The sequence below is a fragment of the Achromobacter arsenitoxydans SY8 genome (assembly GCF_000236785.1).
Lineage (GTDB): Bacteria > Pseudomonadota > Gammaproteobacteria > Burkholderiales > Burkholderiaceae_B > Achromobacter > Achromobacter arsenitoxydans.
The window spans coordinates 56739-114409 of the sequence record NZ_AGUF01000073.1 but is presented as its reverse complement, the minus strand read 5'-3'; the positions used below and the strand labels follow the sequence as shown (position 1 = coordinate 114409).

The window sequence follows — 57671 nt, the reverse complement described above, 5'->3', positions numbered from 1 at the left end:
ACGCGGCCGGCGCGCGGGGCGCGCAGTTCGCTGTCGGCGATGTCGGCGTCGATGCGCGCAACGGTGGCCTGGGCCGCGGCGATGGCCGACTGCGCGCCGATCTGGGCGGCGCGTGCCGCGTCGATGGCGGACGCGGCGGCCGTCACCTGGGCGCGCGCGGCGTTCACCGCCGCCTGCATGCTGCGTACGCGGGCACGGTCGTCGTCCAGTTCCTGGATGGAGGACGCGCCTTCCTTGGACAGTGTCTCGGACCGGGCGAGCCGGCGGCGCGCCGCGTCCAGCTCGCTTTCCCGCTGCACGACCACGGCGTCGGCCGCCAGCTTGTCGCTTTCGCGCTGCGCGACCTGGGCGGCGGCGCTGGCCGCGCTGTTGATCGCCTGCTGGTGCTGGGCGCGCGCTTCCTCGCGCTGCGCCTGCAGCGTGTCGACCTGCATCCGCGCCAGCGGCTGGCCGGCGGACACGAAGTCGCCCTCGATGACCAGCACCTCCTGCACGCGGCCGGCCAGCTTGGTGGCAACGTCGATCTCGGTGGCCTCGATCCGGCCGTTGCCGCTGACGAAGCCTTCGCCGGGGCCGGTGTCGGCCATCAGGCGCCATCCGTACCAGCCCGCAGCGGCGACGGCCAGGACGGCAAGCAGGGGAATCAGTTTTCGGGTGGGCAGGCGCATGGTGGCGGGTCCTTGGTCTTTTCTGTTCGGTCAGCTGCGGGGTGTGTCGGGGGCGGCCGGCGGCGCCTGCGTGCCCCCGCCCAGCGCGGCGTACAGGCCGACGCGGCTGGAAAGCAGGGCCCGGCGCGTCTCCACCAGTTGCTGCTGCGCGGCCAGCAGGTCGCGCTTGGCGTCCAGCACTTCCAGATAGGGCGAGGCGCCGTGGTCGTAGCGCAACTGGGCCAGGCGCTCGCGTTCGGCCTGGGCGGCCACGGTGGCGCGCAGCACGTCCACCTGCTCGGCCAGCCAGCGGCGCGTCGACAGCGCGTCGGACACGTCGCGGAAGGCGGTCTGAATCGTCTTCTCGTAGTTCGCGATGGCCAGGTCGCGCCGCGCTTCGGTCAGGTCCAGCGAGGACTGGCGGCGGCCCGCGTCGAAGATTGGCAGGTTGATGCTGGGGGCGAAGTTCCAGGCGCGGCTGCCGCCAGCGAACAGGCCATCCAGCTCAGCGCTGGCAGTGCCGAAGGCGCCGGTCAGCGTGATGCTGGGCAGGAACGCGGCGCGGGCCGCGCCGATATTGGCGTTGGCGGCCTTTAGCTGATGCTCGGCGGCGACGATGTCGGGCCGGTTGGTGAGCAGATCGGACGGCAGTCCGGCCGGCAGGGCGTGCATGACGGCCTCGTCGTTCAGCCGGGTCTGGTCAGGAGACAGGTTCAGGGGCGCGCCCACCAGCAGTTCCAGCGCGTGGGCCTGGGCGGCGCGGGTGCGCTCCAGTTCGGTGCCCAGCGCCTTGGCCTGCTGCCACAGCGTTTCCACCTGCGTCAGGTCCAATTTGGAGATCGCGCCTTCTTCGAAGCGGCGGCGGAAGATGCGCAGCGATTCCGCGCGCGAAGCGATGGTCTCGCGCGTCAGTTCCAGGCGTTCGTCCAGTTCGCGCAGCGTCAAGTAGCTGTCGGCGACCTGCGTGATCAGGCTGAGCGTGGCGGCCTGGGCTGCCGCCTCGGTGGCCAGGTAGTTCTGCAGCGCGGCGTCGGACAGGCTGCGCACGCGGCCCCAGAAGTCCAGTTCCCAGCTCGCCATGCCCAGGCCTACCTGGTATTGGCTCGACACCAGCGGCTGGCCCGTGAGGTTCAGGTCGCCGGGAACGCGGGAGCGGGAGCCGTCGGCCTGGGCGCCTACCGAGGGGAACTGGTCCGCGCGCTGGATGCCGTACAGGGCGCGGGCCTCTTCCACCCGCAGCAAGGCGCCGCGCAGGTCGCGGCTGTTTTCCAGGGCGGTGGAGATCAGGCCCTGCAGCGCGGGGTCGGTGAAGTAGGACTGCCAGGTGATATGGGCCGCCGTGGCGTCTTGCGCGGGGCCCTGGGGTTGGCCCGCCGCGGGATGGCCCGCCCCGGGATACACCGCCGGCACCGGGAGCGCGGGGCGCTCGTAATCGGGGGCAAGCGAGGTGCAGCCGGCGGCCAGCAGCGCCGCCAGGGCGGCTGGGGCCAATCGCGCGGCGATTTTGGCGGTAAACGCAGGGGCAGTCATGCGGCAGTTCTCCAGCGCAAGGGGGGCGGGAGCATCCGGGACGGAGCAGGCTTGTGACCTGCTAGCCCGGACCGGCTTCCGGCACCAGGGGCATGCGCTTATTCTGCCCAAGCGGACTCAGACATTCCTTGACCTCGGTCAAGTTAACGACTGACTGGTCGGTTTGTAATGGCTGGACATCGAAACGGGAGCAGCAGAGATGGACAGACAGCGCATTCGTCTTCCACCGGTCGTGCGGGTAGGGCAGATCCTGGACGCCGCACTGCAGGAGTTTTCGCAGGCGGGCTACGCTGGCGCCCGCATGGACGACATCGCCCTTCGAGCCGGCCTGTCCAAGGGGGGGCTGTACGCCCACTTCCCTAGCAAGGAAGCCATTTTCGTCGCGCTGCTTGAGCGCAACCTGAGCCCGTCGCGCCTGGACGTCGAAGCCATTGCTGATGGGGCCGCAACGGCCCGCGACATGGCCGAATGCATTGCCGACCATCTGCACCAGAGCCTTGCCAACCCGGCCATGATCAGCACGCTGCGCCTGCTGCTGGCCGAAAGCGGCCGGGTGCCGCACGTGGCCGCGCGCTGGCGCCAGGAAACCGCGGCAGCCAACCTGGCCGATCTTGCCCGCCTGCTGGCGCTGGCGCGCCAGCGCGGGGTGTGCCGCGACAGCGTGGCCCTGGACCACCCCTGGCTGCTGCTGGCCCCCGTGGTCCATACGGTGGTCATGGCGGCGCTGCATGATCCAGAGGGCGGCATGCTGCTGGCCGACCGGCGCCAGGCCCATGTCGAGATGATCTGCGAGCTGCTCGCGCCTTGACGGTCCGCCGGCCACGGACACGCGCTTCTTGACGTTGGGCCGCGCTTGGTGTCCCATCGTCCCGTTGGGCGTACGAAAACCGGACCATACTCCAGCGGGGGGACTTTGCCGACATTGGCCTTGATGGAACGCGTACCGTCGTGGCGCTACCTGCCTGTGGCGCTGGCTCTGTCGCTCCCGGTACTGGCCTGCGCCGGACTGACCTGGTGGCATGCCCAGAAGGCGCAACGCGAGGAAGCCGAGTCGGCCGCCCGCATCGTGCGGGCGCAGACGCAGCACATCCTGGCGCAGGCCTGGGAGGTCCTGGACCGGGTTGCCGCGCTGACGGCGGTGCCGTGCGAGCAGGCGCTTCCCGACCTGCAGCGCTGGGGCACGCTCAACCCCTATTTCCGTTCGCTGATCCTGCTGCGCGACGACCGTATCTATTGCTCTTCCGCGGTAGGAAAGGCCGACTACTCGGTCTCGGAATTCCGGCGATGGTCGGGCAGCTTGTCGCCGGGCGGCTGGCTGTTCACCGTGGACGGCACGCCCTTGGCGCCGGAACGCCCCGCCATCCTGCTGGGCAGGTCCGGGACTGACGGACATAGCGGCGTGGTGGTGGTCGACGGGCGCTATGTGCAGGATCTGCTGAACGCCGTGGCCACCCTGCGCGACTACCGCATCGAGTTGCAGGTGGGCGAGGGCGGGGCGCCCATACGCAGCGATTCCCAGGGGCCGTGGGACGCGCCCAGCTCGCTCGTGTACAGCGAAACCACGAACCATGACGGGCGCGCTCCCCTGATCGTTCGCGTCAAGGCGCCACCCGAGGACCTCGTGCAGGCCTGGCAGCAACTGATGCTGACGTATCTGCCGGCGGCAGCGCTGCTTGGCCTCGGGCTTGCCGTCGGGGCGTACAGGCTCCAGGCGAACCGCCGATCGTTCAAGGAACTGCTGCGGCGCGCCATGCGCGCGGACGAGTTCCAGGTGCATTACCAGCCGATCTATGGCCAGGCGACGGGCCAGTGCGAGGGCGTCGAGGCCCTGATGCGCTGGCAGCGCCCCGGCGTGGGCTACGTGCGGCCGGACATCTTCATCGCGGCCGCTGAAGAGGACGGGATGATCATCGCGCTTACTCGCCATCTCTTCGCGCTCATCGAACGCGACATGCGCAGTTGGACCACGCCGCCCGGGTTTCATGTCGGCATCAACATCGCCGCGGAGCATCTGTCCAGCCCCGAGCTGGTACCCGATATCGAGCGCTTCGTGCAGAACGTCTCGGCGCGCCAGCCCGTGGTGGTGCTGGAAATCACGGAACGCAGCCTGATCACCGACGACGGACAGGCGCGGCGCAATATCGACGCGCTGCGCGCGCAAGGCGTGCTCGTGGCCATCGACGACTTCGGAACGGGGCACTGCTCGCTGTCATACCTGCAGCAGTTCCCGGTGGACTACCTGAAGATCGACCAGGGGTTCGTCCATGCGATCCAGCCCTCCGGCGAAGACGCGCCGGTGCTGGACGTCATCATCACCCTCGGCCATCGTCTGGGCCTGGCGGTGCTGGCCGAAGGCGTCGAAACCGAACTGCAGTTCAACTACCTGGTCAGGCGTGGCGTCGCCCTCATCCAGGGCTATCTGTTCGCGCGTCCCATGCCGTCGGAGCAGTTCCTGCACTGGTATGCCGGGCATGCGCCGCCTCCTGGCGCGAAGCGGCCGGAATCAAGCAACCTTGGCGCTGGATGAAGGCTTGGCGAAGAACAGGTCCGTGATGGCCTGGCTGTCCATGGGCTCGCCGTTGATCGCGCGGGTCAGGAGCTCCGCGCCCAGCAGTTGCACCGAAAACACCAGATCGGGCTGCACGCGCCGGATCTTTTCGAGATGCTTGCTGGTGTTGACCAGCGCGACGGTCTTGGCGCCGTCGGCGCCCGCGGCCTCTTTGGCCGCCAGCACGATGAACGCGTTCTCGGCATCGTCGTCGCGCAGCGCCAGCACATAGCGCGCGCGCGTCACGCCGGCCTGGTGCAGAACGTCGACACTGGAGGGATCGCCTTCGATCAGGTCGGTGGCCGCGGGGTAATCGTGCGCCATGCCGGTCGGCACGATGACGGTGACCTCTTCGTTGCGGCCGCGCAGTCCCTGGTAGACGCTCTGGGCCAGCGGCGTCGCGCCGGCGATGATGATGTGATTCTTTCTCATGGCGGAAGAAAACCTGCCTTTTACGAGCCGTTTCAGGTTGCCGCCGATCACCGGTCCGGCGATCGCGCTGACGGACGTGGCGAACACGGTAATGCCAAGGATGATAATCGACGCGGTGAACAGCCGCGCCGTGCCGCTGTGCGGCGTGATGTCGCCATAGCCCACCGTGGACATGGAGACGATGGAAAAGTAGAGCGCCGTGCCGGCGTCGAGGATGGGCGGATTGAATTCGTTGCCCAGGTACAGGGTGCCGAACACGGCATAGATCAGCAGCGACAGCACGCTGACCAGCGCGAAGAGCGACCCGGCGGTGACGCTGGCGCGGTCGAAGCGCCGCCAATAGGCCACCAGGGCGATCACGAGGATCAGCGTGTAGATGCCCAGCCCGGCCCGCCCGCCGTCGCCAAGGATGGCGAAGGTGCCCACACCGATCAGCAGCACCAGCGAAAACGCCCACGCGATCCGGGCCTTCAGGATCAGGCCCAGGGCGATCACCTGCAGGCCCACGCCCAGCACCAGGCGCGGGATCTCCAGCAGGCCGACCACGCGCATGATTTCATGCCAGTTGTCCAGAGCCAGCCAGAATGAATATTCACGCGCGCGGACCTCTCGCAGCACGGGATGCATGAACGCGTAGCCGTCCAGCGCCACCAGGATGGCCAGGCACCAGTTGGGAGGAAAAAACGCCAGGATTTTGCGAAGGCGGTGGCGCAGATTGGGTCGGGGCAGGGGCATGGGACGCACGCGCTTCCTATATCAAATAGGTATGGAAGACTATCAACAAAGAATTACTGGAAACTCGCCCGAGGTCCTAAACTTTCCGCATCAGGCGGCTATCCGGAAGGAACACCGCTGATATGGCATATAAGCCCGCCAGCAGTCAGGGTGGACAAGTTGCCAGGCGTTGATCACGTTGCAGCCTGCGTAGGGACTAGAGACCCGGCGCGGGTCCACGGTCGGACCGTGCGTGAGTAGTATGAGGCACGAATGTTGGAATCGCGTGATCCAGGTAGAAGGCATCGGTGCCGGCCGATGACTCCAGGCTCACGTGTTGTTTTAGCGCGGCGTCTTACCCTTCGGGGGCAGCGCCGCGTTTTTTTCGTCTGGCGCGCTTCCTCGGCGCGCCTGGGCGCAAGGCGCCGCGGCTAGGCCGGCGCGCTCGCGTCCTGCGCTTCGCCGCGCCAGGCCTCCTGGCCTTCCGAGCGGCCGTCTGCCGCCGATACCCGATAGTCCAGATCCAGTGTGATGTCGGCCGCGAACATGTAGCCCCATCCGTGTACAGCCCGTATCGGCAGGGTCATCTGATTGGCCGCGGCCTTGCGGCGCAGGCGGCTGATCATTACGTCCACGAACCGGCGCCGGGTGATGCCGCTGTCGGCCTCGTCGGCGCCATCGGCGATGAACGCATCGCGGCTGACCTTGCGGTCGGGCGCGCGAACCAGCCGGGACAGGAAGTCCCGCTCGCCCGTCGTCAGCCCCAGCGTCCGGCCCTTGGGACTGATCAGCGTCCAGCCCTTGTTGGCCAGCCGCCAGCCTTCCTGGGAGGGCTCTTCCGCGGCCTGCGGATCCGACGCAGGGTCCATGCCGTCCAGGCCGACGGCCCGCCTGACCAGCGCCTGGAGCACGGCCGCCAGTTCAAGCCCCGTCACTTCGGGAGGCAGGCAGGCGTCCGCGCCGCACAGCAGGGTACGGATCCGGCTTTCGGAGTCGGCGAAATCTGCGATGGCGACGATGCCCAGGCTGCGGTCCACGGCCCGCAGGCGCACGGCAGCGTTGTGGACATCGGTAAGCGGCGCTTCCAGCACCACCAGCGGGCTGGGCCGGCGGGAAAACCTGTCGTAGACATCGACCAGGTCGTGGCAGCGGCGGACGTTGAATCCCAGGTGGGAAAGCCCTTCCACCAGTCTGGCATGCCTGGCGTTGTCACTGCCAAGAAATATGACATCCAGCGTGTTGTTCATTGATGCTTCCAATGAGGCGGCGCGCCGCTGGCGCCGCCGGAGCGGGCTGCCGAGCCCGCAGGACCAGGCCGTTGCCGGCCCTTGTTGGCGCTGAGGTCACGCCCGTGTTTCATTTAAACACGGGCGTGTTTTTTTGTGAAGATACGTTTCGATAGTTTCTGCTGGTAACAGAAATAGACGGCCAAATGGTCCCAAGAGCATTGAAACGCTGTTTGTTTCGTCGTCTGCATCAACAAAATATTATGTATTACCGATACATTATTTTGTTTTTGCCGGTCAGTATTCCCATAAACTCATCCGTCTTTTTTGTTGCCCGGGCCTCATGCGGGGGATGCCGGGCGGGTCGCTGCCTGGCAGGGCGCCGCGCTGCAAGTCGATGATAGTTATGGCTTTTATGGCGCAGACTTGCGCGGCGTGCGATGCCGGCGGACCCGGCGGATGCGCGGTCGCGCGGGGCGGGCCGCGATTTACGGATTAGCCCGGAAATTGGGGTGTAATCCGTTTGTTTGGCAGCAGAATTGAGATGCTTTAATCAAATAAATACATTCATATTAAATGTCTCGGGTTGATCGATTGGACACGTTTAGCCATCGTCTGCGCAACGCAAGAATGCTTCAGGGATGGACTCAAAAGGACTTGGCGGTCGCAAGCAACCTGTCGCAAAGCGCCATCGGCAACTACGAAAGCGGGCAGCGCCAGCAGCCCTCCAGTGACGCCCTCATCAAGCTGACGCGCGCGCTGCGCGTCAATCCGCTTTGGCTCAGCACGGGCGAAGGCCCGATGCTGGAATCCGTACAGGACGGCGATGGCGCAAGCGGCATGGGTCCTTTCACCATGCAGCCTGCGTGGCCGTTCGAAACGGTCTCCTACGCTACCTACGCCCGCCTAAGCTCACAGGAAAAGCGCCAGATCGAGCTGGTGCTGGCCGCGTACATCAAGGCACGCGGCGAATAGTCCCCATGGGTTCGACCGGCACCTGAGGCCGCGGGCGGGAGTCGGCCGCAGGCTGTGCCGCGCCGCGGCCCCCATCCGTGCGCAGGCGGCTGCGCAGGCGCTCCAGGGGATCCGCGATCAAATAGTTCAGGACCGCCGAGACGCCGATGCAGCCCGTGATCGCCATGGCTGCGAACAGCATCGGCTGATGTTCCTGCAGGCCGTGCATGAGCCAGCTGAACGCCATGATCACCAGCATGTGACAGATGTAGAGCGGGTAGCTCAGTTCGCCGATCGCCTTGTCCAGTTTGTGCCGCGACTGGAACAGGAACGCCAGCGGCAGCAGCGCGGCGAACAGAAGGACCGCAATGCCATCGCGCACTGTGGGATTGATGCCGATCGAGAAGTGCACCACGATGTAAGCGAACAGGATGGCCGTGCCCAACTCGGGCAGGCGCTTCACGCGCTGCGTCCAGGCCTTCATGCGTGGCAGCAGCACCTGGTGCGACAGCGAGCCGATCAGGAACAGCGCCAGCTCCGTGGGAAAGAAGCGATAGGTCCAGGGATCGGACCGGCCGACGCCGGTCGCGATCAGGATGGCGCGCAAGATCAGCGACGCAGCCAGCAGGGCCAGCAGCCGGCGCGGCGATCGCAGCACGAACGGCGCCACCAGGTAGAAGCTCATTTCCACGCCCAGGGTCCAGGCCTGGGGCACCAGCAGACCCTTGTAGAGCGGCACGTCGCTGTTGGCGAAGCTGCCCGTGAACGCCAGCGCGGAATCGCGGATGCCGAAGAACATCAGCCAGTCCTGGCCGAAGATGAAAATATTGGAGAGCACCAGGAAGAGTTCGGCGCTGAAGGGCAGGGACTCGTAGATGCGGAAGAAGGAGCCGCCGCTGACGATGTGCGCGGTCAGCGTCAGGGCCGCCACGGCCAGGTAGATGGGGAACAGCCGCAGGAAGCGGTTCGCGTAGAACTTGCCCACCGCGCCCTGGTAGTGGTCCGTCGCCGTCAGCACATAGGAAATCAGAAAGCCCGAGATCACGTAGAAAAGCTGCACCGCCAGCCGGCCGCCCACCAGTTGATCGCCATAGCCGCCGCCCAGGTGGTCGAGCACCACCGACAGCGCCAGTAACGTTCTCAAGAAGCCCATTGCGTGTCTCCCCGGTAGATATTCTTCTATGGCCCGATGGGCCGGACACTTGCGCTTGACGACGTTGCGTGCTCCGCTCCTCTTTCCCTGTATTTCTGATCCGGCCGGAGTCACCCACTGCCGATGATTCTGCGCGCAGCAGAAGGCGCCCGCCATGCGGCTTTCGATGCAGCACGCCGCGCCATCGGAGGTAGGAACGCGGCTTGCTCGTGCTGCTTTCGGATTCGGCTGTAGGGCGGAGAAAATCGCCCGCCGCGCCGATGCCGGTTACAGTACGAAGGTTGCGAATCATCCTGGAGTCCCGCCCATGCCCAACTTCCTGTCCACGCGTAGCCGATTGCTCTGCCTGGGAGTGCTGACCGCGGCACTGGCCGGTTGCGCCGGATCAATCGGCGGGGCTCGCCCGGAAGGCGCAGCCGCGGCCAACGCCGCAAGCAGCGCGGATTCGCTGGCGCAGACCAGTTGGGAACTCGTCCGTTGGACGCAAGCCGGCGGCGCACTGCGGGACATCCCCCACGGCGATAACGGCGAACCCATTCGGCTGACCTTCCTGGCGCAGGGCAAGCAGTACCAGGTCAACGGCTTCTCGGGCTGCAACCGATACCGGGGCACCTACAAGCTGGAACGCGGCAAGCTGTTCATCGACGCGCCCGCCATGACCCGCATGGCCTGCAATCCGCCCGAACGGGCCAGGCTCGAGGCCGACTACCTGCGCGGCCTGGGCGTCATTGATACGTTCACGCTGGACAGCGGCGGCGCGCCGCGGCACCTGACCTTCAATCTGCGCGGCGGCGACGTCCTGGAGTTCGAACGCCGCCAGGACCCGCCCACGCCCTGATCCTTTCCGCGTCCAGACTGTCTTCGAGGCACGCATGCCCTTTCCCGCTTCCTGGCGCCGGCTGGCGCCCTGCCTGCTGTTCGTCGGCCTTGCGGCCTGCTCGTCGCCGCCAATGCGCGCCGCCGACGGGCAGGATCCGCGCTTCCAGCCCGCGTCCGCCTCCGACATGCTGGTGCAGACCAGCTGGGACCTGGCCCGCTGGACGCAGCCAGGGGGCGGGTTGCGCCCCGTGCCGCACCCATCGTCGACCACTCGGCCCATTACCGTGGCGTTCATCCATGAACAGGGCTCGCCGCGCATGATGGGCTTTGCCGGCTGCAACCAGTTCAACGCGCCCTACACGATCGCCAACGGCCTGCTTATCGTCCGTTCGGAGCCCGTATCCACAAGAATGGCCTGCGCGCCGCAGGCCATGGCGCTGGAGCGCGACTTCCTGGCGAGCCTCACGCGCATCACCGCCAGTTCGGTGGACAACACCAACAACCCGCAGCGCATGACCTGGAAGCTCAGCACCGGCGACACGCTGGATTTTGGCCGCCGGGTCGACCCCGTCGCCGGCGGCCAGCGCGGCCCCTCCAAGCTGGTCTACGTGAATTCTGAGCGGGTGCCCTGCAGCGCCGGCGCGGGCCGCGCCATGTGCTACCAGGTCCGGGACAGCGCCTCGCAACCCTGGCAGTTCTGGTATGGCGAAATCACCGGCTTCAATTTCCAGCCGGGCGTGCGCTACCGCCTGCGCGTGGTCGAAGTCCACGACCCCAACCCGCCTGCCGACGCCTCGTCGGTGCGCTGGGTGCTGGACGCCGTGATCGAGCAGGAAGTCGTCAGCCGTTGAGCTTCCTCAAGCAGGGGCGCGGGCGGGTCGGGGCGCCCAGCGATTACTATTACGGGCTTCGCCGCCCGTTTTTCACCGCTTTGCCATGACTCCCGTCGTCAATATCGCCGCCTACAAGTTCGTTCCGCTGGATTCCCTGCCTGAATTGCGCACCCGCCTGCTGGGCTTGGCGGGCGACGCCGGGCTCAAAGGCACCATCCTGTTGGCCGAGGAAGGCATCAACCTGTTTCTGGCGGGCGCGGCCGACGCGATCGACGCGTTCCTCCTGGAACTGCGCGCCGACGCGCGCTTCGCCGACCTGGAGGTCAAGTTCAGCTACAGCGGCGACGTGCCGTTCCGCAAGCTGCTGGTCAAGATCAAGCGCGAGATCATCCGGATGAACCATCCGGCGATACGTCCCGCCGCGGGCCGCGCGCCGGGCGTCGATGCGCAAACCTTGGCGCGCTGGCTGGAGCAGGGGGCCGACGATGCCGGCCGCCCGGTGGTGATGCTGGACACGCGCAACGCCTTCGAGGTGGACGAGGGCACGTTCAAGAACGCCATCGACTGGCGTATCGACCGCTTTACGCAGTTTCCCGACGCGGTGCAGGCGAACCGCGCGCAGCTTGAAGGCAAGACGGTGGTCAGTTTCTGCACCGGCGGCATCCGCTGCGAAAAGGCCGCCATCTACATGAACGAGGCCGGCATCCAGAATGTCTACCAGCTCGACGGCGGCATCCTCAAATACTTCGAGGAAACTGGCGGCCCGGGCTACGAAGGCAAGTGCTTCGTGTTCGACGAGCGCGTCTCGCTGGACCCGGCGCTGGCGCCCAGCAACGCCTAGCCTGTTCCGCAAACAAAAAAAGAGCCCGCGATGCGGGCTCTTTTGCTTGAGGCGTCAGGCGGATCAGCGCACGCGCATGCCGGGCTTGGCGCCGGGGAAGGGCTCAAGCACGTAGATGCCGGCGTCGACGGCTTCGTCTGCATGGCTGGCGGCCAGCACCATGCCTTCGGATACGCCGAACTTCATCTTGCGCGGGGCCAGGTTGGCCACCATGACCGTCAGTTTGCCGATCAGGTCTTCCGGCTTGTAGGCCGACTTGATGCCCGAGAACACGTTGCGGTGGCGGCCTTCGCCCACGTCCAGCGTCAGGCGCAGCAGCTTGGTGGAACCGTCGACATGCTCGCAGTTGACGATCTGCGCGATGCGCAGGTCGACGCGCGCGAAGTCGTCGATGGAGATGGTGTCGGCCAGCGGTTCGCCGCCAGGCACCACGACGGGCGCGGCGGGCGGCTCGAACAGGTCTTCGAGCATCTGCGGTTCGACGCGCTGCATCAGGTGCTTGAACGGCGCGACGCGCTGCGGCAGCACCGAGGCGTCGGCCCAGGTGAACGGCGCCTGGGCGCCGAACAGCTCCAGGGCCACGCGTTCGGCCAGCGCCGGCAGCACCGGCGCCAGCATCACGGACAGGGCCTTGAAGCCGGCCAGCGAGCGCGAGCAGATGTCCTGCAGCGCGGCCTTCTGCGCGTCGTCGGCGGTGGCGATGCCCTTGGCCAGCACCCACGGCTGCGCGGTGTCGAACGCCTGATTGATGCGGTCGGCATAGGCCATGATTTCGCGGATGGCGCGGTTGTACTCGCGCGCTTCGAACGCGGCGCGGATGGATTCGGCCTGTTCGGCGTATTCCGCGGCCAGCGCGGTGGTGTCGCCCGAGTAGCCCAGCACGCCGTCGAAGTGCTTCGTGATGAAGCTGGCGGCGCGGCTGGCGATGTTGACGTACTTGCCGACCAGGTCGCTGTTGACGCGCGCGATGAAGTCCTCGGGGTTGAAGTCCATGTCTTCGACCCGCGCGTTCAGCTTGGCGGCGATGTAGTAGCGCATCCATTCGGCGTTCATGCCGATTTCCAGGTAGCGCAGCGGCGAGATGCCGGTGCCGCGGCTCTTGGACATCTTTTCGCCGCTGACGGTGATGAAGCCGTGCACGTTGACGGCGTCCGGCGTCTTGCGTCCGGCGAATTTCAGCATCGCGGGCCAGAACAGCGCGTGGAAGTACACGATGTCCTTGCCGATGAAGTGGACCTGCTCCGTGTCGCCGTTGGGGTCGAGCAGGGCGTCGAAATCCATGCCCTTGACTTCGCAGTACGACTTCAGCGACGCCAGGTAGCCCACCGGCGCGTCCAGCCACACGTAGAAGTACTTGCCCGGCGCGTCCGGGATCTCGATGCCGAAATAGGGCGCGTCGCGCGAGATGTCCCAGTCGCCCAGCTTGGCCTCGCCGTCTTCGGCGCCCAGCCACTCGCGCGTCTTGGCAAGCATTTCAGGCTGCAGGTGCTTGCTGCCCTGCTTGTTCGAGCCGGTGGTCCATTGCTGCAGGAATTCCACGCAGCGCGGATCGGACAGCTTGAAGAAGAAGTGGTCGGACGACTTGAGGACGGGCGTGGCGCCGGTCAGCGCGGAATAGGGGTTGATCAGTTCGGTGGGCGCATAGACCGCGCCGCAGACCTCGCAGGAATCGCCGTACTGGTCCTTGGCGTGGCACTTGGGGCATTCGCCCTTGATGTAGCGGTCGGCCAGGAACATGCCCTTGACCGGATCGTAGAACTGCTCGATGGAGCGCGTTTCGATCAGGTCCTGGGCCTTCAGTGCGCGATAGATGTCGTGCGACAGGGCGACGTTCTCGGCCGAATCGGTAGAGTGCCAGTGGTCGAAACGGATGTGGAAGCCGTTCAGGTATTGCGGCCGCTCGGCCGCATAGCGGGCGACCAGCGCCTGGGGCGTAATGCCTTCTTTCTCAGCCTTCAGCATGATCGGCGCGCCGTGCGCGTCGTCGGCACCCACGAAATGCACCGTGTGGCCCGCCATTCGCATCGAACGAACCCAGATATCGGCCTGGATGTACTCCATGATGTGGCCGATGTGGAAAGATCCGTTGGCGTAGGGCAGCGCAGTGGTGACAAAAAGGGTGCGAGACATGGTTGTCGACAGAGGGTTGAGGGGAAAAAGGATATGGCCGGCCATTTTAGGGCAAGCGCGCGGACTTGCTTGCGCCCTGCCGGAAACAACGCAACCCGCCCATCGCGGCGGCGCGAATCAGGCGGGTTGAGGGTGGGGCCGGGGCGGTTGGGGCCGCAATTGCGCGGTACGCAACGGCCAGCTTGCGCCGGTGGCGGCGCAAGCACGGTGGAAAACCGCCGTCAGCGGATTTCGCGGGCCTCGACGTCGATGACGTCGCCGCGCGGTTGCGTGGCGAACGGGGCGCTGGCGGATTGGAAGGGGCCCGGACGGGCACCCTGACGCTGGCTCCAATAGGCGCGAACGCCGAAGGGCTTGCCGCGGACCTTGGCGACCACGTACAGGATCGCCACGGCGATTGCCGTGGAAAGCATGAACACCAGCGCCATCGCCATGCCGATCAGGGCCAGGGCGGCGAATAGGACGGCACGAAAGAAGCGGATAAGTGTGTTGGTCATGAATGTCGGATGCAAAACGCAGCGAAAGGTTCCCGTGTATCCGCTATCCTTGAGGGGATGGCGGCCCTTCGAACCGCGCTGCCTACGGAACCATAGTGACATGAGTATAACGATAGAACACATCCGCGCTGCGCTGCGCGCCGTGCAAGACCCGAATACCGGTTTGGATTTGGGTGTTTCTGTAAAAGATCGTGACATTCAGCTGAGTGGCGGCCGAGTCGCGCTGGCGCTGGAGCTGGGTTATCCCGCCGACGCCGTCCGCGAACAGATCCGCGATCTCGCCGTCCGGGCCCTGGCCCAGGCGGGCGTGACCGACGCGCAGGTATCCGTCACCTGGAAGGTCGCCGCCCATGCGGTGCAGAAGGGCCTGAAGCCCTTGCCCAACGTGCGCAACATTATTGCCGTGGCCTCCGGCAAGGGCGGCGTGGGCAAGAGCACCACGGCCGTGAACCTGGCATTGGCCCTGGCGGCCGAAGGCGCCAAGGTCGGCCTGCTGGACGCGGACATCTACGGCCCCAGCGTGCCGACGATGCTGGGCATCTCGGGCCGTCCCGAGAGCCTGGACAACAAGAGTATGGAGCCGCTCACCGGCCACGGCCTGCAGGCCAATTCCATCGGCTTCCTGATTGATGCCGATTCGCCCGCCATCTGGCGCGGCCCGATGGTCACGCAGGCGCTGGAACAGCTGCTGCGCCAGACCAACTGGCGCGATCTGGACTACCTGATCGTCGACATGCCGCCCGGCACGGGCGACGTGGCGCTGACCCTGGCGCAAAAGGTGCCGGTCGTCGGCGCGGTCATCGTCACGACGCCGCAGGACGTCGCGCTGCTCGACGCCCGCAAGGGCCTGCGCATGTTCCAGAAGGTGGAAGTGCCCATCCTGGGCGTGGTCGAGAACATGGCCATCCACATCTGCTCGCAATGCGGGCACGCCGAGCACATCTTCGGCGAGGGCGGCGGCCAGCGCATGGCCGAGCAATACCAGACGCCGTGGCTCGGCAGCCTGCCGCTGACCCTTGCGATCCGCGAGCAGACCGATGCCGGCACCCCGACGGTCGTGTCGGATGCGGGCAGCGAGGCCGCAGCCCTGTATCGCGCCATCGCAAGAAAGCTGGCGGCCGGGGTTGCCGCACTGCCGCGCGATATGGCCGGGAAATTCCCCTCCATCGTCGTGCAGCAACCGCACTGAAGCATGCGGTGGGCTGCCCGCGCCTTCTTGGCAGGATTGTGCGTGATGGCGGGCGACGCATTGGCCAAGCGCCCGGAAATCATCGTGGACCCCGGGGGCGTGCCTCCTGCGGCGCTGCAGGCGATCACCCAGGCCGTTGACGCGATCGCGCGGCTGGCGGAAGACCAGGACGGCGGTGAAATCAACCGCTTGCGCCGGCGCGCGCGCGACGCGACGCTGGCCGCCCTGGCCACCCAGGGTTATTTTTCGCCCAAGGTCACGCTGGAAGCCGGCACCGACATCGGCGGCGAAACCTGGGACATCGCCATCGTGCCGGGTAAGCGCACGGTCGTGGAGTCCGTCAACTTGGAATTTTCGGGCCGCATCACGCGCCCCGAATATGCGCAGCGCGTGCAGCGGCTGCGCGACGACTGGCGGCTCAAGGAAGGGCAGCCGTTCATCAACAGCGACTGGAACCGGGCCAAGGCGACGCTGCTGGACGACGTGTCCACGCGCGACTTCCTGCTGGCGCGCATGACGTCTTCCCGGGCCGACATCAACGCCGACAAGGCCACCGCCAGCCTGCACGTGTCGATCGACAGCGGGCCGCAAGTCCGCATGGGCGAACTCAACACGACCGGGCTCAAGCGCGTGCCGGAAACGCTCATCGACCGCTACGTCCGCTACAACGTGGGCGCGGCCTTTGACCAGAACCGTCTGGACCAGTGGCAGCAGGACCTGCAGTCCACCGCCTTCTTCCGGGGCGCGTTCGTGTCGCTGGAGCAGCCCGGCGACACGCAGCAGCCCACGGACCCCATTTCCGACCGCGCGCGCGCGCCGGGTTCCGAAGACGCTGCGGCCGCCGCGCCGGCCGGAGATCCGACGGTATCGGGCGGCATGCCGCCGCCGCCGGCCCAGTTCGATTCCGACGGCGAAGTCACGCTGCCGGTGCAGGTGCGCGTGGTCGAAGCGCCGCCCAAGCGTTTTTCCGCCTCGATCGGCGTGGACGACGAGGCCGGCGTGCGCGTGGAGTCCCTGTATCGCCAGAACGTGGTGTTCGGCCAGCCCGTCACCATGGAAACCGGCTTCGGTGTCGACCGCCTGCGCCAACGCGCCTTCCTGGATATCCTCCTGCCGCCCACGGAACGCGGATACCGCGATTCCGTCGGGATCCTGGCCGACCGTTCCGACATCCAGGGCCTGGAAGTCACCCGCTACGCGCTGGGCGCCACGCGCTCCCAGGAACGCAAGGGGGCGGGCGACAGCCGGGTCGAATACGAAACGCGCTGGGGCGCGCTGCTGGCGCAGGATCACGTCAAGATCGACGGCGGCGACAGCTTCACGCTGCCCACGGCGACGCTCACCGCCGAATGGCTGCGCCGCGACGTCGACAACAAATACGACCCGCGCGAAGGCAACCTGATTTCCGTGGGCGGCGGCGTCGGCGTCACGCTGGATACGGGCGAGCCCTACACCCGGCTGAGGCTGCGCGGCCAGAAATGGTGGCCGATCGGCAAGCTGGACGTGCTGATGATCCGCGCCGAGGTCGGGCGGGTGTGGTCCAACGGCGATGTGCAGGTGCCCGACGATTTCGGCTTCCGCACCGGCGGCGCGCGTTCCATCCGCGGCTACCGCTACCAGAGCATCGGCGTGCATCGCGACAACGCGGTCGTGGGCGCGCCCACGCTGCTCGTCGGCAGCATTGAATACGACCATTACTTCGATGAACGCTGGGGCATGGGCGTATTCGTCGACGCGGGCGACGCCGCGGAGTCTTTTGGCGACATGAAGATGTCGGTCGGCTACGGCGTCGGCGCCCGCGTGCGCACGCCGGCCGGCCCGCTGTTCCTGGACGTGGCCTACGGCCAGCGCGAACGCGACCTGCGCCTGCATTTCTCGTTGGGGATCGCGTTTTGAGGATTCTGCGGAAATTCCTGCGCCATGTGCTGGTCTGGTGGCTGCCGGGGCTTGCCATGCTGGCCGTGCTGGCGGCGGGCTTCCTGTTCTGGCTGGCCGCGTCGCAGAATGGCACGCGTTTGCTGCTGACCACCGCCGCCCAGCAATTGAACGGGCAGGCGCTGGACGTGCGCGGCTCGATCCTGCGGGGCGTGTCCGTAGGCCGGCTGGAGCTTGAAACGGGCGGCACGCGCATCGACATCAGCGACCTCAATCTGGTGGTGCGCTGGCGCGCGCTGGGGGACCGGCTGCTGCATGTGCGCAATGTCTCGGCGGGGTCGGTTCGCGTCGCGATGACGTCCGCGCCCGAGGAACCGCCTGCCGATGACAGCGACGCGCCTTTCACCCTGCCGGAATTGCCGGTAACCATCGCCGTGGACCGGCTGGCGCTGGGCGACTTCCAGTTCATCCAGGACGGCCAGCCGCTGCCCGTTACGCTGAACGACCTGAGCGCCACCTTCGCCGCGGGCAAACAGGGCGCGCAGTTGCGCATCGCCAGCCTGCGCGTCGGGCACGAGGTGGGCCAGGCGGACGTGACCGGTCAGGCGGACCTGCAGGGCATGGCCGATCCCTGGCCCTTCGCGGCGCGCCTGGACGTAACGGCGCGAGGCTCGGGGCCCGAGTCGCCGCTGTGCCAGGCAGACCGGCTGAGCGGCGTGTTCGGGCCGGTGGCCGGGCAGGCCAAGCCCAACGCTGATGAGCCGGCTAAAAACCAGGCCAGGCCCAAGGCGGATGGGGCGGCCAGGGGCGGCGCCAAGTCCAGGGCAAACGAGGCGTCCAAGGGCCGGGCCGGCGCCGCCGCGGAGGCCAAGGGCAACAGCGCGCAGACTCCTGCCGCCGCGGCCGCGCCGATGGGGCCGCCCGCGCCTGCTTGCCTGGTCGTGCTGCGCGCCGACGCCGCGGGGTCGCTGGACGGCATCCAGGCCAAGTTGGACGGCACCGGTTCCAATCTGGTGCTGGACGTGGTGGCCGACTTGGCGCCTCGCACGGCGCTGGTGCTGCGCAGCGCTCGGGCGCGCGCGCAGTTGCCCGATAAATCGACGCTCGCCGCGCAGTTCGACCTGCAGGCGGGCGATGTCCCCGGCCGCGACCGGATCATCGGGTCGCTCGATGCGCAGCGCCTGGACTTGGGGCCATGGGCGGGCAGCGCCATTCCGCCGGCGGTGCTGACCGTGCGCGCCGACGTGCGGGCCGAGATCGAAAATCTGAGCCAACTGCGCCAGGCTGCCGTTGACCTTCGCTTCGAAGAGGGCAGCCGCTGGAACCGCCAGCCGCTGAGCGGCGCTGTGAAGGCGCAGGTGGATGTCGCCGCGGCGGCGCCCGGCGGAACCGCCGCGCCGGATCCCGAGCTGGATCCGCTGGCGGGCTTGCGGATCCACGGCTTGGACGTGGACTTGCGGCTTGGGCGCAACCGCGTTCGCGCGACAGGCGAACTGGAGGCGGCGGGCGGCGCCGTCACGCTGGACGCGCAAGCGCCCCAGTTGGACGCCTTCTGGCCCGACCTGCCGGGCGGCGCGGACGTGAGGGCCAGGCTTGATGGTTCGGTCGCCTCTCATCGGGGCGAAATCACGGCCAGCTACACCCCGCCCAATCCGCGTCCCGGTGTGATCGGACAGGCGCGCGCGCAGGCCAATCTTACGTTCGCCGGCGGCTGGGGCAGAGGCCCCGCCGGACAGCCCGATGCCGCGCTCGCCGGCTGGCGCGGCTCGTTTTCCCGGCTGTCCGCCGATACCGCAGGTTTTGCCGTGTCGGCGGACCGGCCGGTGACGCTGAGCTTTCTGCCGTCGGCCGTCGCGCCGCAATGGCAGTGGCAGGTCGGCCAGACCGCGTTCAGCCTGACGCTGCCCGGCAAGGAACGCCTGACCGTGGCGCATCAAGGATCGCGTGGGGGCGGCAAGCGCTGGGAAACGGCCGGCCAGGCCGATAACCTCGTTATTTCCGCCGCCATGGCGCGCCAGGTGGTCGGCGCGTTCGATCCTGAAGCGGCGGCCAAGCTGGGCAAAAACGAGGGCAGGGTGAACGCCATGGTGCCCGAGGGCCAGCGGCGCATCGCGCTGGATCTGCTGTGGGACCTGAAATTCGACGGGCGCTTGGGCGGCAGGGCAAGGATCGCCCGCCGTTCCGGCGACCTGCTGATTCCGGGCGATCCCCCCATCCCGCTGGGCGTGAAGACCCTGGCGCTGGAGCTGACCGCCACGCCCACGTCGGCCAACGCCAGCCGGCTGGACGCCCGGCTCGATCTGGCCACCGACAAGATGGGCTCGGTCAACGGGACCGGGACGGCGGTGCTGGCCGTAGACGCCCAGGGCGGCATGGCACTGGACGCGCGACAGCCGCTGCGGGCCCGCCTGAATGCCGACATCGCCGACCTGGCCTGGGTGGGCCTGTTCGTGGGCGACACGATGGAGGTCGGCGGCACGCTCAACGCCAACATCGACGTGCAGGGCACGCTTGCCGGCCAGTGGAACGCGACCGGCAACATCCGGGGCGACAAACTGCGGCTGGTGCGCATCGACGATGGCGTGCGGCTGCTCGACGGCACGCTGTCCGCCCGGCTGGACGGACAGCGGCTGGTGCTGGACAGCCTGCGCTTCCCGGCGTCGCTGCGCGTCATGCCGGCGGAATGGCGCACCAAGGAGTGGATCACGACCAATCCCGGGGCGAAGGGCGGGTATGCCGAAGCCAAGGGCGACTGGAACATCATGGACGGCGGCGGCACGGTCAAACTGACGCTGCATCGCTTTCCCGCGTTGCAGCGGTCGGACCGCTACGCCATGGTGTCCGGCACCGTCGAGGTCAGGGCCGCCATGCCGCGCCTGGATATCGTCGGGAACCTGACGGCCGACGCGGGCTGGTTCAGCCTGGAGATCCTGCAGGGCGTGCCCTCGCTGGACGACGATGTCCGGGTGATCCGGGCGGGCGAGGACGCGTCGAAGATCTCGACGCCCCTGCAGACCTCCATGGACCTCAAGTTCGACATGGGACCGCGGTTCTACATCACCGGCATGGGGCTGGACGCCGGCTTGCTGGGCGCCATCCAGATCCGGCTGAATGACGGCCGCCTGACGGGTTGGGGCCAGTTGCGCACCCGCGGCGGCGGCATCGAGGCCTACGGGCAGCGGTTGCGGCTGAGCCGGGGCACGCTGACGTTCCAGGGGCGCCTGGACAATCCCATCCTGGACATCGAGGCCCTGCGCACCGGCGAACTGGTAGAGGCGGGCGTGCGCGTGGTGGGCACGGCCCAGCGGCCGCGCATCGACCTGGTGTCCTATCCCGAGGTGAGCGACGTCGAAAAACTGTCCTGGCTGCTGCTGGGCCGCGGCCCCGATGAAAGCGGCGGCGACGCAGCCCTGCTGGTGTCCATCGGCACCGCGTTGTTGGGCGGCGGACAGCCTTTCTATAAGCAGTTCGGGCTGGACGACGTCGCCGTGCGCACGGGCAACATGGGCAGTTCGGGCAGCATCCTGCCCGACCGCACCGTGGCCGGCAACGTGAACAGGGATATCAACAGCGATCTCTCCACCCAGTTCCTGGTGGCCAGCAAGAACTTCGCCAACGGCATCACGCTGAGCGTCGAGCAGGCGCTGTCTGGCAGCGACACGGTGGGGCGCGCCAGTTACCGCCTGGCTCGGGGACTGTCCCTGGATTTGAAGGGCGGTTCGGTCAACGGGATCTCTCTGGTCTACCGGACGCTGTTCGGCAATTGACCGGCGCGCGGCTTGAGGCGGGACAAGGCCGTCCCGCCCGGGCCGGGGCGCAGCGGACGCGCTCGGGATAAAATGGCGGCCACTCCATTCCCTAGCACCACACCCACCATGAGCATCAAAAGCGACCGCTGGATCCGCCGCCAGGCCGAAGCCGGCATGATCGAACCCTTCGAACCGGGGCAGGTCCGTACGGCCAATGGCGGGCGCATCGTCAGCTACGGCACCAGCAGCTACGGCTACGACGTGCGCTGCGCCGACGAATTCAAGATCTTCACCAACATCAATTCCACCATCGTCGATCCCAAGAATTTCGACGAAGGCTCGTTCGTGGACTTCAAGGGCGATGTCTGCATCATCCCGCCCAATTCATTCGCGCTGGCGCGCACCGTGGAATACTTCCGGATTCCGCGCAGCGTCCTGACGGTCTGCCTGGGCAAGAGCACTTACGCGCGTTGCGGCATCATCGTCAACGTCACGCCGCTGGAACCCGAATGGGAAGGCCACGTCACGCTCGAATTCTCGAACACCACGCCGCTGCCCGCCAAGATCTATGCGGGTGAAGGCTGCGCGCAGATGCTGTTCCTGGAAAGCGACGAGGTCTGCGAAACCTCTTATCGCGACCGCGGCGGCAAGTACCAGGGCCAGCGCGGCGTGACGCTGCCGCGCACCTGATTCATCATTCCGGGGACGCGGGCGGCAGGCATTCGCGCAGGTACTCGATGTCCCACTCGCCTTCGCCGGTCTGCACGAAGCCATGCCGGCGATAGAAGCGATTCGAATCGCTGCCGCGCAGCGCGCCCAGCGTCACCGGCAGCCCGCGGCTGTCGGCATACCGCAGGATCCACCGCATGACCTCCCCGCCCAGCCCCTGGCCTTGCGCCTCGGGATGCAGGTACAGGTGGTCCAGCCGCAATCCATCGCCGTCCGGGCGCACGGCATAGAAGCCGACGCGCTGACCATTCCGTTCGATATGCCAGGTGCAGTCCGGCCGGAAATTGCCGCGCAGCCGCGTCCGCGCCCGCTCCGGGTCGAACCGGCCCAGCCGTTCCAGGCTTTCGCGCATGGCCGCGATCCGCAGCGCCAGCAACGCCTCGAAATCCGATTCCGATGCCGGCGTGAACCGCAGTCCGCCCGGGTCGGTGGCGCCGTCCTGCGCCAGCTCGTCGTAGCCGCGGCCCAGGAACTGCAGGATGCAGATGCCGTGGCCGTAGGGGTCGCTCAGGTGCGCGATGCGGCCCCAGGCGTGCGTGGCGGGCGGGTCTTCCAGCCGCGCGCCTGCGGCGACGGCGCGGGCCACGGCGCTGTCTACGTCCTCGACCACCACGTCCAGATGCACGGGCGTCCAGTGCCGCGCGTAGTCGCGAGGCTGGCGCGCCGCGCCGGCGGCCGGCGTGCCGGCGGCCTTCTCCAGCAGGTAGATGGGCGCATCGGCGCCCAGCATTTCCGCACCCGTCGGCCCCAGGCGCCGGTGCAGTCTCAGGCCGAAGGCCTGTCGATAGAACGCGATGGCGTGCTCCAGATCGGGCACGTCGATGTTGACCAGGATTCTCATGGGATCTTGCGCTGGCGGCGCCGGGAGGTTTGGCGCGGGCCCGATGCCCGCGCTGTTACGCGGCTTGTGCTAAAGAACCCCATGCCGCGTCCGTAAAAAGAATACATGTGTTTGCCGATTTGGCGACGTCATATCTGCAAGCGTGAGCAAGGCCCCATCCGTGCGTTACCCCCATATTCCCTGGCTGCCCCTGTTGTTCTATCCCGCGTTGCCGGTCGCTGCGGCGGTGGGCCTTCTGTTCTGGCGGGAATGGCCGCCAGCGCTGACGCTCATCGTGCCCTTCGTGCCGTGGGCGATGGCGCTGATCGGCGCGGCGATCTGCCTGATGTACCAGCGATCGCAGACATTGGCGCTGATGCTGTGCGTGCTCGCGGTGACGGCCGCGTGGCCCACGCTCGCGCGCGAGGCGCCCTGGGCGATGGGGGCCGTGCTGGCCTGGTGGTCGCTTGTCTACACGATCAATGCGCTGTGGTCCGAGCGATCCAGCATGCTTATCGACGTGGGCTTGCGCATTGGCCTGATGGCCGCCGGCGTGGCGGCGATCGCGCTGGCCGGCAAGGACGGCGTGGGCGGCATCTTCAGCACGATCGCCCTGCAAGGCATGCTGGCGCGCCTGGGCGTGCCGGCCGAGGCGCTGGTGGCGCTGCTGGCTACCGGCCTGACCCTGACCTTGCTGCTCCTGCGCTATGGCCGCCCGCAGCAGGCCGGCCAATGGCTGGGATTCGTCTGCATGGCGTGGGCCCTGCCGCGTGGGGCCGCCCATCCCATCGAACTGGCGCTGATGTCCGCCGCGTCGCTGACGGCGCTGTGCATTTCGCTGGCGCACGAAGGCTTCCACATGGCGTTTCGCGACGAGCTCACCGGCCTGCCGGGCCGGCGCGCGCTGAACGAGCGGCTGCAGCGCATGGGCCGCGTCTACACGCTTGCGATGGCCGACGTCGACCATTTCAAGGCGTTCAATGACACCCATGGCCACGACGTGGGCGACCAGGTGCTGCGCATGGTGGCGTCCCAGTTGCGCCGCGTGCCCGGCGGCGGCCACGCCTACCGCTACGGCGGGGAAGAGTTCACGCTGGTGTTCCCGGGCAAGACCGCGGCCGAAGCCATGCCGCACCTGGAAACGGTCAGGCGCGCGATCGAGGCTTACCAGATGCGGCTGCGCGACAAGCCGGCCCGGCCGAAGGCCGACCAGATCGGCCAACGCAGGCGCGGCAACCGCGGCCGCGGTTCGAGGCCGCTGCGCGTGACCGTCAGCATTGGCGTGGCCGAGCGCAGCGATGCGCTGCGCGCGCCCGACGCCGTCATCAAGGCGGCCGACCAAGCGCTCTACAAGGCCAAGGACGGCGGCCGCAACCAGGTGTGCGCGTACGGCGCGCGCCGTAGGTCGGCTGCCGCCTGATTCCGCGCTCCGCGCTAGCCGTCCGCCAGCGGCAGCGCCATCAGCGCTTCGTCGTAGAGCCTGCCGTTCACGCACAGCGCCTCCGGCTCGTGGCCATACACGGCGAAGCCCATGCCGGCATACAGCGCGACCGCCGCGGTGTTGTTGGCGGTCACGCTCAACTGCACCTGGCGGACCCCGCGCATGGTCCGCGCGTGGCCGATCGCCGCCTGCATCAGCAGCCGGGCGAACCCGCGTCCGCGCTGGGCCGGCGTCACGTACATGCTCCAGATGTGCGCCTTGTGGCGCATCTTCAGTTTGCGCTGCCGGCCCACGCCCACCATCCCGGCCAGTGCGCCATCGGCAAAGACGCCGAACATGGCGCCGTCGTCCGCGGGGACTATCCATTCGCGGATGTCCTCCAATGTCAGCGTGTGTTCCTCTTCGTAACTCGATCCGAAGGATTCCGGCGTTTCGACCAGCGCGTCCAGGCGCAATTGCCGCAGGGGCGCGGCATCCGGGGCGGTCAGGCGTCTTACGATGGGGGCTGGCATGGGCTAAGGAGTGTTGGGAATAGGGAACGTTCGGGCGGCATGGCGCAGGGGGCTGCCTATAATGGTCTTAACGCCGCTTGCGGTTTTCACAAAGGAGCCAATGATGTTCGGTTTCCTCAAGATAAACCAGGATGTCACGCGCGACGAAGTCCAGGAAGAATTCGTGGCGCGCGTGGCGGGTGCCGCGCAGGATTTCGTGCAGGCAGCCGGGCCCACCGGCGCCGTGCTGGACTACTCCCCGTCCAGCGTCCATGCGCTCGATGACGCACTCGAGGCCGCCCATCTGGGCACGCTGCCTCTGACCCCCATGCAGACTGTCGGCGCAGCCGCCTACCTCTACGAGATCGGCCGCCGCGCGCATGGCGGCCTGTATGAAGTCTGCGACGACGAGGACCCCGTGGTCCTGGTCTGCGGCGAGCCCGGGGCCGAGGTTTGCTTCGGCGCCATCGCCAAGGTCGAACGGCGTATCCGCTACGGCGCGTCCGAGGCGATCCCCGCCTACTTTGAGCAATTCACGTCCGCCCTGCAGTCCGGCGAGGCCGCGACCATCCGCTAGGCTCGGCTTTGCGATGGCCTCGGCGGGCCCAGGCCCCCGGTCCCCGGCCGTCTTCGGCCTCCCCCTGCCGCTGCGGGGGAAGGGCGGCAGGCCGGCCCTTTTGGCGTCATGACAACGCCCCTGGACGCCTTCTGGGGATTTCCCTTAGGACTGTAAGAAAAACAGCCCTACAATTCCGCCAATCCCGCCGCCCGGCGGGACCTCGCGCCGTCTGTCATCTGACGGATCTTTACTAGCAGTACATTCGCGCCGCGATACGCGACCGATTCGCCTTGCCCCCAGGAGCGCCTGCATGAAATTCCGCTTCCCTATCTTCATCATCGACGAGGACTACCGTTCCGAGAACGCGTCCGGTTTGGGTATCCGTGCCTTGTCCGCAGCAATCGAGGCCGAGGGCGTCGAGGTGATCGGGGTGACCAGTTACGGCGACTTGAGTTCGTTCGCGCAGCAGCAGAGCCGCGCCAGCGCCTTCATCCTGTCGATCGACGACGAAGAGTTCGATGTGGATTCGCCCGAGGACGTGGCCAGCGCGATCAAGAATCTGCGCACCTTCATCGGTGAACTGCGCTTCCGCAACGCTGATATCCCCATCTACCTGTATGGGGAAACGCGCACCTCCGAACACATCCCGAACGACATCCTGCGCGAACTGCACGGCTTCATCCACATGTTCGAGGACACCCCCGAATTCGTGGCGCGCCACATCATCCGCGAAGCCCGCAGCTACGTCGACAGCCTGCCGCCGCCGTTCTTCCGCGAACTGGTCAAGTACGCGCAGGACGGTTCGTACTCGTGGCACTGCCCGGGCCACTCGGGCGGCGTGGCGTTCCTGAAGAGCCCGGTGGGCCAGATGTTCCACCAGTTCTTCGGCGAAAACATGCTGCGCGCCGACGTCTGCAACGCGGTCGACGAATTGGGTCAACTGCTGGATCACACCGGCCCGGTCGCTGAATCCGAACTGAACGCCGCGCGCATCTTCCACGCGGACCACTGCTTCTTCGTGACCAACGGCACGTCGACCTCGAACAAGGTGGTGTGGCACGCCAACGTGGCCGCGGGCGACGTGGTGGTGGTGGACCGCAACTGCCACAAGTCGATCCTGCACGCCATCACGATGACGGGCGCCATCCCGGTGTTCCTGCGCCCCACGCGCAACCACCTGGGCATCATCGGGCCGATTCCGCTGGAAGAGTTCCACCCGGACAACATTCGCAAGAAAATCGAGGCCAACCCGTTCGCGCGCGAAGCGGCGAACAAGAACCCGCGCATCCTGACGCTGACGCAAAGCACGTACGACGGCGTCATCTACAACGTCGAAATGATCAAGAAGCAGCTGGGCAGCTATGTCGACACGCTGCACTTCGATGAAGCCTGGCTGCCGCACGCTTCGTTCCACGAGTTCTACCAGGACATGCACGCCATCGGCCAGGACCGCCCGCGCAGCCAGGACGCCATGGTCTTCGCCACGCACTCCACGCACAAGCTGCTGGCCGGCATCTCGCAGGCCTCGCAGATCATCGTGCAGGAGTCCGAGACCCGCAAGCTGGACCGCAACGTCTTCAACGAGGCGTACCTGATGCACACGTCCACGTCGCCGCAGTACGCGATCATCGCGTCCTGCGACGTGGCGGCCGCCATGATGGAGCCGCCGGGAGGCACCGCGCTGGTCGAGGAAAGCATCCGCGAAGCCCTGGATTTCCGCCGCGCCATGCGCAAGGTGGAGTCCGAATTCGGCAAGAACGACTGGTGGTTCAAGGTCTGGGGCCCGAACCGCCTGGTGCCCGAAGGCATCGGCAACCGCGACGAATGGATCCTGGAAGCCAACGACCATTGGCACGGCTTCGGCGAGATGGCCGAAGGCTTCAACATGCTGGATCCGATCAAGGCCACGGTCATTACGCCGGGGCTGGACATGTCGGGCAGCTTCGGCGAAACCGGCATTCCCGCCGCGCTGGTGTCCAAGTACCTGACCGAGCACGGCGTCGTGGTCGAAAAGACCGGCCTGTACTCGTTCTTCATCCTGTTCACCATCGGCATCACCAAGGGCCGCTGGAACACGCTGCTGACCGCCCTGCAGCAGTTCAAGGACGACTACGACCGCAACCAGCCGCTGTGGCGCATCCTGCCCGAGTTCTGCCGCGACCATCGCCGCTACGAGCGCATGGGCCTGCGCGACCTGTGCCAGCAGATTCACGAGGCCTACCGCGAGCGCGACGTCGCCCGCCTCACGACCGAGATGTATCTGAGCGACATGGTGCCGGCGCTCAAGCCGTCGGACGCGTTTGCCCGCATGGCGCACCGCGAGGTCGAACGCGTCGACATCGACAAGCTCGAAGGGCGAGTCACGGGCGTGCTGCTGACGCCGTATCCCCCGGGCATCCCGCTGCTGATCCCGGGCGAACGCTTCAACCGCACCATCGTGCAGTACCTGCAGTTCGCGCGCGAGTTCAACGAGCGCTTCCCGGGCTTCGAGACCTACATTCACGGCCTGGCCGATGAAATTGGTCCCGATGGCGAAAAGCGCTACTACGTCGATTGCCTGATCGAAGAGTGATCGCGGGCGGGTCTGGAGTCCTGATGTTCGATGTAGCCGTACTTGGCGCCGGCGCCGCGGGAATGATGTGCGCGTCGGTGGCCGGCCAGCGCGGCTTGCGCGTGGTGCTGGTCGACCACGCGCAGCGCCTGGCCGAGAAAATCCGCATTTCCGGCGGAGGCCGCTGCAACTTCACGAACATCGGCGCCGGACCCGCCAATTTCCTGTCCGACAATCCGCATTTCTGCCGTTCGGCCCTGTCCGGCTATACGCCGCAGGACTTTCTGGCGCTGATGAAGCGCCACCGCATCGCCTGGCACGAGAAGCACCGCGGCCAGCTGTTCTGCGACGATTCCAGCGAATCCATCATCGACATGCTGCGCGCCGAGTGCGGCGCCGGCAACGTGCAGTGGCGCATGGGCTGCACCGTGGCCGAGATCGCCCACGGCGAACAAGGCTTCGAGCTGCGCACCAGCCAGGGCCCGATCCGCGCCGCCAAGCTGGTGGTGGCGACCGGCGGCATGGCGATTCCCCAGCTGGGCGCCACCGACTTCGGCCTGAAGATCGCCCGCCAGTTCGGCCTGAAGGTGGTAGAGCCGCGGCCCGCGCTGGTGCCGCTGACCTTCGACCCCGCGCATTGGCAGGCCCTGTCGGAACTGTCCGGCGTAGCCCTGGAAGTCAATCTGCACACGGGGCAGGGCAAGGCGCGCGGAGAGTTTCTTGAAGACCTGCTGTTCACCCACCGGGGCCTGTCGGGGCCGGCGATCCTGCAGATCTCCAGCTTCTGGAAGCCGGGCGAGCCCATCGTGATCGACCTGGCGCCGGGCCGCGACCTGGCGGCAGAACTGCTGGCGTCCAAGTCCGGCAACCGCCAGCAGCTGCATACGGTGCTGGCAGGGCTGTGGCCCAAGCGGCTGGCCGACCGCTGGCTGCATCTGGCGGAGCTGGGCGGCAAGCCCGGGCTGGCCGCGCTGCGCCTGGCCGACGCGCCGGACAAGACCCTGCGCGCGCTGGCGCAGGACATTCACCAGTGGAGCCTGATTCCCAGCGGCACTGCGGGCTACAAGAAAGCCGAAGTGATGCGCGGCGGCGTGGACACGCGCGGCCTGGACCAGAAATCCATGCAGGCCAAGGCGGCGCCCGGCCTGTACTTCATCGGCGAGGCCGTGGACGTCACGGGCTGGCTGGGCGGCTACAACTTCCAGTGGGCCTGGGCTTCCGGCGTGGCCTGCGGCCAGGCGCTGTAGAAGACGCGCGATACGCCCGGTTACGCGATGCGTCGCGGGATCGGGGCCGAATCGCCGATCCGGCATTGTGATATTAAATAAAAATACATATCATTTATGTTTTGATCTTGATCAAGCCCCTTTCCCAGGGGACGGATCCGACGGAGACTCGCATGGCCTACACCCTTCCGACCCTGCCGTACGCCTATGACGCGCTGGAACCTCACATCGACGCGATGACGATGGAGATCCACTACAGCAAGCATCACCAGACGTACGTCACCAGCCTGAACGCCGCGCTGGAAGGCGCCGGCATCGCCACTGATGAACCGGTTGAAGCCCTGGTCGCGCGACTGGACCAATTGCCCGAAGCCGTGCGCGGCGCCGTCCGCAACCACGGCGGCGGCCACGCGAACCACAGCCTGTTCTGGTCCGTCATGTCCCCGCAGGGCGGCGGCGAGCCGGACGGCGCGCTGGCGGCGGCCATCGAATCGGAACTGGGGGGGCAAGCCGCCTTCCGCGAGGCCTTCACCAAGGCGGCGCTGACCCGCTTCGGCAGCGGCTGGGCCTGGCTCAGTGTGACGCCGGCCGGCAAGCTTGTGGTCGAAAGCAGCGCTAACCAGGACAGCCCGCTGATGCATGGCAACACGCCCATCCTGGGCCTGGATGTCTGGGAACACGCTTATTATCTGAAGTACCAGAACCGCCGGCCCGAATACATCGGCGCTTTCTACAACGTGGTGAACTGGCCCGAGGTGGCGCGCCGCTACGCCGCGGCCAAGGGCTGAGCGCATCTCTCGCAAGGAGCGCAGCGGCTTATGAATACGTTCAGCCGACATCGGGTGCGGCCCGCGGCAACCAGCATCAGCGTGTGGACGCTGGCCGTGATGGTGTCTTGTCTGGCGTTGCACCAGCTCTGGGTCTACCTGGACGTGCGGGCGCCGCACGTGGCCGACGCCCTGCTGGGCGGGCTGGTCGCGGCCGGCGCGACGGCCCTGGGCACGCTGCCCATCCTGTTCGCCCGCAGCATTCCGCAGAAGGCCCAGGACAGCATGTTCGGCTTCGGCGCCGGCGTGATGCTGGCCGCCTGCGCGTTTTCCCTGGTGGCGCCCGGCATTTCCGCGGGCAAGAACCTGGGCTACGGGCCCTGGGGCGCGGGTCTGTTGGTCGGCGCGGCCGTGCTGCTCGGGGCGGCGGTCCTGCTGCTCATGGACCGCATCCTGCCGCACGAGCATTTCATCAAGGGCAGGGAAGGCATGGAGGCGCACCGGCTGCGCCGCACTTGGCTGTTCGTCTTCGCCATCATGCTGCACAACCTGCCCGAAGGCCTGGCGATCGGCGTGGGCTACGCCGGCGGCGATCCCGTGCGCGGCACGGCGCTGGCGACGGGCATCGCAATCCAGGACGTTCCCGAGGGGCTGGTGGTGGCGGTAGCCCTGCTGGCAGCGGGCTACAAGCGCACCTTTGCGGTGGCGCTGGGCATGTTGTCCGGGCTGGTGGAACCCGTGGGAGCCGTGCTCGGGGCCGCCATCGTGGGTTTTTCGGCGCCGCTCCTGCCGTGGGGGCTGGGCTTTGCCGCCGGCGCCATGCTGTTTGTCATCAGCCATGAAATCATCCCCGAATCGCACCGCAAGGGTCACGAGGTCTATGCAACCTGCGGTCTGATGCTGGGGTTCGTGCTGATGATGCTGCTGGATACGGCGCTGGGATAGCTGCATAAAGACCGTGGCGGCTCTAGGCTTACCCCGGGCTTTCGTTGTATGCTTTCGGCGCTGTCACGCATGTTGCGGGAGAGAGCGGCCGACGCAGAAATTCCGGCCGCCGCCGAAGGCGCAATTCGCCCAGAATCGCTCAGGTAACCGATACCGCACATGCTTGCCCCGTCCCGCTTTTCTTGCCATCCAGGCCAGGCGGACGCGGCAAAACAGCACTCTGGAGAGACCTGGCGCCGCCCCTGAACTAGGGACATAGCGAGCAGCCCAGGCGCCGAAGGTGCAAACCCGCCACGCGGGGCAACTCTCAGGCAAAAGGACAGAGGGGCGGAAGATTCAGCCGTTGTGCGGGCGCCGTCCGCCCGCAACTACCGGCATTCCGTAACCCTGGCATTGCTGCCGTCCCGGAGTTCCCCGCATGTCCGCTACCCTCAAACGCACCCCGTTGGCCGAAGAACACCTTGCCGCCGGCGCCCGCATGGTCGACTTCGGCGGCTGGGACATGCCCCTGGCCTACGGCTCGCAGCTTGAAGAGCACCACGCGGTGCGCCAGGACGCCGGCATGTTCGACGTTTCGCACATGCTCAACGTCGACGTGACCGGCCCTGACGCCTTTGCCTTCCTGCAGCGCCTGGTCGCCAACGACGTCGCCAAGCTGACCGTGCCCGGCAAGGCCCTCTACAGCTGCATGCTGAATCCGCAGGGCGGCGTCATCGACGACCTGATCATTTATTTCTTCGCGGCCGACGAATGGCGCGTGGTGGTGAACGCCGGCACGGCCGACAAGGACGTGGCCTGGATGCAGCGCGTGAAGCAGGCCGGCGCGTTCGACGTCGCCGTCACGCCGCGCCGCGACCTGGCCATGGTCGCCGTCCAGGGCCCCAACGCGCGCGCCAAGGTCTGGGCCGCGCGCCCGGCTTGGCAGGCCGCCACGGAACCCCTGACTGCCTTTGTCGCCGCCTGCGTGGGCGACGACACCCTGGTCGCCCGCACGGGCTACACCGGCGAAGACGGCTTCGAAATCGTACTGCCCGCCACCGAAGTGGTGCAGCTGTGGCGTGACCTGGTCGCCCAGGGCGTGCGCCCGGCAGGCCTGGGCGCGCGCGACACGCTGCGCCTGGAAGCCGGCATGAACCTCTATGGCCAGGACATGGACGAACTGACCCAGCCGGGTCAGGCGGGCCTGACCTGGACCGTGTCCCTCAAGAACGCCGAGCGCCGTTTCATCGGCCGCGACGCGCTGGAACAGTTCGCCACGCCGGCCACCTTCATCGGCCTGAAGCTTCAGGATCGCGGCGTCATGCGCGCGCACATGGCCGTGCGCACCGCACAGGGCATGGGCGAGCTCACCAGCGGCACCATGTCGCCCACGCTGGGCGTGTCGATCGGCTTCGCCCGCCTGCCGCAAGGCGTGAATCCGGGCGACACGGTCGAGGTCGACATCCGCGGCAAGTGGGTGTCCGCCCTGGCCTGCAAACTGCCTTTCGTGCGTAACGGCAAAGCCGTCGAACACTCGTAAACTCGAAGCTTCGCGCGAGCGCCGGCCCGGCATGGGCGACGGCCGCCCGCGCGAGGCGCGCAACACCATTCATCTACCCGTATTCCCTCAGGAGTTCCCATGAGTCTGCCCACCGATCGCAAGTACACCGAGTCCCATGAATGGGTCAAAGCCGAGGGCGACGTGTTCGTCGTCGGCATCACCGACACCGCCCAGGATCAACTGGGCGATCTGGTCTTTGTCGGCGATGTGAACGTCGGCGCCAAGCTGAACGCCGGCGAGACCGCCGGCGTGGTCGAGTCGGTCAAGGCCGCCTCGGACATCTACGCGCCCGTTGCCGGCGAAATCGTCGCCTTCAACGAAGAGCTGGAAAACAACCCCAACCTGATCAACGAATCGGCCTTCACCGCCTGGATCTTCAAGATCAAGCCGGTCAACGCGGCCGACGCCGACAAGCTGCTGGACGCCGCCGGCTACGAAGCCGTCGCCAACGGCTAAGCCAGGCCGCGACGGGCGCGGGCCATCCAGGCGCCGCGCCTGTCGCGCAACACGCAATACCGTTCGTCCCCGACGACACCGCTACCCCGAGATCTCCCCATGTCGCGCGCCCTAGACACCCACACCGACTTCATTCCCCGCCACATCGGCCCTTCCGACGCCGACCAGGCCGCCATGCTTGCCGTGATCGGCAGCGCCAGCCTGGACGCCCTGATCGAAGAAGTCGTGCCGCCCAAGATCCGCAGCCAGGAACCGCTGGCGCTGCCGCCGTCGCGCAGCGAAGCCGACGTGCTGGCCGAGCTCAAGCAGGTCGCGGGCCGCAACAAGGTCTATCGCAACTACATCGGCCAGGGGTACTACGGCACGCAGACGCCCAATGTGGTGTTGCGCAACATTCTCGAGAACCCCGCCTGGTACACGGCCTACACGCCGTACCAGCCGGAGATCTCGCAGGGCCGCCTGGAAGCCCTGCTGAACTACCAGACCATGGTCGCCGACCTGACCGGCCTGGACATCTCCAACGCCTCGCTGCTCGACGAAAGCACCGCCGCCGCCGAAGCCATGACGCTCGCGCGCCGCGGCGCCAAGTCCAAGAGCCCGGTGTTCTTCATTTCGCGCCACGTCCATCCCCAGACCATCGAAGTCGTGCGCACGCGCGCCGAAGGCCTGGACATCGAGATCCGCGTGGGCGACGAGGCCGAAGGCCTGCCCGAATGCTTCGGCGTGCTGCTGCAGTATCCGCATAGCACGGGTTCGGTTGCCGATTACCGCAAGCTGGCCGAAGCCGCCCACGCGCAAGGCGCTGTGGTGGCGTGCTCGACCGACCTGCTGGCGCTGGCCCTGCTGGCCGCGCCGGGTGAATGGGGCGCGGACATCGCCATCGGTTCGGCCCAGCGCTTTGGCGTGCCGTTCGGCTTTGGCGGCCCGCACGCCGGCTTCATGGCCTGCAAGGACGCCTTCAAGCGCAACATGCCCGGCCGCCTGGTCGGCGTGTCCAAGGACGCGCAGGGCAACCCGGCGATGCGCCTGGCCCTGCAGACGCGTGAACAGCACATCCGCCGCGAGAAGGCCACTTCCAACATCTGCACCGCGCAGGTGCTGCTGGCCGTGATGGCCGGCATGTACGCCGTGTGGCATGGCCCGGCCGGCATCCGCCGCATCGCCGAGCGCGTGCAGCGCAGCACCGCCATTCTGCGCGCCGAACTCGTCAAGCTGGGCGTGAAGGTCGCCAATGACACGTTCTTCGACACGCTGCTGCTGGAAACCGGCGCCGCGACGCCCGCCATCCTGACCGCGGCCGATTGCGCGCAGATCAACCTGCGCCGCGTCGACGGCGCCCGCCTGGCGGTGTCGCTGGACGAGACGGTCACGACCGCCGACCTGCAGGCGCTGGTCAACGTCTTCGCCGCCGGTCTGGAACTCGACGACGTTGAACTCGACATCGACGCGCTGGACGCCGCCGCCGCCAGCGGCATCCCGGCCTCGGTCGCGCGTGAAGGCGCGATCCTGTCGCACCCGGTGTTCTCCAGCGTGCAGTCCGAAACCGACATGCTGCGCTACCTGCGCAAGCTGGCCGACAAGGATCTGGCCCTGGACCGCACGATGATCCCGCTGGGTTCGTGCACCATGAAGCTGAACGCCACGGCCGAGATGATCCCCATCACCTGGCCCGAGTTCGCGCTGATCCACCCGTTCGCGCCCGCCTCGCAAAGCCAGGGCTACGTTGAGCTGATCGACCGCCTGTCGGCCGCGCTGTGCGAAATCACCGGCTACGACAACATCAGCCTGCAGCCCAACTCGGGCGCGCAAGGCGAATACGCGGGCCTCCTGGCCATCCGCGGCTATCACCAGGCCAATGGCCAGCACCAGCGCAACATCTGCCTGATCCCGTCTTCGGCGCACGGCACCAATCCCGCCTCGGCCCAGCTTGCCGGCATGGACGTGGTGGTGGTGGCGTCGGACGCCAACGGCAACGTGGACCTGCCCGACCTGCGCGCCAAGATCGAACAGGTCGGTGACAAGCTGGCCGCGCTGATGATCACGTACCCGTCCACGCACGGCGTGTTCGAAGAAGCCGTGACCGAGATCTGCGATCTGGTCCACCAGGCGGGCGGCCAGGTCTACCTGGACGGCGCCAACATGAACGCGATGGTCGGCGTGGCCAAGCCGGGCAAGTTCGGCTCGGACGTGTCCCACCTGAACCTGCACAAGACCTTCTGCATCCCGCACGGCGGCGGCGGCCCGGGTGTGGGCCCCGTGGCGGTGCGCGCGCACCTGGCGCCCTACCTGCCGGGCGTGGTGAACGAGCAGGGCAAGCTGCCCGGCGAAGCCAAGGTCGGCCCGGTCTCGGCCGCGCCGTTCGGCTCGGCCGGCATCCTGCCCATCCCGTTCGTGTACATCGCGCTGATGGGCGCCGACGGCCTGCGCCGCGCAACCGAAGTCGCCATCCTGAACGCCAACTACATCGCCACCCGCCTGCGCGACCACTATCCGGTCCTGTATGCGGGCCGCAATGGCCGCGTGGCGCACGAGTGCATCCTGGACGTGCGTCCGCTCAAGGAAACCAGCGGCATCAGCGCCGAGGACATCGCCAAGCGCCTGATGGACTACGGCTTCCATGCGCCCACCATGAGCTTCCCGGTGGCGGGCACCCTGATGGTCGAGCCCACCGAATCCGAAGGCGTGGCCGAACTGGACCGCTTCATCGACGCGATGATCTCGATCCGCGAAGAAATCGCCCAGGTCGAGCGCGGCGAACGCGACCGCGACGACAACGTCCTGAAGAACGCGCCGCACACGGCCCAGATGCTGCTGGCCGAAGAATGGCTGCACGACTACCCGCGCCAGCAGGCCGCCTACCCGGTGGCTTCCCTGCGCGACAACAAGTACTGGCCGCCCGTGGCCCGCGTGGACAACGCCTACGGCGACCGCAATCTGGTCTGCGCCTGCCTGCCGATCGAAGCCTACGCCTGAAGCCCTGCCTGAAGCGTCCGGCGATTGCCGGATGCTTCCCGTCCGGATCCGGACAAAGAAAAAGCCCCCGTCTTCTGTCGACGGGGGCTTTTTTGCTTGGGGCAGCGCCTGCTTACTTGGCGGGCGCCTTGCTGGCCGCGCCGAAGTCTTCGGCGATGCTGATGAACGTATTGAGCAGGATCTGCAGGTTGTCCTTGCCGAGTCCGCCTTCCGCGTTCATGTCCATCTGGAGCACCGCGCGGTTCTTGTCGTCCAGGTAGGCGCGCGTCCAGCGGTATTCCTGATTCCAGGCGTTGATGGCCTTCAGCGTCATCGGCTTCTTGGGGCTGTACGTGGCCGTCATCACCAGGTCCAGGCACTTTTCAGTGAAGTCGTTGCACAGGAATTCCAGGCGCAGGTCGCTGGCGCCAGTGGAGCCCGGGCTCAGGACCAGCACGGGGCCTTCATCGCCGTCGGACTGGGTCACGGTGTAGCCCATGTCGTCGAGCATGTTGGCCACGGACTCCAGGTTGAAGTCCTCCATGACGCCAACCGCAGCCGCCGCGGCGGTTGCGTCCGCGGCGGGCTCGCCTTCGGAGTCCATGCCGGAGAGTTCGTCTTCGTCGTCCATCGAGTCCATGCCGGAAGCGCCCAGCAGGCTGGCGAACAACTCTTCGGCGGGAATCTTCTGGCCGTTCAGGTCGCCCATGCCGTCGGCAAAGGTGAACTTGCCGACGATGTTGTCGCCGTCGTTCTTGCCGACGTTGAGCATTTCAGCCATGCCTGCCATCTGGCGCACCTGTTCGTCGGCTTCGGCGGCGGCCTTGTCGGCGGCCATGCCTTGCGTCTTGATGGCGTACTGCACCATCAGGTCCTGCACCATGGGCTTGGAGATCACCAGCGAGGCGTCGATCCTCTTGATGGCCTGGACGGCGATTTCCTGGGGCGTCAATTCCTTGGCGTTGGCCGGATTGGCCAGGTCCAGCGAGAAGGTCAGCTTGCTTTCGCCCTTGGCCGTCTTCCAGCTCAGGGGCTCGATGCTGAACGACGGATTGCCCGCCAGCACCTTGCCGGCGTTGTCCAGCAGCACCTGGAACTGTTCGTCCTTCAGGCCTTCGTCGTCCGCGCCCAGCATGAGCTCGCGCATGAGCTGGTTGTAGGTGTCGGAAATCTGCTTGACGGCCTGGCCGTCCATCTTGGCCAGCTTGATCACGGCCTGGCCGTTGCCCATCGGCACGTCGTTCGCGGTGATGTCGCCGGTCTGGTAGGACACCTGCGCATTGATCGACTTGTCGTCTTCAGACAGCTTGACGCCATAGGCGAAGTTGTCCAGCGCGACCTTGATCTTTTCTTCAGGGCGCGCCAGTTCGATGCGCTTGACCTTCAGATCCGAATCGCCCATGGAAATGCCGAACTTGCCCATGCGGGTATCGACGCCGATCGTCATGCCGGTCATGGAAAAAAAGCTGGGGCGGCCCTTGCTGGCGTCCACGATCAGCTCGTCGATTACGCCCTGCGCCGTGACGGCCTGCGTGTTGCGATCGAACGTGCCGTTGATCTGCATGCCGCTGAAGTTCACCGTCGCGCCATCGTGCGTGACGAGGACCGGCGCGATCTTTGCCGTCGACGAGGCGACACCGCCGTAGCTGATGATGGCGTCGCTGACCAGGGGCGAAACGTCCTTGGTCAGTTCGAACACCGGCTTGACGTTGTCGGTCTTGGCGAGTTCCGCGTGGACGAAGGCCAGCTTGGGCGCGATGGCGCCGCGCGCCAGCGCGCTCTTGGGGAAGGGGCCGTGCTCGACGGTGGCGTCGAATTCGACCATGCCTGCGGGCAGGTCATCCAGGCCCTTGTCGTTCTTGACGAGCGACACGCCATAACGCGCCTGGGTCGAGAACAGGCTGCGTTCGTACTTGAGCTGATCAATGCGCAGACCGAACAGCGGAGTGAGTTTTGCCAGCTTTTCGTTGGCTTCGGCCAGATGGCGCTGCGAGCTTTCCTCGATGCGCTTGCCGGTGTACCACGAGGCGCCTACCCAGCTTCCCGCTCCCACTATGACCACGCCGAGGGTGATCGCTACGCTCTTTTTCATCGTTCTGCTTATATCGTTGATTATCGAGTCATATCCGGCGGAAGCGGCTGGTTGCGCCGCTGCGCCCTGCTAGGAGGGCGCACCTTCGGGATACGCGTATTCATCGGCCTGTAAGGCCCGCGCCGGAGTATACCGAGACGCGTGTCTCTCTGGACGCGCGCGCAGTTACCGAAGATTTCAAAATGAAAGCCGACGCTTTCGCGCCGGCTTTCATTGTCGACAATGCGCCAGTTTTAAAGGGGATCCAGCGGATAGATGGGGCGCCGCACGTTCTTGAACTCAAGCTGGCCATAGTCGGACGTAGTGACGCCCACGCCCGTGCATTCGATGATCTCGGTGGCCATGTCGGAAAAGCCCGCGCGCCAATGAATGCGGCTCTTGAGCACCACATAGCGCTTCTGCAGGGGATCTATGCCGGCCGACAGCAGGCAGTTGATGTCGAAGGGCTCTTGGTGGCGCGACACCACCACGATCTCGACCCGGCCGGTGTCGATGACGACGGTCAGGCCGGTATCGTTGCGCACGCCGCGGTACATGGGGCCGCGATTCAGGTAGACGCCGTCGAACACCAGCTTGACCCGGCCGGTGACTTCCAGCGGTTCGCTGGGCTCCTTGATGGCGGGCATGGGCAGCTTGCCGCCCAGTTTCAGCGTGATGGCGCTGCCCACGCCGGCGGCTGCCGCTTCCTGTGCCGCCTGCGGATCGCAGATGGCGTAGAACACCACGTTGTCCAGTTCCTGGCGCAGCACTTCGGCCAGCACGGCGGTCGTGTCCATGGTGCCGCCGGAACCGGTGTTGTCGAAGTGGTCCAGCAGCACGACGGGCCCTTGTTCGATCGCCTTGGCGCGCGCGATGGTGGGCGCGAGCGGCTCGGGGTGGAACACCCAGTCGGCGCGGCCGGCCCAGGCGCGTTCGAGCAGTTCGTCGCGGTGCCGCTCGGCGTCGGCCAGGTTGCCGTCCGTACAGACGACGGCGCTCAAACCCGCCTCGCGGATATCCGCATGCGGAAAGCCCACGAAGACCGACGCGGCCAGCACGCCGCCGGCCTCCAGTTCCTTGCAGCGTTCCTGCAGGGGCTTGTTGGGGGCGGCATGCGTGCCCTGGCACATGATGTGCGGCAGCATGGGCTTGTTGGCCCAGGTCATCACGGGCTTGATCTCGCCCTTCAGGGTGCGGACGATGACGTTGGCGGCGCGCACGCCCGCGTCGCGGATATCCACGTGCGGATAGGTGTGGAAGCCGCTGATGACCGTGGCGTTGTCGACGATGTCGTCATAGATGTTGGCGTGCATGTCCAGCGTCACGGCGACGGGCGTCTTGGGGTCGATCTCGCGCAGGCGGCGCAGCAGGTCGCCTTCGGCGTCCTCCACGCCCTCGGCCACCATGGCGCCGTGCAGGTCCAGCAGGATGGCGTCGAAGCCGCCGCGCTTGACTTCGTCCAGGATCAGCGTGCACAGCCGCTCGTGCGTCTCGGCGCTGGCCGGGCCGCTGGGCCAGGATTCCGCGGCCACGGGAACGACCATCTCGGCGCCTTCGCGGCGCGCCACCTCGATGTAGCCGCCCAGGCCGCTGTCCGTGTTTTCGTAGGCCCGGATGGCGCGTTCGCCCGCCAGGATCTCGGGGTTGCCGCGGAAGAAACGTTCAAGCGGGGTCGGCACGGGCGAAAACGTGTTCGTCTCGTGCTTGATCATTGCCAAAAGCCAACGCATGGGAGTTCCTGTGGTTGCCGTGGGAAATCAGTTCGTCTTGGGAGGCTGCGGCCAGGGACGCTGTGCAGGACGCATCCGTTCCCAGGCGTGGGCCACGCGCAGGACGCCCAGGTCGTCGAAGCGCGCGCCGGCGATCTGCAGCCCGATGGGCAGGCCCGCCTTGGTGTAGCCGCAATTGACCGACGCGGCAGGCTGCTCGCTCATGTTGAAGGGCAGCGTGAAGCCGATATGGTGCATCGTGGTGGCGACCTCGTTGGTGGGCGAGGGCCATTCGGCGTTGTAGGCCACCACGGGCGCCACCGGCGACAGCACATAGTCGAACGGGGCGCAGGCCGCGACGGTGCGGGCCCGCACGTTCAGGGTTTCGTAGTAGCTGCGGAAGACGGCCTCGCCGGTCTGGCCGCCGCCGCTTTCGGCCCAGGCGCGGATGAACGGCAGAATCTTTGCGCGGCGTTCCTCGGACAGCGCGCCCAGGTCGACCGCCGACCGGGTGCGCCAGAAGCGGTCCACGCCGTCGAGCATGCCGGGCGTCATCCAGGGCTGCATCGGCGTGACGATGGCGCCCGCGGCCTCGAAAGCGCGCGCGGCGGCTTCCACGGCATCGCGGGTCTCGGGATCCAGCGGCAGCCCGCAGCCCGCGTCCAGCAGCAGGCCGATGCGCAGTCCGCGCACGTCCTGTTCCAGGTTCATCCAGTCGATGTCCTGGAACGGCAGGCTCATGTGGTCACGCGCGTCGGGCTGCGACAGCACGCCCATCATCAGGGCGGCATCGGCGATGTTGCGCGTCATCGGACCGGCGCAGCGGCCCATGAATGGCGGATCAATGGGAATGCGCCCCAGGCTGGGCTTGAGCGTGGCGATGCCGCACCAGGCGGCTGGCAGGCGGACGGAGCCGCCGATGTCGGTGCCGATGTGCAGCGGACCGTAGCCGGCCGCCGCAGCAGCCCCGGCACCGGCGCTGGAACCGCCCGGGTTCTTGGACAGGTCCCAGGGGTTGCGCGTCAGGTCATGGAAGCTGGACAGTCCCGACGACAGCATGCCGTAGTCCGGCATGGTGGTCTTGCCCAGCAGCACGGCGCCGGCTTCGCGCATACGGGCCGCCGGCGGTGCGTCGGCCGCGGCCGGGGTCAGGTCTGCGGCCGCCGTGCCCAGCGGAATGGGCACGCCGCGCGTGGCGATGTTCTCTTTGATGGTGCCGGGCACGCCGTCCAGCGTATAGCCGCCGCAGAATTGCGGCTCGCCCTTCATCCAGCGGGCCTCGGACGCACGGGCCATGGCCAGCGCGCCGTCCGGGTCCAGGGCGTAGGTGGCCTTCAGCTGCGGTTCCCAGCGTTCAATGTGGTCCAGCACGGAGCGCGTGGCTTCCACAGGCGAAAGCGTTTTGCTGCGATAGGCCTGCAGCAGTTCCTGGGCGGACAATTCATGCGGTTGCGGCATTGCGGTTCCAGTAGGTCCGGGAAAGTCAGGGAGCGGAAGCGGCGGGCACCTGCCCGGCCGAGATGGGCCGGAAGTTGCGGAAGTCCCAGTCGCGGCCGGGCGCCGCGTCGATCAGCGCGCGCGTGTATTCGTGGCGGGGCTCGGTCAGCACGGTTTCGGCGGAGCCGGTCTCGACCACCTTGCCGCGCTGCATCACCATGATGGTGTCGCAGATCTGCGCGGCCACGCGCAGGTCGTGCGTGATGAACAGCACGCCCACGCCGGTTCGCTCGCGCACCTGTTCCAGCAGTTCCAGCACCTGGGCCTGCACCGACACGTCCAGCGCGGAGACGGCTTCGTCGGCCACCAGGATTTCCGGGTCCATGACCAGCGCGCGCGCGATGCAGATGCGCTGGCGCTGGCCGCCGGAGAACTGGTGCGGGTAGCGGCGCATGGCGTCGGGGCTCAGACCGACGACGCTCAGCGTTTCGCCAGCGCGCTTTTGCGCCTGTTCCCGCGGCACGCCGAAGTTCAAGAGGCCTTCGATGATGGATTCGCCGACGGTGCGGCGCGGGTTCAGCGAACGGTACGGATCCTGGAACACGATCTGGATGCGGCGTCGTACGGGCCGCAGCGCCGAGCCGGACAGCGTGCTGAGGTCTTCGCCGCCCATCATCATGTGGCCGGCCGAGGGTTCGATGAGGCGCACGATGCAGCGCGCTACCGTGGACTTGCCCGAGCCGGACTCGCCCACGATGCCCAGGATTTCGCCTTTGCGCAGCGTCAGGTTGACGTCCGTGGCGGCGACCACGCTGTGCGCCGCCTTGCGTGAAAACAGCGAGCTCTTGCCGCCATAGGTGCGGCCGAGTCCCTTGACGTGCAGCACGGGTGCGCCTGCGGGCGCGTCGCGGCGCGACGGCACCAGGCTGGGCACGGAAGAGACCAGCCGGCGCGTGTAGGACTGCTTGGGCTCGGCCAGGATTTCATGGCGCGTGCCGCTTTCGATCAGGTCGCCGCGGTTCATGACGACGATGCGGTCGGCGATCTCGGCCACCACGCCGAAGTCGTGCGTGATGAACAGCACGGCGGTCTGGTGCTTGACCTGCAGTTCCTTGATCAGCGCCAGGATCTGCTTTTGCGTGGTGACGTCCAGCGCCGTCGTGGGCTCGTCGGCGATCAGCAGCTTGGGCTCCAGGATCAGCGCCATCGCGATGACGATGCGCTGGCGCTGGCCGCCCGAAAGCTGATGCGGGTAGGCGTCGTAGACGCGTTCGATGTCCGGCAGGTGCACCGACTGGAACATGTCCAGCACCTTGGCGCGGCGCTCGGCCGCCGACATGTTCTTGCGGTGCAGCCGCAGCACTTCGTCGACCTGCTTGCCCACCGTGTGAACGGGGTTCAGCGCGGTCATGGGCTCCTGGAAGACCATGGCCATGCGCGTGGCCCGCATTTCGCGCAGCCGGCGCTGCGTGGCGGTGGCAACGTCTTCGCCCTCGACGCGGATGGAGCCGGCGCTGATGCCCAGGATGCCCTGCGGCAGCAGGCCCATGACGGCCAGCGATGTGACGGACTTGCCCGAACCGGACTCGCCGACGACGCACACCGTTTCGCCGGCGTGCACGTCCAGGCTCAGGTTGCGCACGACGCGATTGCCCGCGCCGGCAACCTCGACCGACAGGTTGCGGATGGCCAGGATGGCGGACGAGGTGTCGCCCGCGGGGGGATTGGGGGTGTAGTTCATCGGCATCAGATCCTACGCACCATTTTCGGGTCCAGCGCGTCGCGCAAGGCGTCGCCCAGGATGTTCACGCTGAGCACGGTCAGCGACAGGAACAGTCCGGGGAAGAGAATCAGGCCGGGCAGCATGCGGAAGTACATGCGGCCTTCGGACATGATGTTGCCCCAGGACGCGATCTCGGGCGGGATGCCCGCGCCCAGGAAGCTCAGGATGGCCTCGGTCAGCATGGCCGACGCGAAGACGTAGGTGCCCTGCACGGTCAGCGGCGCGATGGTGCTGGGCACCATGTGGCGCCACAGCAGCAGCGGCAGGGGCGTGCCCAGCGCCAGCGCGGCCTCGACGTAGGGTTCGCCCCGCACGCTCAGGATCTGGCCGCGCACCAGGCGCACCACGCGGGGAATCTCCGGAATGGTGATGGCCACGAGCACGGTCGTGATGCTGGCGCCGGTGACGGACACCAAGGCGATCGCAAGCAGGATGCCCGGGATGGCCATGATGGCGTCCATGGTCCGCATGATCGGGCCATCCAGCGACCTGAACCATCCGGCGATCACGCCGATGACCAGCCCGATGGCCACGCTGACGACCGCGGCGCCCAGGCCGGCGATGAGCGAGATGCGCGCGCCATAGGCCACGCGCGACCAGACGTCGCGGCCGAAGGCGTCGGTGCCCAGCAGGTAGTCGGTGAACGGCTGCTTAAGGCGCGCGCCCGGGTTGAGGAGGGTAGGGTCCACCGTGCCCAGCAGCGGCGCGAACAGGGCGATCAAGACGATCGCCAAGAGCACCACGAGCGCCAGCATGACGGGCCAGCTCTTGAGCCCAAGGCGGATCTGCCGCCAGGCGGTGACCTGGGGATTGCCGCCTCCGGGGAGGTCGGCGGCCGCTTGCGCGGCGGTATCGGTTGGCGTTTGCATGCTCATGGCGTCAGTACCTGATCCGCGGGTCGAACACCGTGTAGGCGCAATCGACAACTAGATTGATGAACACGTAGACGAACGCGAAGAAGAGCGTCAGGCCCTGGATGACCGGGTAGTCGCGCGCCAGCACGGCCTCCACCACCAGCCGGCCCAGACCGGGGATGTTGAACACCGATTCGGTCACGACCACGCCGCTGATGAGCAGCGCGATGCCCACGCCCACCACCGTCGCGATGGGCACGGCGGCGTTGCGCAGCGCATGGCCAAGCAGCACGCCTGTTTCGCCCAGCCCCTTGGAGCGGGCGGTGCGGATGAAGTCCTCGCCCATGACTTCGATGACGCTGGTGCGGGTGATGCGCGCGATCAGCGCCACGTATACCGTGGACAGCGCCAGCGACGGCAGGATGAGCCGGTGCAGGAACGGCCAGAAGCCTTTTTCGAGCGGGGTGTAGCCCTGCACGTTGAACCAGCCCAGCTTGATGGCGAACGCCCAGATCAGCAGGTAGCCCGTGACGAAAACGGGAACCGAGAATCCCAGCACCGAAAAGCCCATCACGGCGCGGTCCAGCAGCTTGCCTTGCCGCCACGCCGCCAGCACGCCCAGCGGAATGGCGACGATCAGCGTGAAGACCAGGGTCAGCACCGCCAGGCTGAGGGACGGTTCAAGGCGCTGCGCGATCAGCTTGGTGACCGGCACGCCGGACATGAGCGAAGTGCCCAGGTCGCCCTGCAGGAGCTTGCCGCCCCAGATGAAGAACTGCTTGATGACCGGTTGGTCCAGGCCCATTGTCTGGCGTATCTGCACGATACGCTCGGGCGTGGCGCCGTCGCCCGCCATGATGATGGCCGGATCGCCCGGGCTGAAACGCAATATCGCAAAGACCACCACCGCGACCATCACCAGAACGGGTATGGTCGCGAGGAGCCGGCGTGAGACAAATGCCAGCATGTATTTCCCCCAGTACTAGTAGGGCCTGTGCCTGCCGCAGGACGCCGCGCACAGGCCCTTCGCCCATCAAGGGGCCTTTTTGACGTTCCAGAACGCGAAGACCGGCGCGTGGACCAGGCCCGAGAGCTTGGTCGAGTAGACGGTGGGCACGGACATCTGGCCCAGCGGCACGTACAGGCCTTCGTCGATGCCGATGCGCTGCACTTCCTCGGAGATCTTCTTCTGCTCGGCGGGATCGGAGGTGAGCGCCATCTTCGTGCGCAGTTCCTCGATCTGCGGGAACTCGGGCCAGCCGAACCAGGCGTTGTCGCCGTTGGCGGCGGCCGGCGCCGAGCGGACCGGATCCATCACGTCGGTGGCGTACCAGTTGGTGTTGTGGATGTTCCAGCCGCCCTCGGCGGGCGCCGCCTTGGACGCGCGGCGCGTGGCCACGCTCTGCCAGTCCATGGCCGCGAGGTTCACGTTGAAGCCGGCCTTGCGCAGCGCCTGGGCCATCACGACCGGTTGCGCGGACAGGGTGCCCACGTCGGTGGCGTGCATGACGAGGATGGGCGTGTTGTCATAGCCCGCTTCCTTCAGCAGCGCCTTGGCCTTGTCGATGTTCGACGGGACGGTCATGTCCTTGCCGATATCGCTTTCCAGCGGCGTGCCGCAGCCCCACAGCGAAGCGCAGGTCTTCCAGTACTTGGGATTGCCGACCAGCGCCTTCATCACGTCTTCCTGGCCGATCGCGTACATCGCGGCCTGGCGGATCTTCTTGTTGTTGAAGGGCGGGTGCTTGAAGTTGAAGCGGTACATCGTGAAGTAGCCGACCGGACTGAGCGACTCTTCCTTCAGGTCCTTGTTGCCTTCGATCATGGGCAGCAGGTCGTACGGGAACTGCTCGACGAAATCAATCTCGCCGCCGAGCAGCGCGTTGGCGGTGGTCAGGGCGTCGGGCATGACGTCCCATTCGACCTTGTCGACATGCACGACCTTGCCGCCGGCCAGGCCGCTGACGGGCTCTTTGCGCGGCACGTAGTCTGCATTCTTGGCGTAGACGGTCTTCACGCCCGGCTTGAATTCGACGACCTTGAACGGACCCGAGCCGGTCATGTCGGTAATGGGCTTGCCGATGGCCTGTTCCGCGATGCGCTTGGGCATCATGAACGGCGCGGTGCCGGTGGGCTTGGACAGCGCGCGCAGCGCGAGGTCCGTGGGTTCCTTCATGACAATGCGGAAGCTCTTGTCGTCGATGACTTCGATCTTGTCCGTGAACTTGAGCAGCGTGCGGCCCATGCCGTCGCCGGCGGCCCAGCGCTTGATCGACGCGACGCAGTCTTCCGCGGTCACCGGCTTGCCGTCATGCCACTTTTGTCCGGGGCGCAGCGTCATCGTGTAGGTCTTGCCGTCGGGCGAGACCTCCCACTTCTCAAGCATCTGCGGCTGCACCTTGTTGTCGGCGTCGGTGGCCAGCAGCGTGTCGTAGATCATGTAGCCGTGCCACGTCGTGATGTAGGCGGTGGTGGCGTGCGGATCAGTCAGGCGCAGCGGCGAGTGCATCACCGTCTTGATGACGGTCTCGGCGTAGGCGCCGTGAGCCATCGCGAGGGTTGCGCCGGCCAGAGCGGCCGCCCGGACAAACTTGAGCATGTAGTTCCCCTTGAAGCGTAGTGAGCGGCGCAGTGGGCCGCTACGTCGTTAACGCGCCGCGCAAGGGCGGCGCGCGAGGGTCAGGCTGTAGCGGGCCGGCCGTCGAACACCGGTCCGCAAGGCGCCATTCTGATGCCGGGACGCAGCCGTGTCCATGGTTGTTTTGCCGCATCCATGAGCATGGAGCCAGGGGCGGCGCAAACCAGGATCGTCTGCGCGATGGGGGCGAAGTCCGCGCGGAAGTGGGCGGAGCTCTTTACCACCAGAATCGCGGCGCGGGTGGGCTCCACGCCGGCGAAACGGAACATTTCCTGGTCGGCCATCTGCACCTTGTTGGAGGCGACGATGATGCGCACGCCGCCGATGCGCAGGCAGGCGCTGGGGCCCAGGTCCATGTGGAAGCCGCGGTAGAACGCGCCGTGCGTATCGAAGCGTCCGTCGGAGGTCTTTTCGACGACGAATTCGGCGTCGAGCGGTGCGTCATCGGGAATACCCGAGTGTCCACCCAATGCAATCCGTACCTTGTTTCCAGCGCCAGCGCGGTGCGCCGCCAACGCGGCGGCGGGATCGACGATCAGGCCGATGGCGGTGTCGCGCGCATCGTGGCGGATCAGCGCGCGCAGCACGCCCGTGGTGTCGGAGCTGCCGCCAGCGCCGGGGTTGTCCTGGGCGTCCGCGATGACGACGGGACGCGACGCATCGCGCGCCAGCCGCAAGGCTTCCTGCACCGCCTCGTCCGGCGTGTACAGCTTGCCGCCGAAATCGCGTTCCGCATTCAGGACGGCGCGCGCCAATTCATCGGCGGCCGCGTCGGCGTCGGCCTGTGTCATGCCATAGGCCCACACGGTGGGCGCGCATTCGGGAAAGTCCGCAGCCGGAAAGCCGGTCGCGAACGACAGGCTGGCCGCGCCGCGCGCTTCGATTTGACCCACAAGCTGATACAGGCTGAGCGCGGGCTCGATGTCGGTGGACTGCCAGCACAGCGGAATCAGGAAGGGCAGGGTGCGCAAGGCGGCATAGTGGCGCGGCATGCCGGCTAGCCGCTGCGACAGCAGGCCGGCGGCGCGCTGGCCGGTTTCGGCCATGTCGATGTGGGGATAGGTGCGGTAACAGACCAGCGCATCGGCGTGGCGCACCATGGCGCGCGTGACGTTGGCGTGCAGGTCCAGGCTGGCGACGATGGGCACCGTCGGCCCCACGAGTTCGCGCACGCGCTTGAGCAGTTCGCCCTCGCCATCGTCCAGGTGTTCGGTGACCATGGCGCCGTGCAGGTCCAGGTACACGCCGTCCAGCGGCATGGCTTTCGACAGGCCCCGCAGGATCATCTCGCTGATGCGCTCGAACGCATCCCGGGTGACGTGGCCGGAAGGACTTGCCGCGGCCCATGTCGTGGGCAGCAGCGTGTGCTGGCTCATGGCCTCAATAAAGCCCGCGACGGGAATATTCGCGCCCGCCACCGCCTGGAACATCGCCGGCCCGCTGACCAGCTTCGGCCAGCCCCCGCCCTTCTCCGCAAAATCTTCCCACGCCGCGCGCGACGGCGCGAACGTATTGGTCTCATGCTGAAAGCCGCCGATCCCGATGCGCATCAGGATTCCCCCTGTAGTCTGATGTCCAGAGCGCGGCAAGCGCCGCGCCTGCTTCAATTCCTAAAGGCGCAACCATTGTCTGCATCGCGCCAGACGAGGCAAAGCGCCCAAACCAGGCAATACCATCCCAAGCCGGGTCGCGCGGATCCGGCTCCGCCGGTCCGCAGCGACGCCCCCCTGGGGGGGAAGCGCGCAGCGCTTCGGGGGGGGGATTACTTAGCGACAGGCATCGTGAATTCGGCGCCCTTGCCGATGCTGTCGGGCCAGCGCTGCATCACGCTCTTGTAGCGCGAGTAGAAGCGGATGCCTTCTTCGCCGTACGCATGATGGTCGCCGAACAGCGAACGCTTCCAGCCGCCGAAGGAATGCCAGGCCATGGGCACCGGGATCGGCACGTTGATGCCGACCATGCCCACCTTGATCTGGCGGGCAAACGCGCGCGCCACGCCGCCGTCGGACGTGAAGCAGGCGACGCCGTTGCCGAATTCGTGCGCATTGATCAGGTCGACCGCGCTGGCGAAATCAGGCACGCGCACGATGCACAGCACCGGCCCGAAGATTTCTTCGCGGTAGATGTTCATGGCGGGCTTCACGTTGTCGAACAGCGTGCCGCCCAGGAAGAAGCCCTTTTCGTTGCCCGGCACCTTGAGGCTGCGGCCGTCCACGACCAGGCCTGCGCCGCTGGCGATGCCGTCCTCGATGTAGCCCAGCACCTTCTTGCGGTGCTGCGCGGTCACCAGCGGACCCATCTCGGCGTCCGGCTGCATGCCGTCCTTGACGATCAGCGCCTTGACGCGCGGCGTGAGGCGTTCGACGACCTTGTCGGCCACGTCGCCCACCGCCACGGCCACCGAGATGGCCATGCAGCGCTCGCCCGCGGAGCCATAGGCCGCGCCCATCAGCGCGTCGGTGACCTGGTCCAGGTCGGCGTCAGGCATGACCACGAGGTGGTTCTTGGCGCCGCCCAGGGCCTGCACGCGCTTGCCGCGCTTGGTGCCTTCGGCGTAGATGTATTCCGCGATCGGCGTGGACCCAACAAAGGACAGCGCCTCGACGTCGGGGTGCGCGATCAGCGCGTCCACGGCGAGCTTGTCGCCATGCACGACGTTGAAGACGCCCGGAGGCAGTCCGGCTTCGGTCAGCAGCTCCGCCAGGCGCAGCGATGCGGAGGGATCGCGTTCGGACGGCTTGAGGATGAAGGTGTTGCCGCAGGCGATGGCCACCGGGAACATCCAGCACGGGACCATCATCGGGAAGTTGAACGGCGTGATGCCGGCGACCACGCCCAGGGCCTGGCGCATGCTCCAGTTGTCGATGCCGCCGCCGATCTGGTCGGAATACTGGCCCTTGAGCAGTTGCGGAATGCCGCAGGCGAATTCGACGATCTCGATGCCGCGCGTCACTTCGCCTTTGGCGTCCGAAAACACCTTGCCGTGTTCGCGGGTGATCAGTTCAGCAAGCTCGTCCTGGTGCTTGTCCAGCAGCGCCTTGAAGTTGAACAGGATGCGGGCGCGCTTGAGCGCGGGGGTTTCGGACCAGGCGGGGAAAGCGGCCTTGGCGGCGGCGACGGCCAGGTCGACATCTTCCTGGGAGGCCAGCGGCACCGACGTGCAGATTTCGCCGGTGGCGGGATTGAAGCCGTCCGCGTAGCGGCTGCTGCCGCCTTCGTAGGGTTGGCCGTTAATGAAATGGGGGATCTTCTTCATGGATGCAAGGCTCATTGCTGGAATTCGTCAAAAACGCCGGCGGGCGGCCACAGGCCGCCCGTGCGCGGCGCCGGCGCGATGCGCGCGCGGCGCCGCGCGGGGATGGATCAGGCTACCTCTTTCAGGACCTTGCCGATCTGCTCGAAGATCTGGCCGATCTGGGCCTCGTCGATGATCAGCGGCGGCGACACGGCGATGATATCGCCCGTGTAGCGCACCATCAGGCCGCTGTCGAAGCACTTCTGGAACACCTCGGCGGCGCGGGCGCCGGGCGCGCCGGCGCGCGGCGCCAGCTCAATGCCCGACACCAGGCCCAGGTTGCGCACGTCGATGACGTGAGGGGCGCCCTTCAGGCTGTGCGCGGCGTCCTGGAATGCCGTGGACAGCTTGCGTGCGCGTCCGAAGAGGTCTTCGCGGCGATAGATGTCCAGCGTCGCCAGGATGGCGGCGGCGGCCAGGGGGTGCGCCGAATAGGTGTAGCCGTGGAAGAATTCGATGCCGCCCGCTGGGCCGTTGACGATGGCGTCGTGCACTTCGCGCTTGACGGCGACCGCGCCGGCCGGGACGGCGGCGTTGCTGACGCCCTTGGCCATGGCGATGATGTCCGGCGTCACGCCGAAGAATTCGGAGGCGGTAGCGGCGCCCAGGCGGCCGTAGGCGGTGATCACTTCGTCGAAGATCAGCAGAATGCCGTGCTTGGCGGTGATTTCGCGCAGCTTTTCCAGATAGCCCTTGGGCGGGATCAGCACGCCGGTGGACCCGGCCATCGGTTCGACGATCACGGCGGCGATGGTGGAGGCGTCGTGCAGGGCGATGATGCGCTCGAGCTCGTCGGCCAGGTGCGCGCCCCAGACGGGCTGGCCCTTCGAATAGGCGTTCTGCTCCAGGTTGTGCGTGTGGGGCAGGTGGTCCACGGCCGGCAGCAGCGCGCCGGAGAAGGTCTTGCGGTTGGTCGAGATCCCGCCGACCGAGATCCCGCCGAACCCCACGCCGTGATAGCCGCGCTCGCGGCCGATCAGGCGGGTGCGCTGGCCCTCGCCGCGTGCGCGGTGGTAGGCCAGGGCGATCTTCAGCGTCGTGTCGACGGATTCGGACCCGGAATTCGTGAAGAACACGCGGTCCAGCCCCTGCGGCATCAAGCCCGCGACCGCGGTGGCGGCCTCGAAGGCCAGCGGATGGCCAAGCTGGAAGCCCGGCGCGTAGTCCATGACGCCAGCCTGGCGGGAGATCGCCTCGACGATTTCTTCGCGGCCATGCCCGGCGTTCACGCACCACAGGCCTGCCGTGCCGTCCAGGATCTGCCGGCCGTCGGTGGAGGTGTAGTACATGCCTTTGGCCGTCGCCAGCATGCGCGGGTGGGCCTTGAACTGCTTATTGGCAGTGAAGGGCATCCAGAGATGGGACAGGTCGGGCAACTGGGCGGGGGCGTTCATGGTGACTCCAGGGGATGGACAACCGCCGGATGTCGCGAAAGGCGCGGAGCCAGCGGGATTCGGACGATTCTGGAACGTCCCGCAGGGAATGAAAATATACAATCCGCGCATTTGCCGCTAACTGTATAGTTATGGGCGCCGCAACTGTACAGTTACCCTGTGATTGATTTCCAGCCCATCCGCGCCCGCGGTCCCGCGCCAACCCTCGTCGAGCAGCTGGTGGCGGCCATCCTGCGCGCCATCGAAGAACAGACCTTGCGTCCGGGTATGTCCCTACCCTCGGTGCGCGAGTTCGCGCGCCAATACGGCGTCAGCACCTTTACCGTGGCCAGCGCCTACAGCCGGCTGGTGTCCCAGGGGTGGCTGGCGGCGCGGCCGGGGGCGGGGTACCGGGTCGCGTCGCCCGATGCTCCTGCGCGCCGGATCGAGCCGCCGTCCTGGGAGCCGCCGCGGCTCAACGCCGGTTGGCTGCTGTCGGACATCTTCGCGGACCATTCCATCCCCATCAAATCGGGATGCGGCTGGCTGCCGGGCGAATGGCTGAACGAAGAGGGGCTGCACCTTGCGCTGCGCCACATGGGGCGCGTGCCGGCGATGCGCATCGCCAATTACGGGCATCCGTACGGCTACGCGCCGCTGCGCGAAACCATCGCGGCCAGCCTGAGCGCGCAGGGCATGGAAGTCGAGGCCTCGCAGGTGCTGCTGACGCAGGGCGTGTCCCATGGGCTGGACACCGTGATCCGGACGCTGCTGCGGCCCGGCGACTGCGTGGTGGTGGAGCAGCCTGCGTACGCCAATCTGCTGCAGATGCTGCGCCTGGCCGGCCTGCGGGTCATCGCGGTGCCGCGGACCGTGGACGGGCTGGACTGCGACGCGCTGGAGCGCGCGGCGGCCCAGCACCGGCCCCGCGCGCTATTCATCAACACCGCGCTGCAGAATCCCTCTGGCGCCAGCATCGGCATGGCCAACGCGTTCCGCATCCTGCAGACGGCCGAACGGCACGGTCTGTGGGTCGTGGAAGACGACATCTCGCGCGAGCTGGCGCAGGGCGTGACGCCGATGCTGGCGGCGCTGGACGGGGCGCGCCGCGTCGTCTACCTGGGCGGCTATTCGAAGGTCATCAGTCCGTCGGTGCGGGTGGGCTACGTGGTGGCGCACCGCGATCTGGTGCGCGACATTGCGCGCACCAAGATGGCGGTCGGCCTGACCTCGCCCGAGATCATGGAACGCATCGTGCACCAGGTCATCCGCGAGGGCCGCTACCGCGCCCACATTGCGCGCACCCGCGAGCGGCTGGCCGAGGCCCATGCCAGCGTGGCGGAACTGATGCGCCAGCACGGGTTCGACATCTACGGCCGGCCCCTGGGCGGATTGTTCCTGTGGGCCAAGGTGGCGGGGCAGTGGCGCGAGCGCGGCGCCAATGGCCTGGCGGAGCTGGCGCTCAAGGACGGAATCTGGCTGGCGCCCGGCTCCTACTTCGAGGCGGACGAGGCCGATACGCCCTGGGTGCGCTTTAACGTGGCGTACTCGGCGGCGCCGGCGCTGTGGCGCTTCATGCGCAACGCGGGCGCCGCCTAGTTCGCCAGGCGCGCTAGGCGCGCTCGTAAGTGACGAAGTCGTAGTCGTAGCCGTTTTCGGCAGGCTGCGGCGCGCGCGCCGTCTCCTTCCATTGGAACGACGGCAGAAGCGGGAAGAAGGCGTCGCCGTCGACCTCGGCATGGACTTCGGTGGCCAGCACGCGCCTGGCCACAGACAAGGCTTGCGCGTAGATCTGCGCGCCGCCGATCACGAAAGCTTCCTCCACATCGCCGCAGGCGGCCACGGCCGCTTCCAGCGTGGGCGCCAGCAGCGCGCCGGCGGCGCTGAATCCGGGATTGTGGCTGATGACGATGTTGCTGCGGCCGGGCAGCGGGCGGCCAAGCGAATCCCAGGTCTTGCGGCCCATGATGATGGGATGGCCCAGCGTGCTGCGCTTGAAATGCGCCAGATCGCCCGGCAGCTTCCAGGGCAGGGCATTGTCGCGTCCGATGACGCGGTTGGTGGAATAGGCGACGATCAGGGTAAGGCTGGCGGTCATGCGTGCGTGGAACGGTAGGGGTTGGACGCCGTAAGCGTAGCAAATTGCGCCGGCCCTGGCCGCTCAGTTCACGGCGTGCTCGAGGAATTCGGAGGCGGGCATCGGCTTGCCCAGCAGGAAGCCCTGTAGCGAGTCGCAGCCCAGCCCCGTCAGGAATTTCTGCTGGGCGGTCGTTTCCACGCCTTCGGCCACGATGCGCAGGTTCAACTGCTGCGCCAGCGCCACGATGGCCGATACGATGGCCGCGTCCTCGTTGTCGTTGTCGAGCTGGTTCACGAATCCGCGGTCGATCTTCAGTTCGGTGGCGGGCAGCCGCTTCAGGTAAAGCAGACTTGAATAGCCCGTTCCGAAATCATCAATGGAGATGGTGACGCCCAACGCGGACAGACGCTTGAGCACCGTGAGGCTGGCTTCCGCATCGCGCATGGCGGTGGATTCCGTCACTTCCAGGGTCAGGCATGCCGGCGGGACATCGTGGCGCGCCAGCGCGGCGCGCACGGTCTCCACCAGGCTGGCGTGGGCGAACTGCAGCGCCGAGATGTTCACGGCGATGGTCCAGTGCCCCTGGCCGGCATTGATCCATTCCCGCATCTGGCGGCAGGCTTCGTTGATGACCCATTCTCCGATGGACAGGATCAGCCCGGTCTTTTCCGCCGTGGGAATGAACAGGTCCGGGCCCACCAGGCCGCGCGTGGGATGGTTCCAGCGCAGCAGCGCCTCGGCGCCGCGGATCGGGCCGGCGGGCGCCTCGTACTTGGGCTGGTAGTGCAGGACGAACTGGCCGCGTTCCTGCGCCAGGCGCAGGTCGTGCAGGAGCTCGATCTGTTCGTGCGCGTCAGCGTTCATCGACGGCTCGAAGAAGCTGTAGCCGGTGCCGCCCAGGCGCTTGGCGTGATACATGGCGGCGTCGGCGTTGGTCAGCAGGGCGTGGGTGTCCTCGCCGTCGTTCGGATAGACGGCGATGCCTACGCTCGACGTCACCAGGACCTCGTGTCCGTAGACCATGACGGGGCGGGCGATCGCGTCGATCAGGCGGTCGGCCACGTTGGCCGCGTCGGTGGGTTCGATGACTTCGCTCAGGACGATGAACTCGTCGCCGCCCAGGCGGGCGACCGTGTCCTGGGTGCGCAGCGCCTGGCGGATGCGCTGGGCCAGGTCGATCAGCAGCGCGTCGCCGGTGTGGTGGCCATAGGCGTCGTTGACCGCCTTGAATCCGTCCAGGTCGAAGAACAGCACGGCGAAGTAGCCCTTGCGGCGGCTGGCGCTTTCGATGGCTTGTTCCATCCGGTCTTCGAGCAGGATCCGGTTGGGCAGCTTGGTCAGAGTGTCGTGCAGGGCCAGTTGCACCAGCTCTTCGTTGGCCTCCGCCAGCGAAGAGGCGAGGGCGGACGTGCGGGCTTCCAGCCGGTTGTCCAGCACCGCGACGACCAGGGCGATGGCCAGCACGCTCAGCGTCACCGCCGTTACCGCAATCGCCAGCCAGCCGGCGGAAATGCCGGCGTCGGCGGCCATGCAGATGCTGCCGGCGGGAAAGCCGGCGGCCTCCATGCCCGTGTAGTGCATGCCGACGATGGCCAGCCCCATGACGCCTGCGGCCAGCGGACGCGACAGCGCCACGCGCGGCCCGTCGTGACGCAGCCGGTAGGTGATCCACAGCGCCGCGCCCGAGGCCGCCACCGCGATGGCGATGGACAGCGCAAACCAGACGGGGTCGTATTGGATGCCCGGCGCCATGCGCATGGCGGCCATGCCGATGTAGTGCATGGCCGCGATCCCGGCCCCCATCAGGAGCGCCGCCGCGGCCAGACGGCCCCAGGGAAGCTCGTCTTTGCAGACGATCCACAGGGCAAAGGCCGAGCAGCCGATGGCGATGGCCAGGGATAGGGCGGTCAGCGGCAGGTCGTAGCCCATGGCTATGGGCAGGCTGAATGCGAGCATGCCCACGAAATGCATGGACCAGATCCCGACGCCCATGGCGAATGCGCCGCCAGCCAGCCAATACTTCGCGGCAGGCAGCCCGCTCGCGGCCCTGACGCGGTTGGCCATGCCCAGCGCCGTGTATGACGCCAGGATGGCGACCCCTAGGGATACGAGGACGAGCGAAGGGTTATAAGTTCCAACGAGCATTTGTGGTGTCCTGTCCTAAGCGCATACAGCCGCCGCTCGGGCGCGAATTTAATTCAATTGGTAGTCAACAGTTGCATTCCGGTCGCAAGGAGGATCCTGCTCTCAACGCTGGCTGTTCTCACACTCTCTTTTCTGGGGATTGGGGGATGCGGCAGTGCGGCGCCAGCGGTCGGCGCTGTTCGGGCGAGCGGCGGACGCGGCGCCAGTCGGGGCGCCCGGCTGCAACCGGGCGCGCGCCATGCTGGACGCGCGTCCGTGGCTAAGGGATGGGTTATACCGAAATCGGGCTTCCAGAAGCTCACCAATCTTCACCTGCGGTCGGGCGGGCAAGGAGTTCGCGGCCGGGCTGACACCCGGGCAGCTGGCGCCGGCCGCTGCCGGCCGGCGGCTGTCTAGACGGCCATCGCCGCGGTCAGGGGGGCGTGGTGCGTATAGCCGGAGAGCGAGAAATCGCCCGGTTCCACCTTTTCCAGCCACTCGGGCTCGTATTTGCCCGTGACGGCGTAGTCTGGGATGCGGTCCGACAGGACCAGTTGCGGGGCCTCGTAGGGCTCGCGGGTCAGTTGCTCGCGCAGCATCGGCAGGTGGTTCTCGTAGATGTGCGCATCGCCGATGAAGTAGGTGAACCAGCGCGGCGTATAGCCGGTCAGGCGGCCCACAAGGTGCAGCAGCGCCGCCCCTTCGGTCAGGTTGAACGGCGTGCCCAGGCCCACATCGTTGGAGCGGATGTACAGGCACAGCGAGATTTCGCGGGTCGTCGCATTGGGCAGGAACTGGTACAGCAGATGGCAGGGGGGCAGCGCCATTTCCTCGATCTGGGCCCAGTTCCAGCCGTGGAACAGGATGCGGCGGTCGCCCGGGCGCTCGTGGATGGTGTCCAGGCACTGGCGCAACTGGTCCACGGCCTTGTACAGCAGCACCTTGGGCTGGCCGCCTTCTTCGAGTTCGGCCACCTTGGCATAGCCCCGCGACAGGGCGTCTTCGATCTGCGCCGGGCGGTTGGCGTCCAGCATCTTGTACGCCGGCCACTGGCGCCATTGCACGCCGTAGACGGGGCCCAGGTCGTCCGGGCCTTCGCGATAGGGGTTGGCCAGCCACTGGGCGTTTTCGTTCGCGTTCTGGTCCCAGACCTTGCAGCCCAGCTCACGGAATTCCGCAGCGCTGCGCGAGGCGCGCATGAAGCCCACCAGCTCTCCGATGGCGGATTTGAACGCCAGCTTCTTGGTGGTGACGGCGGGGAAGCCTTTCTGCAGGTCAAAGCGCAGCGAGGCGCCCGGCATGCTCAGGGTGCGTATGCCGGTACGGTTTTCCTGCCAGGCGCCGGTGTCGAGAATGGATTGAACGAGGTCCAGGTATTGTTTCATGGCGGTCCTTGTGCTCGCCCGCCCGGCGGGTGACGCAAACTGGCCGCCGCGAACCGGTCGCGGCGGCGCCTATATAGGTGAAGGCTGAGGCCGAATTACATCATGCCGCGATCGCTGTTGCAGCCTTGGCTCAGGCGGCGGCGGTGGCTTCCTGGGTATCGACGATGTCGACCGAGAACGTCATCGCGGCGGTTTTCTCCAGCATGGCCGAGGCCGAGCAGTATTTTTCGTGGGAAAGCTGCACCGCGCGTTCGACCGCGGCGCGCGGCAGGTTGCGGCCGGTGACGGTGAAGGCGAAATGGATGCGCGTGAAGACCTTGGGGTCGGCGTCGGCGCGGTCGGCCTGCAGCTTGACGCTGCAGCCGGTGACCGCGTGGCGGCCGCGCTTGAGGATCAGCACCACGTCATAGGCCGTGCAGCCGCCAGTGCCAGCCAGCAGCATTTCCATCGGGCGGGGGGCCAGGTTGTGTCCGCCGCCGTCCACGGCGCCATCCATCACGGCCACGTGGCCGCTGCCGGTGCTGGCGGTAAAGAGCATGCCGTTGGGGCCGCCCCAGTCGATCGTGCATTCCATTTTGTTGTGTCCTTGAGCTTGAGCGCAGTCAATGGCTGATGATACCTGTTGCGTACAATCCCGGGCACGAGAGTCCCGCCCCGCAACAGGGGCGTATGCGCCTGTTCCGTCAAGGAGTTGCCATGTCCACCACGCTGCCTAGATCCGGCCCCGTTTCATTTTCACGCCGCTCCGGCCCGCTGGATGCCTTGCTCGCCGAGGCCGACCGCGCACTGCGGGTCTTGTCGGGCAGCGCCAGCGCCGGCCGGCCCTATCCGGCGACCGCCGAAGAATTGCCCCAGGCAATGTCGGCGCAGGAAAAGCGCCACGCCGCGGGGCTTATGCGCGTCAATCACGTGGGAGAAGTCTGCGCCCAGGCGCTGTACCGGGGACAGGCATCGGTCTGCCGCGAGCCCGCGCCGCGCGCGCTGCTGCTCAACGCCGCAGCCGAAGAAGTCGACCATCTGGTCTGGTGCAACCATCGCCTGACTGAACTGGGCAGTCGGCCCAGCCTGCTGAATCCGCTCTGGTACGCGGGTTCGTTCGCGCTGGGCGTCATGGCGAGTGTTGCGGGCGTGCCGCGCAATCTCGGTTTCATGGCAGAAACCGAAAAGCAGGTCGAGGCCCACCTCGAAGAACATTTACGCACCTTGCCGGTGCAAGACGAGCGTTCGCGCCAGATCGTGCAAAAGATGAAGGACGACGAGGCCCAGCACCGCGCCAGCGCCGAGGAAGCGGGGGGCGTTCCCTTGCCT

At 67.1% G+C, this 57671-nt stretch carries 44 protein-coding genes and 2 riboswitches (2 of these 46 cut by a window edge); of the genes, 21 read left to right on the top strand and 23 right to left on the bottom strand.

From position 1 onward, the window contains the following. A protein-coding gene (locus KYC_RS22435; RefSeq protein WP_008166761.1) for an HlyD family secretion protein crosses the window boundary here: on the bottom strand, positions 1-668 show its 5' portion. Its footprint begins 400 nt before the window's first position; the window shows 668 of its 1068 coding nt (coding positions 1-668); its start codon is at positions 666-668; its stop codon lies beyond the left edge, outside the window. A 30-nt stretch (positions 669-698) separates the two neighbouring features. After that, complete coding sequence (locus tag KYC_RS22430; protein WP_008166759.1) at positions 699-2177, bottom strand: efflux transporter outer membrane subunit; 1479 nt, start codon at positions 2175-2177, stop codon at positions 699-701. A 199-nt stretch (positions 2178-2376) separates the two neighbouring features. On the opposite strand from KYC_RS22430, the gene KYC_RS22425 reads away from it, so the two are divergent. Together KYC_RS22425 and KYC_RS22420 are read left to right on the top strand one after the other, a co-directional pair. Then, positions 2377-2985 carry a TetR/AcrR family transcriptional regulator gene (locus KYC_RS22425; RefSeq protein WP_008166757.1) on the top strand — a complete coding sequence of 203 codons (609 nt, stop codon included), beginning with the start codon at positions 2377-2379 and terminating at the stop codon, positions 2983-2985. Positions 2986-3108: 123 nt separating this feature from the next. Then, positions 3109-4704: an EAL domain-containing protein gene (locus KYC_RS22420; RefSeq protein ID WP_008166755.1), complete on the top strand. Its 1596-nt coding sequence runs from the start codon at positions 3109-3111 to the stop codon at positions 4702-4704. Here the strand turns inward: KYC_RS22420 and kch are convergent. Beyond that, positions 4681-5892 carry a voltage-gated potassium channel protein gene (kch, locus tag KYC_RS22415; RefSeq protein ID WP_008166753.1) on the bottom strand — a complete coding sequence of 404 codons (1212 nt, stop codon included), beginning with the start codon at positions 5890-5892 and terminating at the stop codon, positions 4681-4683. The genes KYC_RS22420 and kch overlap by 24 nt on opposite strands. Positions 5893-6302: 410 nt before the next feature. Beyond that, positions 6303-7118 carry a response regulator transcription factor gene (locus tag KYC_RS22410; protein ID WP_008166750.1) on the bottom strand — a complete coding sequence of 272 codons (816 nt, stop codon included), beginning with the start codon at positions 7116-7118 and terminating at the stop codon, positions 6303-6305. 555 nt (positions 7119-7673) lie between these two features. On the opposite strand from KYC_RS22410, the gene KYC_RS22405 reads away from it, so the two are divergent. Then, a complete protein-coding gene (locus KYC_RS22405) occupies positions 7674-8072 on the top strand; it encodes a helix-turn-helix domain-containing protein (protein ID WP_081478095.1) in 399 nt (132 codons plus the stop codon). Here the strand turns inward: KYC_RS22405 and KYC_RS22400 are convergent. Next, a complete protein-coding gene (locus KYC_RS22400) occupies positions 8053-9204 on the bottom strand; it encodes an acyltransferase family protein (protein WP_008166746.1) in 1152 nt (383 codons plus the stop codon). The two genes, KYC_RS22405 and KYC_RS22400, sit on opposite strands and share 20 nt — an antisense overlap. Positions 9205-9511: 307 nt before the next feature. Between KYC_RS22400 and KYC_RS22395 the strand changes: the two genes are divergently transcribed. The 3 genes from KYC_RS22395 to KYC_RS22385 all read left to right on the top strand — a co-directional run bounded on the left by KYC_RS22395 (position 9512) and on the right by KYC_RS22385 (position 11697). After that, positions 9512-10042, top strand: a complete 531-nt coding sequence (locus tag KYC_RS22395) for an META domain-containing protein (RefSeq protein WP_008166745.1) — start codon at positions 9512-9514, stop codon at positions 10040-10042. 34 nt (positions 10043-10076) lie between these two features. Next, positions 10077-10874 carry an META and DUF4377 domain-containing protein gene (locus KYC_RS22390; protein WP_008166744.1) on the top strand — a complete coding sequence of 266 codons (798 nt, stop codon included), beginning with the start codon at positions 10077-10079 and terminating at the stop codon, positions 10872-10874. Positions 10875-10959: 85 nt separating this feature from the next. Next, complete coding sequence (locus KYC_RS22385; protein ID WP_008166743.1) at positions 10960-11697, top strand: sulfurtransferase; 738 nt, start codon at positions 10960-10962, stop codon at positions 11695-11697. Positions 11698-11760: 63 nt separating this feature from the next. Here the strand turns inward: KYC_RS22385 and metG are convergent, their stop codons facing one another. Then, positions 11761-13827, bottom strand: a complete 2067-nt coding sequence (gene metG, locus KYC_RS22380) for a methionine--tRNA ligase (RefSeq protein WP_008166742.1) — start codon at positions 13825-13827, stop codon at positions 11761-11763. A gap of 221 nt (positions 13828-14048) precedes the next feature. After that, positions 14049-14324, bottom strand: a complete 276-nt coding sequence (locus tag KYC_RS22375; RefSeq protein WP_008166740.1) for a hypothetical protein — start codon at positions 14322-14324, stop codon at positions 14049-14051. A gap of 100 nt (positions 14325-14424) precedes the next feature. Here KYC_RS22375 and apbC point away from each other — a divergent pair, with 100 nt between their 5' ends. The 4 genes from apbC (at position 14425) to dcd (ending at position 21827) form a co-directional block, all read left to right on the top strand. After that, positions 14425-15513, top strand: a complete 1089-nt coding sequence (gene apbC, locus KYC_RS22370; RefSeq protein ID WP_008166738.1) for an iron-sulfur cluster carrier protein ApbC — start codon at positions 14425-14427, stop codon at positions 15511-15513. Positions 15514-15516: 3 nt separating this feature from the next. Then, on the top strand, positions 15517-17409 hold the full coding sequence (locus KYC_RS22365) for an autotransporter assembly complex protein TamA (RefSeq protein ID WP_043519087.1): 1893 nt from the start codon (positions 15517-15519) through the stop codon (positions 17407-17409). 56 nt (positions 17410-17465) lie between these two features. Next, positions 17466-21155 (top strand): translocation/assembly module TamB domain-containing protein, encoded by a 3690-nt coding sequence (locus tag KYC_RS22360; RefSeq protein WP_050814929.1) that lies wholly within the window; start codon positions 17466-17468, stop codon positions 21153-21155. A gap of 108 nt (positions 21156-21263) precedes the next feature. After that, entirely contained in the window at positions 21264-21827 is a 564-nt protein-coding gene (gene dcd, locus KYC_RS22355; RefSeq protein WP_008166733.1) for a dCTP deaminase, read from the top strand. Positions 21828-21831: 4 nt separating this feature from the next. On the opposite strand, the gene KYC_RS22350 is transcribed toward dcd, so the two are convergent. Beyond that, complete coding sequence (locus KYC_RS22350; protein ID WP_008166731.1) at positions 21832-22707, bottom strand: GNAT family N-acetyltransferase; 876 nt, start codon at positions 22705-22707, stop codon at positions 21832-21834. Positions 22708-22867: 160 nt separating this feature from the next. On the opposite strand from KYC_RS22350, the gene KYC_RS22345 reads away from it, so the two are divergent. Further along, positions 22868-24106, top strand: coding sequence for a GGDEF domain-containing protein (locus KYC_RS22345; protein ID WP_008166729.1), 1239 nt, complete (start codon positions 22868-22870; stop codon positions 24104-24106). A 14-nt stretch (positions 24107-24120) separates the two neighbouring features. On the opposite strand, the gene KYC_RS22340 is transcribed toward KYC_RS22345, so the two are convergent. Continuing rightward, on the bottom strand, positions 24121-24639 hold the full coding sequence (locus KYC_RS22340; protein ID WP_043519086.1) for a GNAT family N-acetyltransferase: 519 nt from the start codon (positions 24637-24639) through the stop codon (positions 24121-24123). Between the two features lie 103 nt (positions 24640-24742). On the opposite strand from KYC_RS22340, the gene KYC_RS22335 reads away from it, so the two are divergent. The 8 genes from KYC_RS22335 (at position 24743) to gcvP (ending at position 35635) form a co-directional block, all read left to right on the top strand. Next, a complete protein-coding gene (locus KYC_RS22335; RefSeq protein WP_008166725.1) occupies positions 24743-25195 on the top strand; it encodes a hypothetical protein in 453 nt (150 codons plus the stop codon). Positions 25196-25487: 292 nt separating this feature from the next. Continuing rightward, positions 25488-27749 carry an arginine/lysine/ornithine decarboxylase gene (locus KYC_RS22330; RefSeq protein WP_008166723.1) on the top strand — a complete coding sequence of 754 codons (2262 nt, stop codon included), beginning with the start codon at positions 25488-25490 and terminating at the stop codon, positions 27747-27749. Between the two features lie 23 nt (positions 27750-27772). Beyond that, positions 27773-28975 carry a BaiN/RdsA family NAD(P)/FAD-dependent oxidoreductase gene (locus KYC_RS22325; RefSeq protein WP_008166721.1) on the top strand — a complete coding sequence of 401 codons (1203 nt, stop codon included), beginning with the start codon at positions 27773-27775 and terminating at the stop codon, positions 28973-28975. Between the two features lie 152 nt (positions 28976-29127). Continuing rightward, positions 29128-29742, top strand: a complete 615-nt coding sequence (locus KYC_RS22320) for a superoxide dismutase (protein ID WP_008166719.1) — start codon at positions 29128-29130, stop codon at positions 29740-29742. A 30-nt stretch (positions 29743-29772) separates the two neighbouring features. Further along, positions 29773-30666 (top strand): ZIP family metal transporter, encoded by an 894-nt coding sequence (locus KYC_RS22315; RefSeq protein ID WP_008166716.1) that lies wholly within the window; start codon positions 29773-29775, stop codon positions 30664-30666. Positions 30667-30731: 65 nt separating this feature from the next. After that, positions 30732-30832, top strand: a riboswitch (glycine riboswitch). 44 nt (positions 30833-30876) lie between these two features. Next, a riboswitch (glycine riboswitch) is annotated at positions 30877-30999 on the top strand. Between the two features lie 85 nt (positions 31000-31084). After that, entirely contained in the window at positions 31085-32185 is a 1101-nt protein-coding gene (gene gcvT / locus KYC_RS22310; protein WP_008166715.1) for a glycine cleavage system aminomethyltransferase GcvT, read from the top strand. 99 nt (positions 32186-32284) lie between these two features. Next, positions 32285-32662, top strand: coding sequence for a glycine cleavage system protein GcvH (gene gcvH, locus KYC_RS22305; RefSeq protein WP_008166713.1), 378 nt, complete (start codon positions 32285-32287; stop codon positions 32660-32662). Between the two features lie 99 nt (positions 32663-32761). Beyond that, positions 32762-35635, top strand: coding sequence for an aminomethyl-transferring glycine dehydrogenase (gene gcvP, locus KYC_RS22300; protein WP_008166712.1), 2874 nt, complete (start codon positions 32762-32764; stop codon positions 35633-35635). Between the two features lie 112 nt (positions 35636-35747). Here gcvP and KYC_RS22295 read toward each other — a convergent pair whose 3' ends face one another. From KYC_RS22295 to aptA, 10 genes are all read right to left on the bottom strand, one after another. Further along, the gene (locus KYC_RS22295; protein WP_008166711.1) at positions 35748-37706 is read right to left on the bottom strand and encodes a DUF945 family protein; all 1959 of its coding nucleotides are present in this window, start codon (positions 37704-37706) and stop codon (positions 35748-35750) included. 233 nt (positions 37707-37939) lie between these two features. Then, positions 37940-39415: a M81 family metallopeptidase gene (locus KYC_RS22290; protein WP_008166710.1), complete on the bottom strand. Its 1476-nt coding sequence runs from the start codon at positions 39413-39415 to the stop codon at positions 37940-37942. Positions 39416-39442: 27 nt separating this feature from the next. Next, positions 39443-40852, bottom strand: a complete 1410-nt coding sequence (locus tag KYC_RS22285) for an amidase (protein ID WP_008166709.1) — start codon at positions 40850-40852, stop codon at positions 39443-39445. A 25-nt stretch (positions 40853-40877) separates the two neighbouring features. Beyond that, positions 40878-42572 carry an ABC transporter ATP-binding protein gene (locus KYC_RS22280; protein ID WP_008166708.1) on the bottom strand — a complete coding sequence of 565 codons (1695 nt, stop codon included), beginning with the start codon at positions 42570-42572 and terminating at the stop codon, positions 40878-40880. Positions 42573-42577: 5 nt separating this feature from the next. Next, the gene (locus tag KYC_RS22275) at positions 42578-43483 is read right to left on the bottom strand and encodes an ABC transporter permease (protein WP_043519096.1); all 906 of its coding nucleotides are present in this window, start codon (positions 43481-43483) and stop codon (positions 42578-42580) included. 10 nt (positions 43484-43493) lie between these two features. Then, positions 43494-44435 (bottom strand): ABC transporter permease, encoded by a 942-nt coding sequence (locus KYC_RS22270; protein ID WP_008166706.1) that lies wholly within the window; start codon positions 44433-44435, stop codon positions 43494-43496. A gap of 66 nt (positions 44436-44501) precedes the next feature. Further along, positions 44502-46067 carry an ABC transporter substrate-binding protein gene (locus KYC_RS22265; protein WP_008166704.1) on the bottom strand — a complete coding sequence of 522 codons (1566 nt, stop codon included), beginning with the start codon at positions 46065-46067 and terminating at the stop codon, positions 44502-44504. 80 nt (positions 46068-46147) lie between these two features. After that, on the bottom strand, positions 46148-47656 hold the full coding sequence (locus tag KYC_RS22260; RefSeq protein ID WP_008166702.1) for a M81 family metallopeptidase: 1509 nt from the start codon (positions 47654-47656) through the stop codon (positions 46148-46150). 212 nt (positions 47657-47868) lie between these two features. After that, positions 47869-49362, bottom strand: a complete 1494-nt coding sequence (locus KYC_RS22255; protein WP_008166700.1) for a CoA-acylating methylmalonate-semialdehyde dehydrogenase — start codon at positions 49360-49362, stop codon at positions 47869-47871. 107 nt (positions 49363-49469) lie between these two features. Beyond that, positions 49470-50795, bottom strand: coding sequence for an omega-aminotransferase AptA (aptA, locus tag KYC_RS22250; protein ID WP_008166698.1), 1326 nt, complete (start codon positions 50793-50795; stop codon positions 49470-49472). 159 nt (positions 50796-50954) lie between these two features. Between aptA and KYC_RS22245 the strand changes: the two genes are divergently transcribed. Next, complete coding sequence (locus KYC_RS22245; protein WP_008166697.1) at positions 50955-52373, top strand: aminotransferase-like domain-containing protein; 1419 nt, start codon at positions 50955-50957, stop codon at positions 52371-52373. A 13-nt stretch (positions 52374-52386) separates the two neighbouring features. On the opposite strand, the gene KYC_RS22240 is transcribed toward KYC_RS22245, so the two are convergent. The 4 genes from KYC_RS22240 to KYC_RS22225 form a co-directional block, all read right to left on the bottom strand. Beyond that, positions 52387-52872, bottom strand: a complete 486-nt coding sequence (locus KYC_RS22240) for a dihydrofolate reductase (protein ID WP_008166695.1) — start codon at positions 52870-52872, stop codon at positions 52387-52389. A 63-nt stretch (positions 52873-52935) separates the two neighbouring features. Then, on the bottom strand, positions 52936-54999 hold the full coding sequence (locus tag KYC_RS22235) for a putative bifunctional diguanylate cyclase/phosphodiesterase (protein ID WP_043519085.1): 2064 nt from the start codon (positions 54997-54999) through the stop codon (positions 52936-52938). A 392-nt stretch (positions 55000-55391) separates the two neighbouring features. Continuing rightward, positions 55392-56363 (bottom strand): thymidylate synthase, encoded by a 972-nt coding sequence (locus KYC_RS22230; protein WP_008166691.1) that lies wholly within the window; start codon positions 56361-56363, stop codon positions 55392-55394. Between the two features lie 130 nt (positions 56364-56493). Then, the gene (locus tag KYC_RS22225; RefSeq protein ID WP_008166689.1) at positions 56494-56937 is read right to left on the bottom strand and encodes an OsmC family protein; all 444 of its coding nucleotides are present in this window, start codon (positions 56935-56937) and stop codon (positions 56494-56496) included. A 122-nt stretch (positions 56938-57059) separates the two neighbouring features. Between KYC_RS22225 and coq7 the strand changes: the two genes are divergently transcribed. Then, positions 57060-57671: the 5' portion of a 2-polyprenyl-3-methyl-6-methoxy-1,4-benzoquinone monooxygenase gene (gene coq7, locus KYC_RS22220; RefSeq protein WP_008166687.1), read on the top strand. It continues 66 nt past the right edge of the window; the window shows 612 of its 678 coding nt (coding positions 1-612); its start codon is at positions 57060-57062; the stop codon falls past the right edge of the window.

What these genes read in the sequence shown, in the direction of transcription:
- KYC_RS22420 (WP_008166755.1), top strand. Translation starts at nt 3,109, where the DNA reads ATGGAACGCGTACCGTCGTGGCGCTACCTGCCTGTGGCGCTGGCTCTG.
- KYC_RS22395 (WP_008166745.1), top strand. Translation starts at nt 9,512, where the DNA reads ATGCCCAACTTCCTGTCCACGCGTAGCCGATTGCTCTGCCTGGGAGTG.
- KYC_RS22255 (WP_008166700.1), bottom strand. Translation starts at nt 49,362, where the DNA reads ATGAAGAAGATCCCCCATTTCATTAACGGCCAACCCTACGAAGGCGGC.
- KYC_RS22240 (WP_008166695.1), bottom strand. Translation starts at nt 52,872, where the DNA reads ATGACCGCCAGCCTTACCCTGATCGTCGCCTATTCCACCAACCGCGTC.
- KYC_RS22275 (WP_043519096.1), bottom strand. Translation starts at nt 43,483, where the DNA reads ATGCAAACGCCAACCGATACCGCCGCGCAAGCGGCCGCCGACCTCCCC.
- KYC_RS22295 (WP_008166711.1), bottom strand. Translation starts at nt 37,706, where the DNA reads ATGAAAAAGAGCGTAGCGATCACCCTCGGCGTGGTCATAGTGGGAGCG.
- KYC_RS22410 (WP_008166750.1), bottom strand. Translation starts at nt 7,118, where the DNA reads ATGAACAACACGCTGGATGTCATATTTCTTGGCAGTGACAACGCCAGG.
- KYC_RS22430 (WP_008166759.1), bottom strand. Translation starts at nt 2,177, where the DNA reads ATGACTGCCCCTGCGTTTACCGCCAAAATCGCCGCGCGATTGGCCCCA.
- KYC_RS22325 (WP_008166721.1), top strand. Translation starts at nt 27,773, where the DNA reads ATGTTCGATGTAGCCGTACTTGGCGCCGGCGCCGCGGGAATGATGTGC.
- KYC_RS22405 (WP_081478095.1), top strand. Translation starts at nt 7,674, where the DNA reads ATGTCTCGGGTTGATCGATTGGACACGTTTAGCCATCGTCTGCGCAAC.
- aptA (WP_008166698.1), bottom strand. Translation starts at nt 50,795, where the DNA reads ATGAACGCCCCCGCCCAGTTGCCCGACCTGTCCCATCTCTGGATGCCC.
- metG (WP_008166742.1), bottom strand. Translation starts at nt 13,827, where the DNA reads ATGTCTCGCACCCTTTTTGTCACCACTGCGCTGCCCTACGCCAACGGA.
- KYC_RS22285 (WP_008166709.1), bottom strand. Translation starts at nt 40,852, where the DNA reads ATGCCGCAACCGCATGAATTGTCCGCCCAGGAACTGCTGCAGGCCTAT.
- kch (WP_008166753.1), bottom strand. Translation starts at nt 5,892, where the DNA reads ATGCCCCTGCCCCGACCCAATCTGCGCCACCGCCTTCGCAAAATCCTG.
- KYC_RS22235 (WP_043519085.1), bottom strand. Translation starts at nt 54,999, where the DNA reads ATGCTCGTTGGAACTTATAACCCTTCGCTCGTCCTCGTATCCCTAGGG.
- KYC_RS22425 (WP_008166757.1), top strand. Translation starts at nt 2,377, where the DNA reads ATGGACAGACAGCGCATTCGTCTTCCACCGGTCGTGCGGGTAGGGCAG.
- KYC_RS22270 (WP_008166706.1), bottom strand. Translation starts at nt 44,435, where the DNA reads ATGCTGGCATTTGTCTCACGCCGGCTCCTCGCGACCATACCCGTTCTG.
- KYC_RS22320 (WP_008166719.1), top strand. Translation starts at nt 29,128, where the DNA reads ATGGCCTACACCCTTCCGACCCTGCCGTACGCCTATGACGCGCTGGAA.
- KYC_RS22265 (WP_008166704.1), bottom strand. Translation starts at nt 46,067, where the DNA reads ATGCTCAAGTTTGTCCGGGCGGCCGCTCTGGCCGGCGCAACCCTCGCG.
- KYC_RS22230 (WP_008166691.1), bottom strand. Translation starts at nt 56,363, where the DNA reads ATGAAACAATACCTGGACCTCGTTCAATCCATTCTCGACACCGGCGCC.
- KYC_RS22390 (WP_008166744.1), top strand. Translation starts at nt 10,077, where the DNA reads ATGCCCTTTCCCGCTTCCTGGCGCCGGCTGGCGCCCTGCCTGCTGTTC.
- KYC_RS22365 (WP_043519087.1), top strand. Translation starts at nt 15,517, where the DNA reads ATGCGGTGGGCTGCCCGCGCCTTCTTGGCAGGATTGTGCGTGATGGCG.
- KYC_RS22360 (WP_050814929.1), top strand. Translation starts at nt 17,466, where the DNA reads ATGCTGGCCGTGCTGGCGGCGGGCTTCCTGTTCTGGCTGGCCGCGTCG.
- KYC_RS22385 (WP_008166743.1), top strand. Translation starts at nt 10,960, where the DNA reads ATGACTCCCGTCGTCAATATCGCCGCCTACAAGTTCGTTCCGCTGGAT.
- KYC_RS22375 (WP_008166740.1), bottom strand. Translation starts at nt 14,324, where the DNA reads ATGACCAACACACTTATCCGCTTCTTTCGTGCCGTCCTATTCGCCGCC.
- apbC (WP_008166738.1), top strand. Translation starts at nt 14,425, where the DNA reads ATGAGTATAACGATAGAACACATCCGCGCTGCGCTGCGCGCCGTGCAA.
- KYC_RS22335 (WP_008166725.1), top strand. Translation starts at nt 24,743, where the DNA reads ATGTTCGGTTTCCTCAAGATAAACCAGGATGTCACGCGCGACGAAGTC.
- gcvP (WP_008166712.1), top strand. Translation starts at nt 32,762, where the DNA reads ATGTCGCGCGCCCTAGACACCCACACCGACTTCATTCCCCGCCACATC.
- KYC_RS22315 (WP_008166716.1), top strand. Translation starts at nt 29,773, where the DNA reads ATGAATACGTTCAGCCGACATCGGGTGCGGCCCGCGGCAACCAGCATC.
- KYC_RS22260 (WP_008166702.1), bottom strand. Translation starts at nt 47,656, where the DNA reads ATGCGCATCGGGATCGGCGGCTTTCAGCATGAGACCAATACGTTCGCG.
- KYC_RS22225 (WP_008166689.1), bottom strand. Translation starts at nt 56,937, where the DNA reads ATGGAATGCACGATCGACTGGGGCGGCCCCAACGGCATGCTCTTTACC.
- KYC_RS22290 (WP_008166710.1), bottom strand. Translation starts at nt 39,415, where the DNA reads ATGCGTTGGCTTTTGGCAATGATCAAGCACGAGACGAACACGTTTTCG.
- KYC_RS22350 (WP_008166731.1), bottom strand. Translation starts at nt 22,707, where the DNA reads ATGAGAATCCTGGTCAACATCGACGTGCCCGATCTGGAGCACGCCATC.
- KYC_RS22330 (WP_008166723.1), top strand. Translation starts at nt 25,488, where the DNA reads ATGAAATTCCGCTTCCCTATCTTCATCATCGACGAGGACTACCGTTCC.
- dcd (WP_008166733.1), top strand. Translation starts at nt 21,264, where the DNA reads ATGAGCATCAAAAGCGACCGCTGGATCCGCCGCCAGGCCGAAGCCGGC.
- KYC_RS22280 (WP_008166708.1), bottom strand. Translation starts at nt 42,572, where the DNA reads ATGAACTACACCCCCAATCCCCCCGCGGGCGACACCTCGTCCGCCATC.
- gcvH (WP_008166713.1), top strand. Translation starts at nt 32,285, where the DNA reads ATGAGTCTGCCCACCGATCGCAAGTACACCGAGTCCCATGAATGGGTC.
- KYC_RS22400 (WP_008166746.1), bottom strand. Translation starts at nt 9,204, where the DNA reads ATGGGCTTCTTGAGAACGTTACTGGCGCTGTCGGTGGTGCTCGACCAC.
- gcvT (WP_008166715.1), top strand. Translation starts at nt 31,085, where the DNA reads ATGTCCGCTACCCTCAAACGCACCCCGTTGGCCGAAGAACACCTTGCC.
- KYC_RS22340 (WP_043519086.1), bottom strand. Translation starts at nt 24,639, where the DNA reads ATGCCAGCCCCCATCGTAAGACGCCTGACCGCCCCGGATGCCGCGCCC.